Raw genomic sequence first — 41,603 nt, 5'->3', positions numbered from 1 at the left:
GACCGGCGGGGCGCCGCCGCGGCGGCGCGCCCCCGCCCCCCCGCGGCTCCGGGCGGGCGGGCCGGGGCTGCCGCCCCGGCCGCCCCGCCCCGGCCGGGGGAGCGACAACGCCCGGCGCCCGCCCGCACCGCGGGTGTTCGCCGACCGGCGCCGTCGGGACGGGAGCCGGCGGCGATACTGCGGTGAGGCGATCCGAGCGGGGGCGGAGGAACAGGTGACCCAAGGCGAGATCCGGCCCCCGGCGCTGACCGGCGAGCCCTGGCCGGTGATCGCCGTACGGGCGCCCGGTCCCGCCGGATCCTGAAGGACGGCCGTGCCGCGCACCGCGGGCGGAGCGCGCGGGCCACCCCGGCCGGACTGCCCACCCTCGGCCAACGCCCCTGAGCAAGCCCCCCCGGCCTGCCGTGCTGCTCCATGTCGGTGACTTCGACTGTTCCGGGACCGATATCGAGCGCGACTGGATCGCCCGCACCAGGCGCTGGGCGCAGACGCGGCGTGTGCTGCTCACCTACGACCGGGTGCAGGCGTACGGGATTCCGCCGGCGCAGGGCAAGGGGGACGACCCGAGATGGAAGGGCTTCGCCCGCCAGTACGGCTTCGACGCGCGCGAGCCGGTCCAGTGGGAGGCCGAAGCCCCTGCCACCGGAGGAACTCCACCGCCTGGTCCTCGAGGCCGTCGACCCCTACGTCGACCGCCAAGTGCTCGCCCAACAGATCGCCCACGAGGAAGAACAGCGCCGCGCCCTGGCCGCGTTGGTGCGGCGCTGGGGCGCGGCGGATGAGTGAGCCGTAGGGAGCGTGAGGGGCGTGATCAGCTTTGGCAGCCGGCCGGCACCTGTGCGAGCCTGCTGTCACTCCTCCGAAAGGACTGACTCTGATGCTCGGCATGGTTGTCTGGGACGTCCGCTCTCGCGCTTCGACCCGAGAGCGGTAAACGGCCACCTGCCTCAACGCGCACGCCTGCCCGACGGACAGGCGTGGGCTCAGTCTGCTCCTCGTCGAAGTGCTCTTCGTGCCCCCGCACGTTCGACCACGAGGAGTACGTGGTGTCCACGATCCACTGGACCGAAGGCCACACCCACCGGTCCGCCCGCTGGCATTCCGAGAACGCCGCCCCCCTTCCGCAGCGAATCGTCGTCGCCGACGACCGGACGAAGGCCAAGGACGCCTACCGCCAGGCATGCGAGGGTACGGCCCTGCTCTGGCAAGGCGACTTCCACAACGCCCGCCGGCTGCTGCGGGCGATGAGCCGCCGCATCGACCGCAAGCCGCCCAGGTCCACCACTTCCCCGAGCGACGCCTTCCACCTGCACCGACGCAACAGCAGTCACCGCGCCCGTGTCCTCGGAAAGCTCCTGGTGCTGCTGGACGGCGACTACACCCTGGCGTTGCGCCGGGCTCCCGACGTCCGCCAGGCGTGTCGGGAAGCCTACGGCCCCGCAAAGGGACCCATGGCGGTCTCTCTCAGGGAACTTCTGGGAGTGATCGGCGCGCACCAGTGGCGCGTGAAGGGAGTCGAGGTGCCGGCGCTCGGCACCCGCGTCCACCCCCACTACGGCGTGTTCGCGCCCACGAGAGGCGAGTACGTGGACCTGGTCGCCCATGCGCCGCTGCCACCGGCGACCCGTCGTAGTCCCGCCACCAGTACAGCGTTTGATCTCGGCACGGGAACCGGCGTCCTCGCCGCGGTCCTGGCCCGCCGCGGAATCAACCGCGTCGTGGCCACCGACATCAGCCCACGAGCCCTGCCCTGCGCCAGGGACAACGTCCGCCGGCTCGCACTGACCGACCGTATCGAGGTATCAGGCCCCGGCCTGTTCCCCGAAGGCCGAGCCGACCTCATCGTCTGCAACCCGCCCTGGCTCCCCGCCCGCCCGACCAGCCCCATCGAGCAAGGCGTCTACGACCCGGACAGCACCATGCTCCACAGCTTCCTCGCCGGGCTGCCGGCCCACCTCCGGCCAGGCGGCGAGGGCTGGCTCATCCTGTCCGACCTGGCAGAACACCTCGGACTGCGGACACGTCAGCAACTACTCGACACCTTCCAGGCAGCACGCCTCCGCGTTGCCGACAAGATCGACGTCAAGCCCCGGCACCCACGCTCAAAAGACGTCACCGACCCACTCCACACAGCGCGCAGCGCCGAGACCACGTCCCTCTGGCGTCTGATCACAACAGCATGACCGGCACCCGCCTCATGCAACGGCACTCCGCTTCCCGGTTCACCAGGTGAGCACATCCCGTGGGTGACTCCGCCGCACCCACGGGATGACCCGATGCCTTGCCAAAGCCTGAGGACAAAGACACCTACGGAGCGCATCCGACGCTGTGAGCGCACGGACGCATCGGTGCTGCAAGGAAGGCCGTACGGTCCGGATACGGACGACAGCGGCCGCGAGGCGGGCCCGCGCTGCCTGCCTGGTGCGGCAAGTCGCCGGGCAAGGGCTCCTCACGACGGTACTGCGCGCGGCCGCGTCTGTGCCGGGAGTGCGCCTGCCGCGACCGCCGCCGGGCAAGGGCCGCGCTGCCCGAGCGCATGGCGCTCGCGACCGCCGGCTCCAGCTCAACGCCTTCGAGCCGATCATCCTGCACTCCCTGTCGAAGTCGATCACGCACTGCAGAGCGCCTGCCGCACGCCGGCCGAGCGCTGTGTCTCCGGCATCACCGCCAACACCGAGCGGCTGCGCGTGACAGTGGAGAACTCCGTCGGCCGGGTCACCGCGCTCAACCCGCACAACGGCTACACGGCCGCGACCGACATCGCCAAGGAGGTCCCTTGCCACCGGCCGCGGTGTGGCCGAACCGGTACTGGAGAAGGGCCTGCCTGCCGGCCGGCCGAGCTGATGCGCCCGGAGATCGTCGCGGGCAGCGGCGCACCGGCCGCCTGACCTGCCGTAACGCCACCTCGACAAGGCTCGGGAACCGGCCGGGAGGCACAATGGTGATCATGACAACGACGTCGTCCGCCACCTTCCTGCCGGTCCTGGAGCGCATAGCCGAGGAGATCGACCACACGCCCGGGCGCGGCCGTCCCGCCGACTACATCCCGGCCCTCGCCGCCCGCGACCCGCGCAGCTTCGGCATGGCCGTCGCCGAGCCGGACGGCACGGTGTACGGGGTGGGGGACTGGCGGGAGCCGTTCTCCGCCCAGTCGATCACCAAGGTCTTCACCCTCGCCCTGGACCTGGCCCGGGAAGGCGACGAACTCTGGGAACACGTGGGCCGCGAGCCCTCCGGCAACCCGTTCAACTCGCTGGTCCAGCTGGAGTACGAGAACGGCATCCCGCGCAACCCGTTCATCAACGCGGGCGCCCTCGTCGTCACCGACCGGCTGCAGACCCGTACCGGGGACGCGGCCGGTGAACTGCTGGACTTCCTGCGCGCCGAGAGCGGCAACCCCGCCCTGGACTGCGACACGGAGGTGGCCGCCTCCGAGGCCGCGCACGGCGACCGCAACGCCGCCCTCGCGCACTTCATGGCGTCCTACGGCAACATCGACAACGACATACCGGTCCTGCTCGACCAGTACTTCCGGCAGTGCTCCATCGCCGCCTCCTGCGCCGACCTGGCCCTCGCCACCGGTTTCCTCGCCCGGCACGGCATCCGCGCCGACGGCAGCCGGCTGCTCAGCCGCAGCCAGGCCAAGCAGGTCAACGCGATCATGCTCACCTGCGGCACCTACGACGCGGCCGGCGACTTCGCCTACCGGGTGGGCCTGCCCGGCAAGAGCGGGGTCGGCGGCGGCATCATCGCCGTCGTACCCGGCCGGTGCACGCTGTGCGTGTGGAGCCCGGGCCTGGACGAACACGGCAACTCGGTCGCCGGGGTAGCGGCCCTGGACCGCTTCACCACACTCACCGGCCTGTCGGTCTTCTGAACCGGGGAACACATCCGGCACCCCGCGGACCCATACGTCACCGACCGCCCCGCCCCCAGCAGCACCGGCAGCGGGACCGGGTGCAGCAGCACGGGACCAGGCGCATGTACCGCTATGGCGCAGGAACGGGTGCGATTTCCGGCCGTGGAGGACCGGACCCGGCAGATCGTGGAGAGCTACGGGGGCGACGTCACGCTGCGCCAGGTGACCTCGCGACGGCCGACGCCCGCAGCGCCCGTCTCGCCGCCCAGGTCCGCCGACTCCAACAGCGCCTCAGCGAAGTGCTCGGTGATCAGATCTGGGCCGGCACGGCTCTGCTCTGCTGCGTGGCTTTCGACGGCGCCGCGAAGACGGCCGTCCGGGGCGGTGTGCCGGCCACCGTCTCCGCCGTCTGCGCCGGTGCGGCGTCCTTGGTGCTGGCAGCCACCCGCCTGCCTGCTGGTGGTCGCCGACGCAGGCGTCCTCGGACTGGTCATGACGGGTGTCTGCACGCCGGGGAGCGTCGCACTGGCCTGCAGGGCGTGCAAGCGGGCCGGTCGGCGCACGGCATGCTCACCGGGGGCGTGACGTTGCGCCGCGGACGCAAGGCCGGGGCGCGGGAAACGTGCCGCCGCGAGCCGGGCCGGGTGAAAGCTGCGAAAACCCCATGTGCCGTGCCTGGCACGGTCGTTACGGTGACGAGGTGCGGGCCCGAACGTGTCAGGGAGGATCCGGAAGGCCATGAACGGGAACGACGAGAGCACGGTGCCGCCTCCCGAGGTCGGCAGTGTCCGGCTGGCGGACGACGGCACGCTGGAGCAGTTCGACGGCACCGCCTGGACGCCGTACGAGGAACTGGTCGACGACGGGGAGGGCCAGGGCGCCTGGGACTTCCGGCGGCCGACATGACACTGCCCGTACCGACGGACCCGCAGGAGACGGCCCCGCTGCCGGTCACCGTCTCCTCGGCGCAGACCGCGGTCGCGGACATGCGCGCCACGGCCCGCTGGACGGTCGCCGCAACGGCGGCCGTGGGCGGCGTGTTGCTGGGCGGGCTGCCGTTCGCGGCCATCGGCAAGTTGCACGGCGGCGGCGACCTCGCGCTCGCCGTCGGCGGGCTGGCGGTGGCCATGGCCGGCGTGTTCTGGGTGATCTGGGCGACGGGCGAGGTCCTCACCCCCCGCTTCGTCACCCTCACCTCCCTGGACGGGCCGGGTCTGGCAGGTCTGCGCGCCGCCGTGCAGCGGGAACCGGAGGCGTTCTTCGGCCCGTTCGGTGCCAGCGCGGCCGAACTCGACCGGTCCTGCCGCCATCACACCCAGACGGCGGCCCGGATCGCACGCCTGCTCGTGACCGAGACGGACGACGTACGCCGGGCCCGGCTGACGCACTGGCTGGGCGTGGCACGCTCCAACGCCGCCCACGCCAGAGCCCGGCGGCGGGCGCTGCTGGAACTCGTCCACGCCTGGCAGGTGCGGGCCACTCTGCGCCGGGCGCGGATCCACACCCTGCTCGCCTCCCTCCTCGTCGTAGCCGGGGCGGTGCTCTTCCTCCTGGCCACCGACGGCGGCTGACGTCCCGCGCCCGGCTGGAGCAGTCACAGGCACACCGTGCCCGGCGACGCACTGACCGATTGAACGTCCCACGTTCCTCCGACCAACTCGCATCCGGACGGCACCATGCCCCTCGACCTCGCCGCGTCGCTCCTACGACGGCTCGACGCCCACGAGCGCGGAGACCATCAGGCGGTGCTCGACCCGGCCGCCCTGGCAGAGACCGAGGCCGTCCTCGCGTACAGCCTGGTCACACCGCGCGCCGCACCCCCGTGCATCCTCGACCGGGAGGGACTGCGGCTCGTGGCGCTGCTGCACAGCGCCCGCTGGGCCGCGCGGGGCTGGCCCGAGACGGACGCCGACCGGAACACCGCCGTACGGCTGTTCACCCTGCTGGCCCCCTACCGGCCCGACGCCGTCCCGGCACGGCTGCGGGACGCTGTCGCCGCAGCGGACGGGCCGGCCGCCCATGACCTGATGGAGCTGGAGAGCCGGGCCCTGGAGGCCTACCGGCGGTGGGGAACGCAGCTCGATCCCGGGGCACTGGAGGAGGCGGTGAGCCTGTGGAGGCATGTCGCCGGTGTGCTGCCGAAGGGCCATCCAGGCGTTCCGATGGCCCACTCCCACCTGTGCGCCGCGCTACGCGACCGGTTCGTCGCGCACCGGGGCGCGCACCGGCCGGACCTCACCGAGGCCGTCGCCGCCGGCCGGCTGGCCGTCGCCTCGGCCGCACCGGACGATCCCGACCGGTGGATGTATTCCGGCAACCTCAGCGGCGCGCTGACCATGCTGCACCAGGTGGCGCCCGAGGAAGCCGATCCCCGGGAGGCGGTGGCCGCGGCGACGGACGCCGTCCGGCGCGCCCCGCGACCCCACGCCGCGTACTACGGGCACCTCGGGGCGGCGCTGCTGCTCCGCGGCCAGCGGACCCCGGCCCGCGCAGAGGCGGATCTGGACGGGGCGATCGACGCGTTCACCGCGGCCGCGCGATACGCGGCGGCAGACGATCCGCAGCGCGCCGGGTACCTGTCGAACCGGGCCGTCGCCCTGCACACCCGGTACCTGACCGCCGAGGACCCGGACGACACCGACCTGGCCGACGCGCTGGAGGCGGCCGCGCTGGCGGCCCGCATCAGCCACCCCGCGGATCCCGAACGCGTCGCCCACCTCGCCAACCATTGCACCGTGCTGCTGACCCGGGCCGAGCGGACCCGGTCGGCGGCCGACGCCGAGGCGCTGCTCGCCGCGGAGCGCGCGGCGCTGGCCGCGGCGCCGGACGACGACTGGAGGGCCTCACGTCTGTGCTCCCTGAGCCGGGCGCTGCGGCTCCGCTTCACCTGCGGCGGTGAGCGGCGGCACCTGAACGAGGCGGTGCGCGCCGCCCGGCAGGCCGTACGGCTCGTCGGCGGCCGGGCCACCGGACCGCTCGGTGAACTCGCCCTGGCCCTGCTGGAAACGTCGCTCCACGCCCCACCCACAGGGGGCGAGGCGGAGTTCCGGGAGGCGGTCGGCCTCCTGGCCCGTCTGCGCGGCGCCGTGGGCCCGCAGGACGAACCAGGCCCCCTGATCGACCGGTTGACCGAGGTCGGCGGCGTCCTGATCGCCGGTGCGCTGGGCCACGACGAGCGTCCCGCCGTGGTACGCGACAGCGACCTCGACCGTGCCCTGGCGGTCCTTCACCTCGCCGCGGACCTCATGGCCGACCGGCCCGCACCGTCCACGCCCGAGGCGCGGCGGCTCGTCGGCCGCGTGGTCACCGCCCTGGGTGAGGCCACGGCCGCGCACTACGACCGGACCGGGGATCCGGCAGCGCTCGACGAGGCGGTGGCGCACCTGGACCGTGCCGTGTCCCTCACCGTGGCCGGACCTGCGGCGCCGCACGCCAGAGCCCTCACCCTCCTCGGGCTGGCCCTGCGCAAGCGCGGGATACACCGCGACAGCGTGGCTGACCTGCACCGAGCCGTGGAGGTGAGCGCCACAGCAGTGGACCGTCTGCCCCTGGACGATCCGCAGCGGCCCGGATGGCAGTCGCATCTGGCCGTCGTGCTGCTCGCCCGGTACCGGCGACTGCGCACGGAGTCCGATCTGGAGGAGGCCCTGCGGACGAGCCGCGCGTCCCTGGCGGCGGCGTCCGGGGCGCCGCCGTGGCAGCGTGCCGTCCTGCTCACGAACCTCGGCGCCGTGCTGCGCGAGACATACTTCCGGACCAACGCCCTGTCCGACCTCGATGAGGCGATCGACGCATTCCGGGACGCCGTCCGGGCGTCCGAGGCCGCCGGTCGGCCACCGGGCGAAGCGGCGGGCTTGCTCGCCGAGGTGCTCGCGGAGCGCCATCATCGCAGCGGCCTGCCGGCCGACCTCGACGAGGCGATCGACGCGGGCCGGCGAGGCGTGGCAGCGTTTCCCGCAAACCACGTCGGCAGGGCGGACGCCGTGATCCAGCTGGCCATTGCCCTTCAGGAGCGGGCGGCGGCAACGGGCCGGGCCGGAGACGCGCAGGAGGCGGTCGCCCACCTGCGCCAGGCCGTCGACGCGCTGCCCACCGGAATGCCGGTCCGTGAGCGTGCGGTGGCCGTGCTGTGCGTCGCGCTGCTGTCCCGCGCCGAGACCACCGGCTCGATCACCGACCTCGACGAGGTGATCGCCCTGGCCGGGCCGGCCCTCGACCGTACTCCGTCCGGCCATCTGCGCGCGGTCTCCCTGCTGACGGCCCTGGGCATGGCGCACACCGCCAGGTTCATGGCGACCGGCGACGACACCGACCTGCGCGCCGCCCGCGACGTGTTCCGCACCGCCGCCGGGCTGCGGGACCTGCCGCCTCTGGTGCACTTCTCCCACACTGCCCACTGGGCCCTGCGCTCCGCCCTGCTGGAGGACTGGGAGGAGTCCGTACGGGCCTACGAACAGGCCGTGGCGCAGCTGCCGCTGCTGGCCTGGCACGGACTCGCCCTCGCCGACCGGGTCCGGGGCTTCGCCGCCACCGACAGCATCGGCTGCGACGCCGCCGCTGCCGCGCTCAACGCGGGTCGGCCCCAGCAGGCGCTGCACCTGCTGGAGCGCAGCCGGGGCATCCTGCTGGCCCGGGCCACCGACGCCCGTTTCTCCCCGCAGGCGCTGGCGGAGGAGGCACCGGACCTGGCCCGCCGTATCGCCGAACTCAACGCCGAGCTGTACGGCCCGGAAGCCGATCCGCTCGGCAGGCCGGGCGCCGACCCGGACGACGTGCAGCGCGCCGAGGACCACCGGCGCCGGCGGCTGACCCGGGAACTCGACACGCTGCTGCACCGCGCCCTGGCGGTGCTCGGGCTGGAGGACACGGTCGCCGCGCCGACGCCGCAGGAGTTGCAGGACGCGGCGGGCGAGGGACCCGTCATCGTCATCAACGCCAGCTTCCTGCGCTGCGACGCCTTCCTCGTCACCGCGGACGCCCTACGCACGGTGCCGTTGCCGGAGCTGTACCTGGACGGACCCGGCGGCGCCGGCGAACGCGCCGGCGCACTGCTCGCCGCCCTCGCCGACCCCGGTGCGGCACCGCAGGAGGCGGAGGCCGTCCTGCGTGCCACCCTCGACTGGCTCGCCAAGACGGTCGTCGACCCGGTGCTCAGGGAACTCGACGCCCGCGGGGGAGTGCACGAACGCCTGTGGTGGTGTCCCACCGGCCCGCTGGCCCTGCTGCCGCTGCACGCCGCGGGCGTCCTGCCGGACCAGTACGTCTGCTCGTACGCCACGACCCTGCGTTCCCTCGCGGACGCCCGCGCCCGCGACGCGGCCGGTGCCCGCGCCGACACCGCGGACCGGGTTCTCGTCGTCGACGAGGCGGCCCTGCCCGGTCTGCGGCCGCTGTCGCGTGCCCGCCGGGAGGCGATGCAGTTGTACCGGCGGGATCCGCAGCACCGCACCCTGCTGGCGAGCGCACCGCGCCACGTGGTGCGGCGGCAGCTCGCGCATCATGCCGTGCTGCACTTCGCCGGACACGCCGAGCACGTCCCGGCCGACCCCGCCCGCAGCGGCCTGTACTGCGCCGACCACGCCGACGCCGGGCCACTCACCGTGGAGGAGATCGCCCGGCTGCGGCTGGAACGGGCCCGGCTCGCCTTCCTCTCGGCCTGCGAGACCGCCCGGGGCGCCGCTGCCGTACCCGACGAGGGGGTCCATCTGGCCGGCGCCCTCCAACTGGCCGGATATCCGCATGTGGTAGCGGCGCAGTGGCCGGTCGCCGACCACGCGGCACACCTCCTCACCGAGCACTTCTACGCCGAACTGGACACGGACGGACGCCTCGACCCGTCCCGCACGGCCCACGCCCTGCACCGAGCCGTCCGCCACCTGCGGGACACCGACCCGAACCCCCTGCTGTGGGCCGCGTTCGTGCACAGCGGCCCGTGAGGCCACGGCTGTCTCGTCGGTCGTGGTAGTCCGCAGGACGGACGGCGGGTCGGCCCGAGGGGGAGCGGGGTGGCCCGGGCTTGGCGGTACTTCGACGCTTCCGCGCTCGCCGACCGTCTCGCCGACAGCGCGCACGCCTTCGAAGAGAGCAGCGCCGCGGAAGGGGCCGGGCATGCGCCGATGCCGCCGGTCGGCAACCCCGAGCCGGCGCTGACCCTCGCCGGCGGCCCGGACGCCCTGGCACAGACCGGCGGCGACTCGTACGCGGTCATCGTGAACGTGGCGGTCAACGCGTGGATGGCCGGCCACATCCACGGCGAGGACGGCCGCACCGGCTGCGACGGCAGCCGCGGCCCGGCCGGACACGCCTGGGAAGCCCGGATGCGCACGATCACCGAAATGCAGCCGGACATCGCCAAGTGGTTCGGCCGCGAGGTGTGGACCCGCGCCGTCAACGACACCGGCTATACCGTCACCCGCCGCTGATCCGCCATCGGCGCCGCAAGCCGAACTCCTACGCAGACGGCTCACCTTCGGCTCGGCGGGTGTAGGAAGATCCCGGCATGGACAACCGCGACAGTCATCGAACCGTGCAATCGCCGCGGTTACGGCCCGGGGATCGGGTGCGGATCGTCTCTCCAGCCAGTCCACCCAGCCGCGAGGGAGTCGCCCGTGGCGTCGAGCTACTGACGTCATGGGGGCTCCAGGTCGAGTTGGGCGAGCACGTCTTCGACCAATGGGGGTATATGGCCGGCCGAGATGAGGATCGCGTCTTCGACCTGAACTCGGCGTTCGCTGACCCGGGAGTCCGCGCGGTGATTGCCACCCGGGGCGGCAAAGGCGCCTACCGCATCGTCGACGACCTGGACTTCGACGCGGTGCGGCGCGACCCCAAACCCTTGGTCGGCTTCAGCGACATCACCCACCTCCACCTTGCCCTGTGGACGCGATGCGGTCTGGCCTCGCTGCATGGCCCGTTCGCCAACTGGAGCGACGAATGGTCCGGGCCGGCGTCAGCCGAAGCCCTTCGCCGAGCGCTGATGACCACCGACCCTGTCACCATCCACCGGGACACCAGCCAAGCCAGCGCGGCGGTCACCGTCGAGGGCACCGCGACCGGTGTCTTGGTCGGCGGCAACCTTGACGCGATACGCACCGAAGCCGGAGCCGGTCTGCCGAGGCTTAAGGGGGCCATCCTCTTTCTCGAACACCGGAGAGGCACAGGGCTGGGAGAGGTCGACCGCGCACTGACCCAGCTGACCCGCACTGGGGCCCTGGAGGGACTGCGCGGTGTCGCACTTGGCCAATTCCTCGGCTTCGACCGGGATGCCGATGATCCAACCCTGGGGGGATGGGGCATTGCCGACGTACTGCGCGACCGGCTGACGCGCCTGGGTGTTCCTGTTCTCGGCGGACTTCCTGCCGGACACGGCCTCCACCCTCCGACCGTTCCGCTCGGCACTCAGGCCACGATCGATACCGCCGAAGGAACCTTGACGGTTCAGCCAGCCGTCGCCTGACCGTCGACCGCCTCACCCAGCGTGGAAGGCCCACGCGGCGGTGGTTGATCGGGTTTTTTATGCCCCGGAGCCGCTTGTACGGGGTCGAGCGCTGATCATACGGGTGCCCTTCCCGAAACCTGGCGCTCCCGATCCGGGCATGCGGCGCTCGCCGGTTGACCACCTTCGCACGCGACGCCGTGTTCAACGTGCAGAACCGGGCCGGGTCATTTGTTTGTCCACCGCGCCCTCGACGCCGGCATCAACTTCGTCGACACCGCGGACGTCTACTCCGCCGGTGTCTCGGAGGAGATCGTCGGCAAGGCGCTCCAGGGCCGGCGCGAGGACGTGTTCCTGGCCACCAAGTTCTTCATGCCGATGGACCAGGACGACCCCAACCGGCGCGGCGGTTCCCGCCACTGGATCATGCGCGCGGTCGAGAACTCCCTGCGGCGCCTGGGCACCGACCACATCGACCTCTACCAGGTGCACCGGCCCAGCCCCGACACTGACGTCGCGGAGACCCGCGGGGCCCTGACCGACCTGGTCCGCCAGGGCAAGGTCCGCTGCATCGGCTCCTCCTCCTACTCCGGCTCGCAGATCGTCGAGGCCCAGTGGGTCTCCCGGGAGCGGCACCTGGAGCGGTTCGTGACCGAGCAGCCGCCGTACTCGATCCTGGTCCGCGGCATCGAGGAGGACGTGCTGCCCACCGTGCGCCGCCACGGAATGGGCACGCTCACCTACAGCCCGCTCGCCGGCGGCTGGCTCTCCGGCCGCTACCGCAAGAACGCTTTCGAGGCCTGCCTCGGCGGCGCGTCCCCAGGCCCGCTTGGACCGGCCCGCTGCGCTGCCCGCCCGGAGCCCCGCTGGGCACGGGCCTGGGCCTCACCGCGACCCTGTGCCGCGAACAGCTCAAGCCGGGCGACCGCCTGGTCCTCTACACCGACGGCATCACCGAAACCCGCGATCCCGGCGGGGAGGAGTTCGGACTGGAGCGCTTCCTGAACTTCGTCATCCACCACAACGCCGACGGCATGCCCGTGCCGGAAACCCTGCGCCGGCTGGTGCACAGCATCCTCGACTACCACCAGGGCCGACTCCAGGACGACGCAACCGTGCTGCTCCTCGAATGGCGCGGCCCCGAAGCAGGCGTGACCGGCACCGATGTGTCCACCGCCCTTCGCACCCACTCCGCCCAAGTCTCGCAGACGTAGGGCCGGCAGCACCGGCTCGTTCGGACAGCGCAGCTCATGACGAGGACTTCGTCGTCGCCGTGAGGCTGGGAGCCCACCCGCGCGGGGTCGTCCGTCGCCGTCCGACCACGGTCACGAAGCGACAACGCCTCCGCGGACCAGGTCGTAGCCCCCGCCGACAACCTGGCCGACAATCGTCCGCACCCTGTGCCTGCCTGGAGAAGTGGGTGGGTGGGACAGGCCCCGCCCCGGGCGGCGGTGATGGGGCGGGCGCCGGTGGTGCGACGGCGGGGCCGCGCGCGAGGGCGTCGCGCCCGCGGGCCACCGTCACTCGCCTCGGCGTCCATGACCCATAGGCCCAGTGCCCGACACGCGTCCGGCCCCTCTCGACGTGGCGTCGAGAAGGGGCCGGTGCGTAAGTAGCGGGGACAGGATTTGAACCTGCGACCTCTGGGTTATGAGCCCAGCGAGCTACCGAGCTGCTCCACCCCGCGTCGGCAACTCGCTCACCCTACACGCGAGTGCGGCCGGGAAGCGAACACGCGCATCCCCCGAGGAGTGGCGCCGGGCGCCGGTTCCTTGCTGTCCTGGGCGGGCGCGGTCTTGTCTGAGAGTTGGCCGGGTGGTGGTCGGCGAGGGTGGTGCCGGCGGGTAGGGGGCCGAACCGCGGGTGAACAGCAGGCGTGGCGGCCCGCCCGACCGTCGTGTCCCGGTAAAGGCCGTCCCGCCGCCTGACCGACGGGGTCCCGGCCAGGGGCCTCCGGCCGCCCCGACCTGGCACAGCGGTTCGGGCCGCCACGCCTGCTGTTCACCCGCGGTTCGCGTGCGCGCCGCACCGCACCAGTAGGTGTGGCAGCGCACACCGACACCGACGGGTGCGGCAGCGCCCACCGACACCGACAGGTGCGGAACCGCACACCGCCGCCGAAAGGTGTCGCACCGCACACCGGCCGGATCCCGTCCCTGGAGGCGCCGTCATGTCCCACCGTCCCTTCCCCGGCCGCCGCAGCGTCCTGCGCGGCTCGCTGGCCGCCTCGGCGGCCCTCACCGTGCCCGGCGCGCTCGGCGCGGCCCCGGCGCTCGCGCTGTCCGGCCGTCCCCGGGCCGGCTGGGGCGTGCAGGCGGGTGACGTGACGGCCGACTCGGGCCTGGTCTGGACGCGGGCGGACCGCCCGGCCCGGATGATCGTCGAGACCTCCGCCACCGAGTCGTTCCGCAACCCGCGCAGATGGCGGGGGCCGCTGCTCGGCGCGGGCACCGACTTCACGGGCACGGCCCGGCTGCACGGACTGCCGGCCGGTGAGCAGATCCACTACCGGGTGCTGCTCGCCGACCCGGACGACCCGCGCCGCACGAGCGAGCCGGTGTACGGCACCTTCCGCACCGCGCCCGAGCGCCGCCGCGACGGCGTGCGGTTCGTGTGGTCCGGTGACCTGGCCGGGCAGGGCTGGGGCATCAACGAGGAGATCGGCGGCTACCGGATCTTCGACGCCATGGCGCAGCTGGACCCGGACTTCTTCCTGTGCAGCGGCGACAACATCTACGCCGACGGCCCGATCCAGGCCACCGCCACGCTGCCGGACGGCCGCGTCTACCGCAGCCTGACCACCGAAGAGAAGTCGCACGTCGCCGTCTCCCTGGCCGACTTCCGCGGCAACTTCCGCTACAACCTGCTCGATGCGGCGCTGCGCCGGTTCAACGCCCAGGTGCCGAACATCATCCAGTGGGACGACCACGAGGTCCGCAACAACTGGTACCCCGGCGAGGTCATCGGCGCCGGCACCCCCTACCCGGCCGGGACGAAACTGGACGACCTGGCGCTGCGCGCCCGCCGGGCGTTCTCCGAGTACTTCCCCATCTCCACGGTCAGCGGCCGCCCGGACGGCCGGATCTACCGCGTCCACCACCACGGCCCGCTGCTCGACGTGTTCGTGCTCGACATGCGGACCTACCGCGACCCCAACTCGCCCGACGACCAGAAGAGCGACCCGCAGGGCATCCTGGGCCGCACGCAGTTGCAGTGGCTCAAGCGGGAGCTGGCCCGGTCCCGGGCCGTGTGGAAGGTCATCGCCGCCGACATGCCGCTCGGCCTGGTCGTGCCCGACGGGGTCGAGGGCAAGCCGCACTTCGAGGCCGTCGCGCAGGGCGATCCGGGCGCGCCGCTGGGCCGGGAGCTGCAGATCGCCGAGCTGCTGCGGTTCGTCAAGCACCGGCGCATCACCGGCACGGTGTGGCTGACGGCCGACGTCCACCACACCTCCGCCCAGCACTACGAGCCCGCGCGGGCGGCGTTCAAGGACTTCGAGCCGTTCTGGGAGTTCGTCTCCGGGCCGCTGAACGCGGGTGCCTTCCCGGCCAGCGCGCTGGACGGCACGTTCGGGCCGGACCGGGTCTTCGTCAAGGCGCCCACCGCCTCGAACGTCTCCCCCGCCGAGGGCTACCAGTTCTTCGGCGAGGTCGACATCGACGGCGACAGCGGCGAGCTGACGGTGCGGCTGCGCGAACAGGACGGCACGGTGCTCTTCACCCAGGTGCTCCAGCCCGGTCGCGTAGGCCAGTAACTCGCCTGCGTCCCTTACCCTTTGAGGTGTGCCGCGCACCGGCGTCATCCCCCGGCGCGCGGCACGGCCAGGGCGGGCACGCGCCCCTCTTCCGAACGGGACGCACGGTGCATTCAGGGCGTATGCCCAGCATCGGGGCTTTACCCATACGTCACAGGGCGTTCGCGGTCAGGCAACACCGTGCGTCCACAGTGGCAGCATGACGCATGACATGTCTGATGTGACGCGGCGCAAGCACGGCCGCCCGGTCCACCACTGGCGGCGGGACATGGTCGAACTCGCCGCGCTGTTCACGGCCGTCGCGGTCGCCGACGGGGTGGCCAACCTGATCGGGCACGGACCCGACGGCCCGGCCCTGCTGCTGGTCTCGGCCCTGGCCCTGCTCGCCACGGCCGCCTTCCACACCTGGTGGTCACGGCGCCACGGTCACGCGCCGCCCCCGGACGATACCGGTGCCCGGCCGCTCGCCGCCGACCGACGGCAGGCCGGGCCCCGCGCCGTCCCCGCGCCGGTGGAGGAGCAGCGGGAGGACGAACCCGAGGCGAGCGCGCTGTGGCGGATGCGGACAACGGTGAAGGACGAGCCCGGCTCGCTCGCCGCGCTGTGCACGGCGCTGGCCGGGCGGCAGGTCGACATCCTCAGCCTGCAGACGCACCCGCTGGCCGACGGCACGGTGGACGAGTTCCTGCTGCGCGCCCCCGCCCGGACCGAGGCCGCGCAGCTCACCCGGGCGGTCGCCCTGGCCGGCGGCGCCGACACCTGGATCGAGCGGGCCGACGCGCACGACCTGGTGGACGCGCCGACGCGGGTCCTCGGCCTGGCCACCCGCACGGCCCTCGACCCGGCGGAACTCCCCCTCGCGCTGCGTCAGTTGCTCGGCCGGTGCACCATCCGCTCGCTGCCGGCCCGGCCGGCCGGCGGCGCTCCCCGTCCCGGCTCCGGCTCCGGCTCCGGCTCCGGTGTCGAGGAGGTGCCCGCCGAGGGGCTGTTGGAGGGGACGGCCATGCGGCTGAGGGCGCCGGAAGGCGGCGTGATCAGCGTGGAGCGGCCGTATCTGCCCTTCACGCCCACCGAGTTCGCGCGGGCCCGGGCGCTGGTGGACATGGACACCCGGCTCGGCCCGCGCATCCCGCGCAGCCGGGAGGTGCTGACCCTGCCCGAGGGCGCCTCCATCACCGTGCGCCGGGCCGGCACCGGCGACCTCGTCGCGGCCCGGCAGATGCACGAGCGGTGCTCGGCCCGGACCCTCGGCCTGCGCTACCACGGCCCCGTCGGCGACGCCGACCGCTACCTCGACCACCTGCTCAGCCCCCGCTTCGGCCGGACCCTCGCCGCGCAGACGGCCTCGGGGCGGATCGTCGGCCTGGGCCATCTGCTGTGGGACGGCGACGAGACGGAGGTCGCGCTGCTCGTCGAGGACGAGTGGCAGGGCCGCGGCATCGGCTCCGAACTGCTCGGCCGCCTGGTGGCGATGGCCGTCGAGGCGCGCTGCGCGAGCGTGTACGCGGTGACGCAGGCGGCGAACACCGGCATGGTCGCCGCCATGCGCGGGCTCGGGCTGCCGCTGGACTACCAGGTCGAGGAGGGCACCTTGGTCATCACCGCCCGCCTGGACGCGGCTCCGGTGCCGGCGCGGCTGCCGTACGACGGCCGGGCGCAGGAGTACGGCGGCCCGGCCGTGCGCGACTGACGCCGTGCGGCGCCGCGCGTGCACGTCACGCGGAGCACGCCCGGCACGCAGGGCGCCCAGAGCACGCGGAGCACCCACGGCACTCAGGGCACCCAGATCACGCTGGGCGCCCCGATCACGCACGGCGCCCCGGCTCAGCGCATCGCCTCGTGCAGCCCCTTCACCTCCGCGGAACGCGTCACCTGCGCCGAACGCGCCCCGCGCTCCCCGAGGGCCGCGTCCAGGTCGGCCCACAGGTCCTCCACGTCCTCCAGGCCGACCGACAGGCGCAGCAGCCGGTCGCTCACGCCGGCGCCCCGCCGGTCCTCCGCGTCCACGATGCGGTGGCTGATGGAGGCCGGGTGCTGGATGAGCGTGTCGACGCTGCCGAGGCTCACCGCCGGGGTGATCAGCCGGACCCCGCCGATCACGGCGTGCGGGTCGCCGTGCACCTCGAAGGAGACCATCGCGCCGCCGAGGCGCGGGTAGTGCACGCGGGCCACGCGCGGGTCGGCCGTCAGCCGGGCCGCCAGCTCCGCGGCGGTGGCGGAGGCGGCCCGCACCCGCACCGGCAGCGTGGACAGTCCGCGCAGCAGCAGGTAGCCGGCGAGCGGGTGCAGCACGCCGCCGGTGGCGAAGCGCACCTGCCGCAGCCGTCCGGCCGTCTCCTCGTCGCAGGCGACCACCCCGGCCATCACGTCCCCGTGGCCACCCAGATATTTGGTGGCGCTGTGCAGCACCAGCCGGGCTCCGTGTTCGGCCGGGCGCTGCAGCACCGGGGTGGCGAAGGTGTTGTCCACGAGCAGCGGCACGGAGCCGCAGGCGTGGGCGACGGCCCGGAGATCGACCTCGGCCAGTGTCGGGTTGGCCGGGGACTCCACCAGCACCAGCCCGGTGTCCGGGCGCAGCGCGTCGGCGATCCCGGCGGGGTCGGTCCAGGTCACCTCGGTGCCGAGCAGCCCGGCGGTCAGCAGGTGGTCGCTGCAGCCGTACAGCGGGCGCACCGCCACGACGTGCCGCAACCCCACGGCGGACCGGGCGAGGAGGACGGCGCTGAGCGCGGCCATGCCGCTGGCGAACGCCACGGCGGTCTCGGTGCCCTCCAGCCGGGCCAGGGCGGTCTCGAAGCGGGCGACGGTGGGGTTGCCGAGCCGCCCGTAGACCGGCGGGCCGTCGAGTGCGGCACCGTCGGCGGCGAAGGCGTCGATGCGGGCCGCCTCGGCCCGGCTGTCGGCGCAGGGGTAGGTGGTGGACAGGTCGATCGGCGGGGCGTGCAGGCCCTGTCCGACCAGGTCCTCCCGGCCGGCGTGCACGGCCTCGGTGGCCAGTACGCGGGCGGGTGCGGTGGGTGCGTCGGCGTACGCGGACGGGCTCGCTGCGTCGCAGCGCGAGCCGGAGGGCGCGTCGAAGGGCGTGTCCATGACCGTAGGGTGAACAGGGGCCGGGCCGAAGGCGACGACATCCGTGTTACGTTCGGCCCATGGCCGACTCCGTCGTACTGGATCCGGTGGATCTGCATCTGCTGCGGCTGCTGCAGAACGACGCCCGGACGACCTACCGCGATCTGGCCGCGCAGGTCGGTGTCGCCCCGTCGACCTGCCTGGACCGGGTGACCCGGCTGCGCCGCTCGGGCGTCATCCTCGGCCATCAGCTGCGCCTCGATCCGGCCAAGCTGGGCCGGGGCCTGCAGGCGCTGCTGTCGGTGCAGGTCAGGCCGCATCGGCGGGAGTTGGTTCAGCCGTTCGTGGAACGGATCCGGGCGCTGCCGGAGTCGCGGACGGTCTTCCACCTGACCGGGCCCGACGACTACCTGGTGCATGTCGCGGTGGCGGACATGGCGGATCTGCAGCGGCTGGTCCTGGACGAGTTCACGGCGCGCCGCGAGGTGGCCCGGGTGGAGACGCGGCTGATCTTCCAGCAGTGGGACTGCGGACCGCTGCTGCCGCCGGGTGTGCAGACCTGAGGGCCGGCCGGCGCGGCGCGCCGATCGCCGGGTGCGGTGCCGCCGGGCAGCCGCGGACGCGGACGCGGGAGCGCATATCGGACGTCGTGCGGCCCGAGCCCGCTGTTCGGGCTGACGCGGGCCGCGTCCTCGTACGAGGATGGTCCGCATGTCAGAGACCAACAGCCCGCTGCCCCGCCAGGTCGCCGACGCCTACGTCGACGACCTCATCGCTCTCGACCCGATCACCGGCACCTACCTCGGTGTGAAGGAGAGTTCGAGCAAGCTGCCCGACACCTCCCCCGCGGGCCAGGAGGCACTGGCCGAGCTGGCGCGCGCCACCCTGGCCCGGCTGGACGAGGCCGAGCGGCGGCCCGGCGCGGACAGCGACATCGAGCGCCGCTGCGCGCGCCTGCTGCGCGAGCGGCCGACCGCGGAACTCGCCGTGCACGAGGCCGACGAGGGCCTGCGCGCGGTCAGCAACATCCACAGCCCCGTCCACTCGGTGCGCGAGGCCTTCACGATCACCCCCACGGACACCGACGAGGACTGGGCGGCGATCGCCGAGCGGCTGCGCGCCGTGCCGGACGCGCTGCGCGGCTACCGGGAGTCCCTCGCCCTCGGCCTGGAGCGCAAGCTGTACGGCGGTCCGCGGCCGACGGCCACCTTCATCGACCAGCTCACCGAGTGGTCGGACACGAACGGCCAGGGCCGGGGCTGGTTCGAGGACTTCGCCGCCGCCGGTCCCGAGGCGCTGCGCGCGGAGCTGGACGAGGCCGCCCGGACGGCGACCGCGGCCGTGGCCGAACTGCGCGACTGGATGCGGGAGGTGTACGCGCCGACGATCGAGGGTGCGCCGAACACGGTCGGCCGCGAGCGCTACGCCCGCTTCTCCCGTTACTTCAACGGCACCGACCTGGACCTGGACGAGGCGTACGCGTACGGCTGGTCGGAGTTCCACCGCCTGCTCGGCGAGATGAAGAAGGAGGCGGAGAAGGTCCTGCCGGGCGCCGAGACGCCGTGGGCGGCGCTCAAGCACCTGGACGAGCACGGCACGCACATCGAGGGCGTGGACGAGGTGCGCGCCTGGCTGCAGGGCCTGATGGACGAGGCGATCGACGCGCTCGACGGCACCCACTTCGAACTCGCCGAACGGGTACGGCGGGTGGAGTCGTGCATCGCGCCGCCCGGGGGCGCCGCCGCCCCCTACTACACGGCGCCGTCCGCCGACTTCTCCCGTCCGGGCCGCACCTGGCTGCCGACCATGGGGCAGACCCGCTTCCCGGTCTACGACCTGGTCTCCACCTGGTACCACGAGGGCGTCCCCGGCCACCACCTGCAGCTCGCCCAGTGGGCGCACGTGGCGGACGACCTCTCCCGCTACCAGGCCACGGTGGGCATCGTCAGTGCCAACGCCGAGGGCTGGGCGCTGTACGCGGAACGCCTGATGGACGAACTCGGCTTCCTGGCCGACCCCGAGCGGCGCCTCGGCTACCTGGACGCGCAGATGATGCGGGCGGTCCGCGTCATCATCGACATCGGCATGCACCTGGAGCTGGAGATCCCCGCGGACTCGCCGTTCCACCCGGGCGAGCGCTGGACTCCCGAGCTTGCGCAGGAGTTCTTCGGTGCGCACAGCAGCCGCCCGCGGGACTTCGTGGCGAGCGAGCTGATCCGCTACCTGTCGATGCCGGGGCAGGCCATCGGCTACAAGCTGGGCGAGCGGGCCTGGCTGCTGGGCCGGGAGAACGCCCGCAAGCGGCACGGCGACGCCTTCGACGCGAAGGCCTGGCACATGGCGGCCCTGTCCCAGGGGTCGTTGGGCCTGGACGTCCTGGTGGACGAGCTGTCGCAGCTGTGACAGCGGCGTGAGCCGGGGGGACGGCCGGACGGACCCGGTCGTCCCCCCGGGCGAGGAAGCCGTCGTGCGCGGGGGCTCCGCCCGGCTCCCCGCCCCGGTGCGGTACTCAAGCCACTCCGTGCGGGCGCACCGTCGAACCCGAGCGCCCCTTGACGACCTCCAGTTGCGCGTGGACGCGGCGGCGCAGGTCGGCGACGTGGCTGACGATGCCGACGCTGCGGTCGCGTTCGCGCAGGGAGTCGAGGACGTCGAGGACCTCGTCGAGGGTCTGGTCGTCCAGGCTGCCGAAGCCCTCGTCGATGAAGCGGGTGTCCAGCCGCACCCCGCCGGCCTCCTCGGTGACGACGTCGGCGAGGCCGAGGGCGAGAGCGAGGGAGGCGAAGAACGTCTCGCCGCCCGAGAGGGTGGCCGTGTCCCGCTGCCGGCCCGTCCAGGCGTCCACGACGTGCAGGCCGAGGCCGCTGCGGCCGCGTCCGGACCGGTCGTCGGAGTGGACGAGGGTGTAGCGGCCGGAGGACATGCGCTGCAGCCGCACGGTGGCGGCGGCCGCGACCTGTTCCAGGCGGGCGGCCAGGACGTAGGACTCCAGGCGCATCCTGCGCTCGTTCTCGGCGGAGGTGCCGGCGGTCAGGGCGGCGAGGCGGGCCACCCGGTCGTACTCCTGCCGCAGCGGTGCCAGGCGGGCCGCGCCGCGGGCGACGCGGGCCGAGAGCCGGTCCAGTTCGGCGCAGCGGCGGGCTGCGGCGTCCCGCGCGGAGGCGGCCTCGCGCAGCAGGCGGCCGGCGGCGGCCGCGGCGGCCTCGGCGGCGGCGACATCGGCGGGCGGCTGCGCGGCCGCGGCCACGGTGTCTGCCTCGGCGAGCACCGCGCGGACGGCGGCCTCCTCGGTGTGCCAGGCGTCCAGGCGGTGCTGCAGCTCCCGATGGGCGGCGTCGTCGAGGAGGGCCGCGGCGGCGGCCTGCGGGGTGGTGAAACCGGCCCGGAAGGCGGCCTCGGCGAGCCGTCCGTCGGCCTCCTTGAGCCGCTGGGCGCTCTCCTCGGCGGCGCGCGCGGCCTCCGCGGCGTCGGTGAACAGGGCCGCCTGCCGCTCCAGTTGCTCCGCGCGCGCGGCGACGCTCGCGGCGGTGCCCCGGGCCTGGGACAGCTCGGCCTCCAGGGCGGTCTGCTCCCGCTCCAGGCTCTCCCTGCGGGTGAGCCGGGCGGCGGCGCGGACCTCGGCCTGCCGCCGGTCGGCCAGGCGCCGCTCGCGTTCCTGCTCGGCGCGGCGCAGCTGCTCCTGCGCGGCGTGCAGCCCGGAGGCGTCGTGGCGGGCCTGCGTGAGCTGTCGTTCCAGTTCCTCGGCGTCCGCGGCGAGTTGCCCGGTGGCGGTGTCGCCGGCCTCGGCGGTGGCGGCGGCCAGGGCGGCCCGCAGGTCACCGAGGTGGCGCTCGGCGGCGGTGCGCTCCTCGTCGGCGTCCTGGTAGGCGGCCAGGGCGCGGTCCTCGGTCTCGCGGTCGACGTGGCCGGCGACCTTCCGCGCGGGCGCGGGGTGTTCGGTGGCGCCGCAGACCGCGCAGGGCTCGCCGTCGGTGAGGTGGGCGGCCAGCTCGGCGGCGATGCCGTTGAGGCGCTGTTCCTTCAGCTCGAGCCAGTGGTCCTTGGCGCGGACGGCGTGTTCGGCGGCGGCCAGCGCCCGGCGCTGCGCCTCGTCGGTCTCCCCGGTCAGCCGGTCCCGGGTCCGGGCGGCGGCGAGCCGCGCCCGCACGCCCTCGCACCGCACGGCCAGCTGTTCGGCCCGCCCGGCCGCCTCCTGGGCGGTCTCGATACGGCTCTGGAGCGCGGCGCGGGTCGTCTCCCACCCGTCGAGCCAGGCCTCGGCCTCGCGCAGCGCGTCCTCGTCGGCGCGTTCCCGGCGGTCCACGTCGGCGCGTTCGGCGACGAGGTCGGCGAGGCGGCGCTCGGCGCGGCGGGCGGACTCCAGGCCGCCCAGTTCCTCGGCGGCGCGGCGCGCGGCGGCGGCGAGTCCGGCGGCGCCGGCGTCGGCGTCCTCCTGCGGGAGCAGGGCACGGGCGCGTGCCTCGGCCGCGGCGGCCCGCCGGTGTTCGGCGTCGGCGGCCTCGCGCAGCTCCAGTGCCGGGGCCACGGTCTGCGCCTTGCGTCCGCGCTCCATGCGCTCCAGCGCCTCGCGGTGTGCGCCGGCGCGTTCCTCCAGGAGTGCGGCGCGCCGACGGGCCTCGGCGAACCTGCGCTGCAGCCGGTCGCGTTCGCGTGCGTCGGCCAGCGCGCGCTCGGCGGTCTGCTGCGCGGCCTCGGCGGCCGTGAGCCGGCAGTGGGCGATCGCCAGCTGCTCGCGCGCGGTGCTGCGGGCGACCGCGGCGGCGGTCAGGACGGCCTGTGCCAGCCCGGGCTCACCGGGGGCGAGGTCCGGCAGCTCCATGGCGTCCCCGGCCGCCTGCTGCATGCGGTGCGCGTCGGCGAGCAGCGCGGCGTCGCCCTCGCGCACCTGGGCCTCGGTGGCGCGGCGGCGCTCGGCCAGGCGCTTTTCGACCTCGGCGAACCGCTGGGTGTCGAACAGGCGGCCGAGCAGCTTGCCGCGGGCCTCGGCGTCCGCGCGCAGGAAGCGGGCGAAGTCGCCCTGCGGCAACAGCACGACCTGGCAGAACTGCTCCCGGCTCATGCCGAGCAGCTGCGTGATCTCCTCGCCGATCTCCTGGTGGGAACGGCTGAGGTCCTTCCAGGCGCCCGCGCTCGCGTCGTACTCGCGCAGCCAGGTCTGCGCCTTGTCCACGGTGGTGCCGGTGCCGCGGCGCTTGGGACGCTCCCAGGGCGGCTGCCGGGTGATCTCCAGACGGCGGCCTGCGACGGTGAGATCGAGGGTGACCCGGGTACGGGTGCCCGGGTCGGCGTGGTCGCTGCGCAGGGTGATCCCCTGCCCGCTCTGCCGGGCCCCGGGCACCGAGCCGTACAGGGCGTAGCAGACGGCGTCCAGTACGGACGTCTTGCCGGCGCCGGTCGGCCCGTGCAGCAGGAACAGCCCGGCGGCCGACAGCGCGTCGAAGTCGATGCTCTGGGTGCCGCCGAAGGGGCCGAAGGCGGTGATGTCGAGCCGGTGCAGCCTCACGCGGCCTCCCTCTGGTCGTCGCGGAAGGCCCGGGACGAGCCCGCCCCCGGGGAGCGGGAGGTCCGTGGGCGGCGTGCGGATCCGGTGCGGGACAGCCGCGGGCCGGGAGCGGATCCGGTGCCGGACATCCGTGAGCCGGATCCCGTGCGGGACATCCGCGGGCCGGGAGCGGATCCCGTGCGGGACGTCCGCGGGCCGGATCCGGTGCGGGAGGTCCGTGGACCGGGACCGGATCCCCCGGCAGGCTCCCCGGCGCCCGCGTCACCCCGCAGCCGCGCCCCCAGCGGCCGCCCCGTTGCCGCGCGGCCATCGCTCACGGCGCACACCCGCGCCCTCACCGGGCCACCTCCCGTTCCGCGGCGTCCGCGCGGACCGCGTCGAAGGCCGCGCGCAGGATGTCCTGCTCGTGCGGGTCCGGGCCGGCGCCGCGGACGTGCGACACGAAGTCCTCGGCGATCTGCTGGTCGCTGCGGCCGGCGAGCCGGCGGGCGTAGGAGACGTCGGGGTCGTCGGGGGCGCGCTCGGGGGCGAAGAGCAGGCTGAGGATGTGCGGGAAGCGCTCGGCGAGCCGGGCCATGGGCTCGGCGGGGCGGACGGCGTCGGTCAGCGTGGCCTCGACCCAGGCGTCCTCGTGGCGGGCGAGGCCGGGGTCGGCGAGCAGTTCCTGAAGGGTGCCGCGGATTCGGGCCAGCGCGCGCGGGACCGGGCAGTCGATCCGCTCGGCGGTGACGCGGCCGCCGGCGTCCAGGTCGACGAGCCACATGCTCTTGCGGTGCTCGGCCTCCGAGAAGGAGTACGGCAGCGGGGAGCCGGAGTAGCGCACCCGCTCGGTGATGGTCTGGCAGCCGTGCAGGTGTCCCAGCGCGGCGTAGTCGACGCCGTCGAAGACGCCCGCGGGGACGGCGGCCACGCCGCCGACGGTGATGTCCCGTTCGCTGTCGCTGGGCTGCCCGCCGGTGACGAAGGCGTGCGCGAGGACGACGGAGCGGGTGCCGGGCGGGCGGCCGGCGAGGTCGGCGCGGACCCGGTCCATGGCGGCCGCCAGCACCGCCTCGTGACCGGCCCGGTCCACCCCGAACCGGTCCTTGACGAGGGCGGGTTCGAGGTACGGCAACCCGTAGAAGGCGACGTCGCCGAACTCGTCGCGCAGCACCACCGGAGTGTCGCAGCCCGCGGGATCGGTCCGCAGGTGTATGCCGGCGCGGTCGATGAGCCCGGCGCCGACACCGAGCCGGCGGGCCGAGTCGTGGTTGCCGGAGATCATCACGGTGGGCACGCCGAGGTCGGCGAGCCGGTGCAGGGCGTCGTCGAACAGCTCGACGGCGGCCAGCGGGGGCACCGCGCGGTCGTACACGTCTCCCGACACGACCACCGCGTCGACGCCGCGCTCGCGCACGGTCGCCACCAGGTGGGCGATGAACTCGGCCTGCGCGCCGAGCATGCTCACGCGGTGGAACGCCCGGCCCAGATGCCAGTCGGAAGTGTGCAGCAGCCTCATGGTCCTCGAAGACTAACGGCCGGGTCCGACAACGCGGGCCGTCACTCCCGCACCCTGCCGCCACAGGCCCGCACAAACGGGACATTTGACGCCGAAACATCCCACGCCCGGGTGCCGTCGACGCCGAACCGAGCACCCGAGCCGCCCGAGCCGCCCGAGCCGCCCGAGCCGCCCGAAGCGCGATCCCCGTCACACGTCGCCGTACGCCTCGCCGCCCAGTTCGAAGCCCGCGGTGCCGGCGGGGGGGTCCGCCAGCCACGACCGGAAAGCGTCCACGTCGGCGTCCGGCAGGCCGATCTCGATGGTGACCGCCTCGCCGTAGCGCACGTCCCGGACCGCGCGGCCGGTCGCGCGCAGGTCGTTCTGCACCTTGCCGGCCCGCTGGTGGTCCACGGTCACCGTGGCCAGCCGGAAACGCCGGCGCGTGCGGGTGCCGAGCACGTCCAGGGCCTCGCCGACCGCGCCGCCGTAGGCCCGGATGAGACCGCCCGCGCCGAGCTTGACGCCGCCGTAGTAGCGGGTGACGACGGCCACGACGTACCGCATGTCCCGGCGCAGCAGCATCTGCAGCATGGGCACGCCGGCGGTGCCGCCCGGTTCGCCGTCGTCGCTGGCCTTCTGGATGCCGGCGTCGGCGCCGATGACGTAGGCCCAGCAGTTGTGGGTGGCGTCCGCGTGCTCCTTGCGGACCGCGGCGATGAAGTCCTGCGCCTCCTGCTCGGTGGCCGCCGGGGCGAGGGCGCACAGGAAGCGGGAGCGGTTGATCTCGATCTCGTGCACGCCCGCGCGGGCCACTGTGCGGTACTCGTCCTGCATCCGGCCAGCCTATGCCGACCGCACCGGCACCCGGTCACCGCGGACCGGGGCCGCGATCCGGGGCCGCGGTGCGGGGCCGCCGGCCGCACCCACCGGCCCCGGACCGCCGGCCGGCACCGCCTGCCGGGACGAGCCGCGACCACCTGCCGGAACCGGGCCGCGACCACCGGCCAGGACCGGGCCGCGATCCCGCCCGTGCCCATCGGCCGGGAATCGGCCGCCGCCGCCCGCTGTTGGTCCCGACACGCCCCACCGGCGTGGACCGCCACCCGAGGCCGAGCCCCGAGGAGACCAGAGCCGTGACATACGCAGACGACGCGACGATCCGGAAGATCCTGACCGAACTCGGCGACACGTGGGCCGTCGTGGGCCTGTCGAACAACCGCGGCCGCGCCGCCTACGGCGTGGCGCAGGTGCTGCAGCGGTTCGGCAAGCGCGTCGTCCCGGTGCACCCGAAGGCGGAGACCGTCCACGGCGAGCAGGGCTACGCCTCGCTCGCGGACGTCCCCTTCGACGTGGACGTCGTGGACGTCTTCGTCAACAGCGACCTGGCCGGAGCGGTGGCCGACGAGGCGGTCGCCAAGGGCGCGAAGGCGGTGTGGTTCCAGCTCGGGGTCGTCGACGAGGCAGCCTTCGCCCGCACCCGCGCCGCGGGCCTCGACATGGTGATGGACCGCTGCCCGGCGATCGAAATACCCCGACTCAAGTAGGGCGTGTCAACCTCTTCCAAGACCATTCAACTGAATAGTTACATTCGCCCGTCGCCCTTGACCTGCGCAAAAACAAAGCAAAGGAAGACCCTTGGAAAGGGTCAAATATGGGGCGACGGTCTTCTGCCGGGCGGGCCCGCATTCCTACTCTGAGCCGCCATCGAGCGTTGATTCGATGTCCGGAACAGTGAGAGGCCCCTCGACATGGCGAAACTCGACCAGGCAGCATCCGACGTCACACGGGATCCGACAGGTCTGCGGCGGGACGTCGGCCTCATAGGCCTGATGTGGGCCTCGGTCGGTTCGATCATCGGCTCCGGCTGGCTCTACGGGGCGGAGAAGGCCGTCGTCATGGCCGGTCCCGCCGCTATCGTCTCGTGGCTGATCGGCACGGTGGCGATCGTCCTGCTGGCCCTCGTGCACGCGGAACTCGGCGGCATGTTCCCGGTGGCCGGCGGTACGGCCCGCTACCCGCACTACGCCTTCGGCGGCCTGGCCGGCATGTCGTTCGGCTGGTTCTCCTGGCTGCAGGCGGCGACCGTGGCCCCGATCGAGGTCGAGGCCATGATCGGCTACGCCGGTCACTGGCACTTCGCGAAGGGCTTCCAGCACGCCGACGGCACCCTGACGACCAGCGGTTTCCTCGTCGCCGTGGCCCTGATGGCCGTCTTCGTCGTGGTCAACTTCCTCGGGGTGCGGGTGCTGGCCCACACCAACAGCGCGGCCACCTGGTGGAAGATCGCCATTCCGCTGGCCACCATCTTCATCGTCGCCGTCGGCAACTTCCACCCGCACAACTTCACCGCCCACGGCTTCGCCCCCTACGGCGCCAAGGGCGTCCTCGGCGCCATCAGCTCCAGCGGCATCATCTTCGCCCTGCTGGGCTTCGAGCAGGCGATCCAGCTGGCCGGCGAGAGCCGCAACCCGCGGCGCGACCTGCCGCGGGCGACGCTCGGCTCGGTCGCCATCGGCGCGATCATCTACGTCCTGCTGCAGGTGGTCTTCATCGGCGCGCTGCCGCTCGGCTCCTTCGCGCACGGCTGGGCCAAGCTGGACTTCCCCGGCATCAGCGGCCCCTGGGCGGGTGTGGCCACCCTGGTGGGCCTGGGCTGGCTGGGCGTCGTGCTCTACATCGACGCCGTCATCTCCCCCGGCGGCACCGGCCTGATCTACGTCACCGCCACCTCCCGCGTCTCCTACGGCCTGGCGAAGAACGGCTACGCGCCCAAGCTGTTCGAGCGGATCGACCGGCGCGGGGTGCCCTGGTTCGGGCTGGCGATCTCCTTCCTCACCGGCGTGCTCTGCTTCCTGCCCTTCCCCAGCTGGCAGGAGCTGGTCGGCTTCATCACCTCCGCCAGCGTCCTGATGTACGCCGGCGCCCCGCTGGCCTACGGCGTCTTCGCCGACCGGCTGCCGCACCACGACCGCCCCTACCGGCTGCCCGGCGGCAAGGTGATCTCGCCGCTGTCGTTCGTGGTCGCCAACCTCATCATCTACTGGGCCGGCTGGGACACCCTGTGGCGGCTCGGCGTGGCGATCGTCCTCGGCTACCTCATGCTCGGCGGCTACGCCTGGTACGCCACGGGCCGGAACCTGCCCGACGCGCCCCGCATGGACTTCAAGGCCGCGCAGTGGCTGCCCGGTTACCTGATCGGCATGGGCCTGATCTCCTGGCAGGGCGGCTTCGGCGGCCAGGGCCACATCGGCCTGTGGTGGGACATGCTCGTGGTCGCGGCCTTCTCCCTGGCCGTCTACTACTGGGCGAAGGCCACCGCGTCCCGAGCCGAGGAGATCGAACGCAGCATCGAGGAGGTCGTGGTCACCGAGGCCGCGGCGCACTGACCGCCCCGGCCCCGCACCGCGCGCTCGCACGGCCATCCGCACCGCGTCCTCCGGCCGCTCGCCCGGCGTCCTCCGGCCGTTCGCCCGGCGCCTGAGGCCGTCCGTCCCGCCTTCCACCGCGCTCCGTACGGCCGCGCGTCCCGCTCCGTCCGGCCGTCCGTCCTGCTTCCCCCGGCCACCTGTCCCACCTCGTCCGATGTCCCGTCCGACGCCGCCGCACCACCCCGGTCGCGTCTGACGGGACATCGTCATAATGCCCGGGTGACGCACACTTCCCCCCAGCCCGACTCCCCTGCTCCCGAACGCTTTCCGGTCGTCGTCCTCGGCGCCGGCCCCGCGGGACTCACCGTCGCCAACGCCCTGCGCGCCGCCTCGGTCGACTGCCTGGTCCTGGAGACCGAGTCCCGGCAGTTCGTCGAGCAACGGCCCCGCGCCGGCGTCCTGGAGGAGCCGGTCGTACGCGGCCTGGAGCGGCGCGGGCTGGCCGGGAACCTGCTGCGGCGGGCGGGGCGGCACACCGCGTGCGAGTTCCGCTTCGACGGCGCGGCCCACCGCCTGGCCTACGCGGACCTGACCGGCCGTCATCACTTCGTCTATCCGCAGCCGTTGCTGGTGACCGACCTGATACGCGAGTACGCCGACGTCCGGGGCGGCACCCTGCGCTTCGAGGTGCGGGACGTGGCCCTCCACGACACCGACACCGACCACCCGTCGGTGTCCTACGTCTGCCCCGAGACCGGCCGGCGGCGGCTCGTGCACTGCGACTTCGTCGCCGGCTGCGACGGGGCGCGCGGGGTGAGCCGGTCGGTGCTGACGGCACGGCACGCCCGGATCGCGCGGCACGACTACGGCATCGGCTGGCTGGCCCTGCTCGCCGAGACACCGCCGTCCGCCGACTGCGTCCTGTTCGGCGTCCACCCCGGCGGCTTCGCCGGCCAGATGCCGCGCAGCCCGGAGGTGACCCGCTTCTACCTGCAATGCCCGCCCGGCGACGACCCGGAGAACTGGCCGCACGAGCGCGTCTGGTCCGAGCTGCGCCGGCGCCTCGCGGCGGCGGGCACCCCGCCGCTCGCGGAGGGGAAACTGCTGGAGAAGCGGGGGCTCGACATGCACGACTACGTGGTGGAACCGATGGCGGCCGGCCGGCTCTTCCTGGCCGGTGACGCCGCCCACCTCACCGCACCCATCGCGGCCAAGGGCATGAACCTCGCCCTGCACGACGCCTTCCTGCTCGGCGACGCGCTCGTGGCGTACCTGACGGCGGGTGACGACAGCGGCCTGGCGGGCTACTCGGCGGCGTGTCTGCGACGGGTGTGGGACTACCAGGAGTTCTCGCAGTGGCTCTCCGACGTCTACCACGGCGCCTCGTCCGGCGATCCGTACCGCGCGGGGACCACGCTGGCCAGGCTGCGCCGCCTGTTCGCCTCGCCGGCCGCCGCCTCCGCCTTCGTGGAGCAGTACCTCGGCACGGCGGACCACTACGGAGACCCGGCGGGCGTCCGTCCCGCCGGCTCCGGTGGCCGGGCGCGGCTCAGTCGTGCACGGGCCGGCCGCTGAGCCGGTGGTCGGCCACGTTCAGCGCCTCGTCGACCAGGCGGCGCAGATGGCCGTCGCGCAGGGCGTAGACCACGCGGCGGCCCTCCTTGCGGGTGGTCACCAGGCCCGCCAGCCGCAGCCGCGCCAGGTGCTGGCTGACGGCGGGGCGGGCCGCTCCGCACGCCTGCGTGAGCGTGGTGACGTCGGCCTCCCCGCAGGTCAGCGCGTGCAGGAGGGCGAGCCGGGTGCGGTCGCCGAGCAGGGCGAGGAGTTCGGCGGCGAGCGCGAACTGCTCTTCGTGCGGGGTGCCAGGGGTGTGCCCCTGCGCATCCTGCGCAGATGACAGGTGCATGCGTGCGCTCATACGCACATAATGGCGCCGTGGACGCCCGCCGTCCACCACCCGCCGACCGGAAGGGGACCCCCATGAGCGACCCCCGCCAGCAGGAGCACCGCCACGGGCACGAGCACGAGCACGCGGACAAGCACAGCCACGGGCACCGGCACGGCCACGAGCCCGCGGACGGCCACACCCACCACCGCGCGAGGGTCCCGGCCGGGCGGGCGGCGGCGGCCGTCGGCCTGCCCCGGCCGGGACCCTCGCGCGGCGGGCGGTCAGCGGCTGCCGTCGAGGATCACGCGGGCCACCAGCGCCGGGTCGTCGTTCATCGGGACGTGCCCGCAGCCGGCCAGCCGCACCAGTCGCGCGCGGGGCAGCACCCGCTTGGCCCGCACCCCCTGACGCGGGATCAGCAGGCGGTCCTTGCTGCCCCAGGCCACGGTGACCGGGATACCGGTGATGTCGTCCGTGAACCGCACGTCCACACCCGCACGCAGCGTCTCCTCGAACCCCGTGGCCCGCGCCAGGGCCAGGGTCTCGGCGACCACGGCCTCGGGGGCGCGACGGCCGGGGCGCGCGTAGATGGTGCTGGTCAGCACCGTACGGCCGGCTGCGGAGCGCGACAGCTGTTCGACCACCGGCAGCGGCGTCCGCCGGGCGACGGCCCGCCTCGCCTGCAACACCTCGAAGGCGTAGCGGCGCTCGGCCTGCGTCCAGAAACCGGCGGGGGACAGGGCCGTGACGGACCGCACGAGCCGGGCGCGGCCCAGCTCCAGGGCCAGCAGGCCGCCCAGGGAGTTGCCCGCCACGTGGGGCCGTCCGATCTCCAGGGCCTCGCACAGGGCGCCCAGGGCGGCGGTCGTCGTCGGCAGGTCGTGCCGCAGCCCGTCCGGCAGCGCGGGGGAGTCGCCGAAGCCGGGCAGGTCCACGCTGATCACCTCGCGCTCGGCCGCGAGGATGTGCACCACCGGATCCCAGGCCTGCCGGTGGTGACCGATGCCGTGGAGCAGGAGCAGCGGCTCGCCGCTGCCCTCGCGGGCGTAGGAGAGGGTCACGGTCCGCGGGCCGTGCGCGGACGCGGAGGGGACCGGGAAGGAGACGGTGGCCGACATGGGTGCTCCTCGGTTCGGTGAGTCGCTGATCGGTGCGGTCGAACGACGCTGATCGCTGCGGATCGCCGAGCGGTTCGGGTCGCCGAGCGGTTCGAGCGCCGAGCGGTTCGATGGATCGCCGGCGGGCGCCGGGTAGACAGCTTGTCAGCAATTACTACCGACGGGTAGCCCCTCGTGCCCCTCCGGTCGGCACGCCCGCTGTGCGAACAGCGTGTGAACCCCGTGCGGCACCGCGACCGCGACCCCGCGCGGCCCGCGACGATTGGTCTTGACCAAGGCTGGGGGCGGCCCTATGGTCGCAGACAAGTGCAACAACCTTTAATAAACAAGGGCGCCAAAACGCCGCCGGACCACGGCGAACTCCGGAGGACAGGGTGGGGACCACGCAGCTGGAAACGGTGCCGGAGCCGAAGTACTGGCAGCTCAAGACCGTGCTCAGTGAGGCACTGGACTCCGAGTTCGCGGTCGGCGAGATCCTGCCCAACGAACGGGAGCTGGCCGCCCGCTTCGGCGTCGCGCGCGCCACGCTCCGCCAGGCGCTGGAGCAGTTGGAGCTGGAGGGCAGGCTGCAGCGCCGCCGCGGGGTCGGCACGACGGTGGCACCGCCGCGCGTGGGCGTGGCCGTGGGCACCGAGGAGCACGCCTGGCCGGGCGCCCCCTCGGACGCCTGGCAGCCCGTGGACTGCGCCCTGCGGATCCCCCCGGCGGCCGTCGCCGACGCCCTGGGGACCGACCGCGCCGAGCGCGTGCACACCCTCCGCCGCTCCCGGACGAGCCACGGCCAGCCGGTCGCGGCCGAGCTGCTGTACGTCCCGGCGTCCTCGGTGCCCGACCTCACCGCCATCGACGCGCCGTCCGGACCGGCACGCGCGCGTGCCGTGCTGCGCGAGCTGCAGCGCCTGGAACTGCAGGGCCAGGAGCGCGCCGTCGAGCTGGGCTCGGCCCGCGCGGACGACGCCAAGGAACTGGACCGGCTGCCCGGCGCACCCGTCCTCGTCGTCACGACCCGCTTCCTGTCCGCCGGGCGCACCGCGGCGCTGTCCGTGGCCACCTACCGCGCGGACACCTGCCGGCTGACCTTCTCGGACTCCGGCGCCGTGGAGATCCACCACGGTCCGGAACGCCAGGCGTCGTGACGGCAGGGGCCTGAGGGCAGGGGCCCGACGGCGGACCGGCGCCGCCGCACGATGTCACCGGGCCGACGGCGGATGCCGCCCACGGCGGCCCCGGTACGGTGCGCCCGAAGGGGCCGCGCACCCGAGGAATCCGCGAGCCCGCGGACCTCACGCGCCCGCCCTCAGCGGCGGGCCGTCACCGTGCCCTCGACCGCGAACAGCTGCTCCTCCACGTGGTCCAGCGCCAGCCGCAGCGCACCGGTCGCCACGACCGCCTCGCCGAGCAGTGACAGGGTCACCTGGGGCGGGCGCAGGCAGTAGCGGGCCAGTTCGCGCCGCAGCGGTTCCAGAACGCCGTCCAGGCCGGCCGCCCAGCCGCCGATGACCACGAGTTCCGGATCCAGGGCGAGGACCAGCGCGGCCACGTCGTGGACGAGCCGCTGGATGAAGCGGTCCATCGCGGCCAGGGCCCGCTGGTCGCCCTCGCGGGCCAGCGCGAACCCCTCGGCCACGGCCTGCTCGTCCAGCGGGTGCAGCGGCTGGTCCGTGGTCGACAGCAGCGTCTCGGGGGTCTCGCCCCGGCCCAGCAGATGCAGGGCGCCGATCCCCCCGGCGGCCCCGCCGAACCCGCGGTGCAGCCGGCCGCCGATCAGCGAACCGGCGCCCGGGCTCAGCCCGGCCAGGACGAACACCACGTCGTCGGACTCGGTCGCGGCGCCCTTCCAGTGCTCGGCGACCGCGGCGGTGTTGGCGTCGTTCTCGACGAGGACCGGGCACCGGAAGGAACGGCTCAGCCGCTCGCCCAGCCGCAGGCCCGTCCACCCGGGCAGTGCGGTGCCCAGCCGCACGGTGCCGTCCGCCTCGACGATCCCGGGCGTGCCGACGCCGACGGCGCGCAGGGAGCTGCGCGGTACCCCGGCCCGCCGCAGCAGCTCGGCGACCGCGCTGCGCAGCCGTTCCAGCCGCTCGTCCGCCGGGGCGGTGTCGGCGACCTCCTTGGCCTGCGCGCCGAGCACCCGGCCGTCCAGGTCGGACAGCAGCGCGGCGCCCCGGTGGGCGCCGATCTCCAGGCCGGGCAGATGCCCGGCCTCCGCGCGGAAGCGGAACCCCCGCGCGGGCCGCCCCTGCCGGCGGGCCGCGCCTTCCTCGGCCGCCGCCTCGACGACGAGCCCGGCTCCGATCAGGTCCTCGACGACGCCCTCGACCGTGGGCCGGGACAGGCCGGTCACCCGGGTGATCTCCGTGAGCGTCGCGCAGTCCGTGGCACGCAGCGCGTGCAGCACCACCGCGGAATTGATCCTTCGCAGCAGCGAGGGATCCCCGCCGGTCAGCCGCCCCACCGTCCGTCCTCCCAGCTCGTGCGCGTGTGGGGCGGATCGTACTCGGCGGGCGCCGGGGCGGCGAGCGCCGGTCCGCCGGTCGTGGCCCCCCGCCTGACGCCCCGCCAATTGTCAGTGGCGGCCGGTTTACTGGAGCGCATGGACATCGCGCAGGCTCTCGCCGTGATCGACCGGCTGTGCTCCGGGCCGCTGCCCGCCGAGCACGCCCGGACGGACGCCGGCACGGCCGGACCCGGTTACGTGATAGCCGAGTTGCAGACGAGCGAGGACTTCCGGGAGGACGGCGCGCGGTGGGAGGAGGTGTACGAGCAGTACGAGTGCGACCGGGAGGCGCTCGCACAGCGGCTGACCGAGCGCTGGGGCCCGCCGCAGGTGTTCAGCCTGTACAGCGTCCTGGAGCGGTCCCTGGAGGGGGAGGACCTGCCCGAGCCGTGGGCCTCGCTCAGCGGGCACGTCACGGACGTCACGCTGTGGAGACCCGAGGACATGGGCCGGTGGATATCGCTGGGCGTCTCCCAGTGGGACAGGGAGCTGCCGTTCCAACTCCTCGCCGTGGTCACCGACCTGGCCCCGCCGTGACGGGCCGCCGCGAGGGGGCGCACGACGGCGTCAGGAGGTCTCCGCCACCGCCCGCAGCCGGGCGAACTCCTGCGCCATCGTCTCCGCCGTCCAGTGCGCGTTCAGCCCGCTGGGGTTGGGCAGCACCCATACGCGCGTGTCGCCGATGGTCCGCCGCTGTTCCCCCACCTGGGCCTTGGGCTCCCCGAAGGCCGCCCGGTAGGCGGTGACGCCGACCACGGCCAGCCACCGGGGCCGCAGCCGCGCCACCTTCAGCGCCAGCAGCCGTCCGCCCTCGCGGTACTCCTCGGGCGTCAGCTCGTCCGCCCGTGCCGTGGGGCGGGCCACGACGTTGGTGATGCCGAGCCCGTACGACGGCAACTCCCCCTGCTCGGAGGGTTTCAGCAGCCTCGGAGTGAACCCCGACCGGTGCAGCACCGGCCAGAACCGGTTGCCGGGCCGGGCGAAGTGGTGGCCCGTCGCCGCCGTCATCAGACCGGGGTTGATGCCGCAGAACAGCACCCGCAGGCCGTCCGCGACGACGTCCGGTACGACACGGTCACGGGCGGCCTGCAGTTCCTCGGGGGTGAAGCGGGTCAGAGGATCGCCCCCGGGACGTAGCCGGCGGCCTCGGGGTGCTGCTTGACGATCTCCTCGATGCGGCCGACCACCGCGCCGACCTGGCCGGCCGCCGCGCCGGTGAAGGACAGCTTGTCGGCCATGAGCGCCTGGAGCTGCGCCCGGTCCAGGGGCAGGCGCTCGTCGGCGGCGAGCTTGTCGAGCAGGTCGTTGCGCTCGGCGCCCTGCTCGCGCATGGCCAGCGCGGTGGCGACGGCGTTCTCCTTGATCGCCTCGTGGGCGACCTCGCGGCCGACGCCGGCCCGCACCGCGCCCATGAGGACCTTGGTGGTCGCCAGGAAGGGGAGGTAGCGGTCCAGCTCCCGGGCGATGACCGCCGGGAAGGCGCCGAACTCGTCGAGGACCGTCAGGAACGTCTCCAGCAGGCCGTCCAGCGCGAAGAACGCGTCCGGCAGCGCGACGCGGCGCACCACCGAGCAGGACACGTCGCCCTCGTTCCACTGGTCGCCCGCCAGCTCGCCGGTCATCGACGCGTAGCCGCGCAGGATCACCATCAGGCCGTTGACGCGCTCGCAGGAGCGGGTGTTCATCTTGTGCGGCATCGCCGAGGAGCCGACCTGGCCGGGCTTGAAGCCCTCGGTGACCAGCTCGTGCCCGGCCATCAGCCGGATCGTCTTCGCCAGCGAGGAGGGCGCCGCGGCCAGCTGCACCAGCGCGGTGACGACCTCGTAGTCCAGGGAGCGCGGGTAGACCTGGCCGACGGAGGTGAAGGCCCGGGAGAAGCCGAGGTGCTCGGCGATCCGGCCCTCCAGCTCGGCCAGCTTCGCCGCGTCCCCGCCGAGCAGGTCCAGCATGTCCTGGGCGGTGCCGACCGGGCCCTTGATGCCCCGCAGCGGGTAGCGGCCGAGCAGCTCCTCGACGCGGCCGTAGGCGACCAGCAGCTCGTCGGCGGCCGTGGAGAAACGCTTGCCCAGCGTCGTGGCCTGCGCGGCGACGTTGTGCGAGCGGCCGGCCATGACCAGCTCCGCGTACTCGCCGGCGAGCTTGCCCAGGCGGGCCAGCACGGCCACCGTGCGGTCGCGCATCAGCTCCAGCGAGAGCCGGATCTGCAGCTGCTCGACGTTCTCCGTCAGGTCGCGGGAGGTCATGCCCTTGTGGACGTGCTCGTGCCCGGCGAGGGCGTTGAACTCCTCGATCCGCGCCTTCACATCGTGGCGCGTGACCTTCTCGCGCTCGGCGATGGAGGCCAGGTCGACCTGGTCCAGTACACGCTCGTAGTCGGCGATCGCCTCGTCGGGCACCTCGATCCCGAGGTCCTTCTGGGCGCGCAGCACGGCGAGCCAGAGCTGCCGCTCCAGCCTCACCTTCTGCTCGGGCGACCAGAGCGTGGCGAGCTGGACGGAGGCGTAGCGTCCGGCGAGGACGTTCGGAATGCGGGGCTTGGCGGGCGCAGAAGTCACGTGTACGGATTCTACTGGCGATTCGTGCAGGCCAGCGCCACGGGGGTGTTCGTCGGAAGCTACGAGTGCGGGGCCCTTACGGCAGCTCCGCGTCGGCCGTGGCCGCCGGGCGGGCCGAGTGCGCCGGCCGGTCCGGGGCCGGTGGTCGAGCCGGGTCCGCGTAGGGCAGCAACTCGGGCCGCTTGGGCGGGCGGCCGTCGCCGGAGGAGCGGCCGGTCAGCCGCCGGCCTATCCAGGGCAGCAGGTGCTCGCGGGCGAAGCGGACGTCCGCGATCCGGCGGGTGAGCCAGCCCGGCGGCACCGTCGGCGGCATCGGCGTGCGCCACTCGGGGTCCTCCGCCTCGTAGCCGAGCGTCTGCCACACCGCCTCGGCGACCCGGCGGTGGCCCTCGGCGGTCAGGTGCAGCCGGTCCACGTCCCACAGGCGCGGGTCGGCCAGCGCGGGGGCGCCGTACAGGTCGACGACCAGGGCCCCGTGCGTTTCGGCGAGGTCGTCGACGCAGGCGTACAGCTCTTCCATGCGCGGCCGGAACCGCTCCAGGACGGGCCCCTGGCGGCCGGGGCTGCGCATCAGCACCAGCTGTCCGCAGGCCGGCGCCAGCCGCTCCACCGCCTCCGTCAGCAGGCCCCGCACCCGGCCCATGTCGCACTTGGGCCGCAGTACGTCGTTGAGCCCGCCCACCAGCGTCACCACGTCGGCCCCCATGGCCGCCGCCACGCCGACCTGCTCGTCGACGATCTGCGCGATGAGCTTGCCGCGCACGGCGAGGTTGGCGTACCGGAAGCCGGGGGTGCGGGCGGCCATCCGGGCCGCCAGGAGGTCGGCCCAGCCCCGGTAGGAGCCGTCCGGCAGCAGGTCCGACATGCCTTCGGTGAAGGAGTCGCCCACGGCCACCAGGCTGGTGTGCGCGGGAGGTGCGGGGTGTGCGGGAAGCGTCTGCATGGCGGGAGCGATGGTATCCCGGCGCCCTGAGCGCATACCAAGCGGTCGGTCCGGCCGGCCCGGACGGGGCGTCCGGGCCGGTCACGTCACGCGGGCTGTCCGAACAGCTGCCGCAGCACGTCCTCCATCGTCACCAGGCCGGCCAGGCGCCCGTCCGTGCCCAGCACGGCCGCGAGGTGGGTGCGGCTGCCCCGCATGGCGGTGAGCACGTCGTCCAAAGGAGTGCTCTCCCGGACCCGGGCGATGGGGCGCATGTCCCGCAGCCGGAACGGCTCGGTGTGCGGGGAGGCGTCGAGCGCGTCCTTGACGTGCAGGTAGCCGATGATCCGCCGCCCCTCGTCGACCACGGGGAAGCGGGAGAACCCGGACTCGGCGGACAGCTTCTCCAGCTGCTCCGGGGTGACGCCCAGGCGGGCGTAGACGACCCGCTCCAGCGGCAGCACCACGTCCCGCACGGGCCGGCTGCCCAGCTCCAGCGCGTCGTGCAGCCGCTCCTGCGCCCGGTCGTCGATGAGGCCGGCCTGACTGGCGTCCTTGACGATCTCCGCCAGCTCGGTGTCCGTGAAGGTCGCCGATACCTCGTCCTTCGCCTCCACCCGCAACAGCTTCAGCAGCCCGTTCGCGAACGCGTTCACCGTGAAGATCACCGGGCGCAGCGCCCGGGACAGCGCGACCAGCGGCGGGCCCAGCAGCAGGGCGCTGCGCACGGGCTCGGCGAGCGCGACGTTCTTCGGCACCATCTCCCCGAGCAGCATGTGCAGGTACGTCGCCAGGGTCAGCGCGATCACGAAGGACACCGCGTGGCCCGCGCCCGAGGGCACGCCGAGGGCGTGGAAGGCCGGCTCCAGCAGGTGCGCGATCGCCGGTTCGGCGACCACGCCGAGGACCAGGGTGCACAGGGTGATGCCCAGCTGTGCGGCCGCCAGCAGCGCCGAGACGTGCTGCAGACCCCACAGCACGATCTTCGCGCGCCGGTCGCCCGCTTCGGCGTACGGCTCGACCTGGCTGCGGCGCACCGAGATCAGCGCGAACTCGGCGCCGACGAAGAAGGCGTTGACGACCAGGCTCGCCAGACCGATCAGGATCTGTACGGCGGTCACCGGCCGGCCCCCTTCCTGCCGCCGACCTGCTCCTCATGCGGTGCGGCGGCCTCGCTGTCGTCGTCGAGCGGCGCGTGCAGCAGTACGCGGGCGGCTCGGTGTCCGGCCGCGTCCACCACGTCCAGCCGCCAGCCGGCGACCTGCAGCACGTCACCGGCCACGGGTATCCGGCCCAGCCGGGTGGCGACGAGACCGGCGAGCGTCTCGTACGGGCCCTCCGGCACCCGCAGGCCCACGCGGGCCAGCTGGTCGATGCGCGCGGAGCCGTCGGCCGAGTACAGCGCGTGGCCCTGGGCGTCGGCCCCGGCCGGGGCGAGGTCGGGCGTCTCGTGCGGGTCGTGCTCGTCGCGGACCTCGCCGACGACCTCCTCGACGATGTCCTCCAGGGTCGCCACCCCGGCCGTGCCGCCGTACTCGTCGATGACGACCGCCATGGTGCGTCTGCCGCCCAGCCGGTCCAGCAGCCGGTCGACGGTCAGCGACTCGGGCACGAACAGCGGCTCGCGCATGATCTCCGAGACGCGCAGGCGGGTGCGGCGCCCGGCCGGTATCGCCAGCACGTCCTTGATGTGGGCGGTGCCCACCACGGAGTCCAGGCTGCCGCGGTAGACGGGGAAGCGGGACAGGCCGGTCGCCCGGGTCGCGTTCGCCACGTCCTCGCAGGTCGCCTGCGCGTCCAGGGCGACGACCTGGACACGCGGGGTCATCACGTTCTCCGCGGTCAGGTCGGCGAGGTTCAGGGTCCGCACGAACAGCTCGGCGGTGTCCGGCTCCAGGGCGCCCTCCCGGGCGGAGTGCCGGGCCAGCGCGGCCAGCTCCTGCGGGCCGCGCGCGGAGGCCAACTCCTCGGCGGGCTCGATCCCCAGGCGGCGCACCACGCGGTTGGCGGTGTTGTTCAGGTGGGTGATGAACGGCCGGAAGGCGGCGCTGAACCAGCGCTGCGCCGAGCCCACCCGGCGGGCCATCACCAGCGGCGAGGAGATCGCCCAGTTCTTGGGCACCAGCTCGCCGACGACCATCAGGAACACCGTGGACAGCGCCGTGCCCAGCACCAGCGCCACCGACGTCGCCGTGGAGCGGGAGATGCCGAGCCCCTGCAGCGGTCCGGCGATCAGCTTGGCGATCGACGGCTCGGCGAGCATGCCGACCACCAGGTTGGTGACGGTGATCCCGAGCTGGGCGCCGGACAGCTGGAAGGTGAGGTTCCGTACGGCCTTCAGGGCGCCGGCCGCGCCGCGCTCACCGCGCTCGGCCGCCCGCTCCAGGGCGCCGCGCTCGACGGTGGTCAACGAGAACTCGGCCGCGACGAACGCGCCGCAGGCCAGGGACAGCGCCACCGCCGCGAGCAGCAGGAGCACTTCGGTCATCGGGTCACCCCCGTCCCATCGTCGGACAGGCCCGGGGGAAGTGCACGGTGGCGCGTACTGGGAGGCTCGCCCATGGGCGGACGCTCACAACCTTTCATGCAGGATCGAGTGCTCCACCCATGGTAAAGGATGGGCAAAGAAGCTCGGGAACCCCGTGGTCACACGAGCGGCTTCACCCACCGGCGCCACTGCTCCTCGGGCGCGTAGCCCGCCGCGCGCCAGGCGTGGTGCGCGCGCTCGTTGTCGGTGAGCACCATGGCGTCCGCGCGGCGTCCGCCGAGGCGCGCGAACCGCTCCTCGGCGGCGGCCAGCAGCGCCGAGCCGATGCCCTGCCGCCGCCGGTCCGGGCGCACCGCCAGCCGGTACAGATGACACCGCCAGCCGTCGAAGCCCGCGATCACCGTGCCGACCAGGTCGCCGGCGTCCTCGGCCAGCAGCAGTGCCTGCGGGTCACGGGCCACCAGCCGCTCCACGCCGTCGCGGTCGTCACTGATGCTCGTGCCCTCGGCGGCCGCCTTCCAGAAGGCCAGCACGGCATCGAGGTCGTCGGCGGTCGCCGCGCGTATCCGAAGATCCTTCATATGAGGATCCAACATCACGCACACCGGACGCCGGAAGCGGGAATTCCACGATCCGGACACCCGAGGCGTCCGACGCCTACGCGCCGCGCAGCCCGGCCATGACCTCGGCGAACGCCTCCATGGACGGCTCCAGGACGGTCAGGTACGAGAACCCGAACCGCTCGCGCAGCGCCCGCACCCGCGCGACGAGCTGTTCCCGCGTGCCCACCAGCACCGCCGGCAGCGCCGACGCCTGCTCCAGGGTCAGGCCCGGCACGTGCTCCAGAAGGGGCTCCAGCACGGCCGCGGGATCGTCGGTGACCGCCACGATCTGCAGCAGCAGGTTCAGCTCCGCCGGCTCGGCGCGGTCCGCGGCGAGCTCGCGGTACAGCGCCACCCGCTCGTCCAGCTCCTCGGCGCCGAGCGGCACCAGGCCGGTGGCGCTGCCCGGCACGGACCGCGCGGCCGTGAACGCCGCGATGTCCGCGTGGCGCGCGGTCAGCCGCAGCATCCGGTCGCCGTTGGCCCCGATCAGCAACGGGACCCGAGGGCGCTGTACGGCCTGCGGCCGGTGCTCCGGCGAGCCGAGCAGCCGGTCCAGTTCCTCCACGGTGCGCCGCAGGTGATCGACGCGCTCGCCCGGGGAACCCCAGGGCAGCCCGGCCTGCTCGTGTTCCTGCTGGACGTACCCGGTGCCGAGTCCCAGTTCCAGCCGGCCGCCGGTCAGCGCGTCGGCCGTCGCCACCTCCCGGGCGAGCAGCGCGGGATTCCAGAAGCCCGCGTTGAGCACGAACGTGCCCACCCGGGGCCTGCTCGTCGCCTCCGCGGCGGCCACCAGCGCCGGGAACGGCGCGACGGAGCCGAGGTGGTCGGGGGCGAGGAGCACGTCGTAGCCGAGTTCCTCGGCCCTGCGGCACTTGGCGCGCCACTCGGCGGCCGGCGCCGGCTCGACCAGGTTGACCCCGAAGCGGAACGGACGCGGCATGAACTCTCCCCCTGTGCAGCCGAGTTGGGCGTCTGCCGCGATTGCATCACTCATGCGCGATCGCCGCCAGCACATTCATCCGGGAGGCGCGCAACGCCGGCAGCACGGCCGCCACCACCCCC

The 41,603-nt window shown here is 73.9% G+C and carries 31 protein-coding genes, 1 tRNA gene and 3 pseudogenes; 19 read left to right on the top strand and 16 right to left on the bottom strand.

Annotated features, from left to right (window positions below):
- The first annotated feature begins 1,046 nt into the window (after positions 1-1,046).
- From GV126_RS04515 to GV126_RS04505, 3 genes and pseudogenes are all read left to right on the top strand, one after another.
- Positions 1,047-2,183 carry a methyltransferase gene (locus GV126_RS04515; protein ID WP_159662898.1) on the top strand — a complete coding sequence of 379 codons (1,137 nt, stop codon included), beginning with the start codon at positions 1,047-1,049 and terminating at the stop codon, positions 2,181-2,183.
- A gap of 370 nt (positions 2,184-2,553) precedes the next feature.
- Positions 2,554-2,888, top strand: a pseudogene (aspA, locus tag GV126_RS04510) (aspartate ammonia-lyase); the annotation flags it as partial.
- Positions 2,889-2,938: 50 nt separating this feature from the next.
- Positions 2,939-3,877: a glutaminase gene (locus GV126_RS04505; protein ID WP_159662896.1), complete on the top strand. Its 939-nt coding sequence runs from the start codon at positions 2,939-2,941 to the stop codon at positions 3,875-3,877.
- 292 nt (positions 3,878-4,169) lie between these two features.
- Here the strand turns inward: GV126_RS04505 and GV126_RS37110 are convergent, their stop codons facing one another.
- Complete coding sequence (locus tag GV126_RS37110; RefSeq protein ID WP_268977395.1) at positions 4,170-4,304, bottom strand: hypothetical protein; 135 nt, start codon at positions 4,302-4,304, stop codon at positions 4,170-4,172.
- Between the two features lie 293 nt (positions 4,305-4,597).
- Here GV126_RS37110 and GV126_RS04500 point away from each other — a divergent pair, with 293 nt between their 5' ends.
- The 7 genes and pseudogenes from GV126_RS04500 to GV126_RS35650 form a co-directional block, all read left to right on the top strand.
- Entirely contained in the window at positions 4,598-4,765 is a 168-nt protein-coding gene (locus GV126_RS04500; RefSeq protein ID WP_159662894.1) for a hypothetical protein, read from the top strand.
- Positions 4,762-5,430, top strand: a complete 669-nt coding sequence (locus GV126_RS04495; RefSeq protein WP_159662892.1) for a hypothetical protein — start codon at positions 4,762-4,764, stop codon at positions 5,428-5,430. The genes GV126_RS04500 and GV126_RS04495 overlap by 4 nt, the downstream gene beginning before the upstream one ends.
- Before the next feature lie 105 nt (positions 5,431-5,535).
- Complete coding sequence (locus GV126_RS04490) at positions 5,536-9,795, top strand: CHAT domain-containing protein (RefSeq protein ID WP_159662890.1); 4,260 nt, start codon at positions 5,536-5,538, stop codon at positions 9,793-9,795.
- A 69-nt stretch (positions 9,796-9,864) separates the two neighbouring features.
- Complete coding sequence (locus GV126_RS04485) at positions 9,865-10,281, top strand: hypothetical protein (RefSeq protein ID WP_236569875.1); 417 nt, start codon at positions 9,865-9,867, stop codon at positions 10,279-10,281.
- 77 nt (positions 10,282-10,358) lie between these two features.
- A complete protein-coding gene (locus GV126_RS04480) occupies positions 10,359-11,315 on the top strand; it encodes a S66 peptidase family protein (protein ID WP_159662888.1) in 957 nt (318 codons plus the stop codon).
- Positions 11,316-11,531: 216 nt separating this feature from the next.
- Positions 11,532-12,080 (top strand): annotated as a pseudogene (locus GV126_RS35655) (aldo/keto reductase); the annotation flags it as partial.
- A 44-nt stretch (positions 12,081-12,124) separates the two neighbouring features.
- Positions 12,125-12,508, top strand: a pseudogene (locus tag GV126_RS35650) (PP2C family protein-serine/threonine phosphatase); the annotation flags it as partial.
- Positions 12,509-12,907: 399 nt separating this feature from the next.
- On the opposite strand, the gene GV126_RS04470 reads toward GV126_RS35650, so the two are convergent.
- A tRNA-Met gene (locus GV126_RS04470) sits at positions 12,908-12,981 on the bottom strand.
- A gap of 483 nt (positions 12,982-13,464) precedes the next feature.
- Between GV126_RS04470 and GV126_RS04465 the strand changes: the two genes are divergently transcribed.
- Both GV126_RS04465 and GV126_RS04460 read left to right on the top strand, forming a co-directional pair.
- Positions 13,465-15,048 (top strand): alkaline phosphatase D family protein, encoded by a 1,584-nt coding sequence (locus GV126_RS04465; RefSeq protein ID WP_159662886.1) that lies wholly within the window; start codon positions 13,465-13,467, stop codon positions 15,046-15,048.
- Between the two features lie 199 nt (positions 15,049-15,247).
- Positions 15,248-16,738, top strand: coding sequence for a GNAT family N-acetyltransferase (locus GV126_RS04460; protein ID WP_236569874.1), 1,491 nt, complete (start codon positions 15,248-15,250; stop codon positions 16,736-16,738).
- A gap of 134 nt (positions 16,739-16,872) precedes the next feature.
- Here the strand turns inward: GV126_RS04460 and GV126_RS04455 are convergent, their stop codons facing one another.
- On the bottom strand, positions 16,873-18,138 hold the full coding sequence (locus GV126_RS04455) for a trans-sulfuration enzyme family protein (protein ID WP_159662884.1): 1,266 nt from the start codon (positions 18,136-18,138) through the stop codon (positions 16,873-16,875).
- A gap of 59 nt (positions 18,139-18,197) precedes the next feature.
- Between GV126_RS04455 and GV126_RS04450 the strand changes: the two genes are divergently transcribed.
- A complete protein-coding gene (locus tag GV126_RS04450; RefSeq protein ID WP_159662882.1) occupies positions 18,198-18,680 on the top strand; it encodes an Lrp/AsnC family transcriptional regulator in 483 nt (160 codons plus the stop codon).
- A gap of 148 nt (positions 18,681-18,828) precedes the next feature.
- On the top strand, positions 18,829-20,520 hold the full coding sequence (locus tag GV126_RS04445; RefSeq protein ID WP_159662880.1) for a DUF885 domain-containing protein: 1,692 nt from the start codon (positions 18,829-18,831) through the stop codon (positions 20,518-20,520).
- Positions 20,521-20,626: 106 nt separating this feature from the next.
- Here GV126_RS04445 and GV126_RS04440 read toward each other — a convergent pair whose 3' ends face one another.
- The 3 genes from GV126_RS04440 to GV126_RS04430 form a co-directional block, all read right to left on the bottom strand.
- Positions 20,627-23,620, bottom strand: a complete 2,994-nt coding sequence (locus tag GV126_RS04440) for an AAA family ATPase (RefSeq protein ID WP_159662878.1) — start codon at positions 23,618-23,620, stop codon at positions 20,627-20,629.
- 334 nt (positions 23,621-23,954) lie between these two features.
- Positions 23,955-25,118: an exonuclease SbcCD subunit D gene (locus GV126_RS04435; protein ID WP_159662876.1), complete on the bottom strand. Its 1,164-nt coding sequence runs from the start codon at positions 25,116-25,118 to the stop codon at positions 23,955-23,957.
- Positions 25,119-25,307: 189 nt separating this feature from the next.
- Positions 25,308-25,934 carry a YigZ family protein gene (locus GV126_RS04430; RefSeq protein WP_159662874.1) on the bottom strand — a complete coding sequence of 209 codons (627 nt, stop codon included), beginning with the start codon at positions 25,932-25,934 and terminating at the stop codon, positions 25,308-25,310.
- A gap of 299 nt (positions 25,935-26,233) precedes the next feature.
- On the opposite strand from GV126_RS04430, the gene GV126_RS04425 reads away from it, so the two are divergent.
- From GV126_RS04425 to GV126_RS04415, 3 genes are all read left to right on the top strand, one after another.
- Complete coding sequence (locus GV126_RS04425; RefSeq protein WP_159662872.1) at positions 26,234-26,644, top strand: CoA-binding protein; 411 nt, start codon at positions 26,234-26,236, stop codon at positions 26,642-26,644.
- A 204-nt stretch (positions 26,645-26,848) separates the two neighbouring features.
- On the top strand, positions 26,849-28,486 hold the full coding sequence (locus tag GV126_RS04420; RefSeq protein ID WP_159662870.1) for an APC family permease: 1,638 nt from the start codon (positions 26,849-26,851) through the stop codon (positions 28,484-28,486).
- A gap of 261 nt (positions 28,487-28,747) precedes the next feature.
- Complete coding sequence (locus GV126_RS04415) at positions 28,748-30,043, top strand: 4-hydroxybenzoate 3-monooxygenase (protein ID WP_159662868.1); 1,296 nt, start codon at positions 28,748-28,750, stop codon at positions 30,041-30,043.
- Here GV126_RS04415 and GV126_RS04410 read toward each other — a convergent pair.
- Positions 30,018-30,386 (bottom strand): ArsR/SmtB family transcription factor, encoded by a 369-nt coding sequence (locus GV126_RS04410; RefSeq protein WP_185946821.1) that lies wholly within the window; start codon positions 30,384-30,386, stop codon positions 30,018-30,020. The genes GV126_RS04415 and GV126_RS04410 overlap by 26 nt on opposite strands.
- A gap of 251 nt (positions 30,387-30,637) precedes the next feature.
- Complete coding sequence (locus tag GV126_RS04405) at positions 30,638-31,474, bottom strand: alpha/beta fold hydrolase (RefSeq protein WP_159662866.1); 837 nt, start codon at positions 31,472-31,474, stop codon at positions 30,638-30,640.
- Between the two features lie 374 nt (positions 31,475-31,848).
- Here GV126_RS04405 and GV126_RS04400 point away from each other — a divergent pair, with 374 nt between their 5' ends.
- Positions 31,849-32,610: a GntR family transcriptional regulator gene (locus GV126_RS04400; protein ID WP_159662864.1), complete on the top strand. Its 762-nt coding sequence runs from the start codon at positions 31,849-31,851 to the stop codon at positions 32,608-32,610.
- A 161-nt stretch (positions 32,611-32,771) separates the two neighbouring features.
- Here GV126_RS04400 and GV126_RS04395 read toward each other — a convergent pair whose 3' ends face one another.
- Positions 32,772-33,929, bottom strand: coding sequence for an ROK family protein (locus tag GV126_RS04395; protein WP_159662862.1), 1,158 nt, complete (start codon positions 33,927-33,929; stop codon positions 32,772-32,774).
- A 138-nt stretch (positions 33,930-34,067) separates the two neighbouring features.
- Here GV126_RS04395 and GV126_RS04390 point away from each other — a divergent pair, with 138 nt between their 5' ends.
- A complete protein-coding gene (locus GV126_RS04390) occupies positions 34,068-34,508 on the top strand; it encodes a hypothetical protein (RefSeq protein WP_159662860.1) in 441 nt (146 codons plus the stop codon).
- A gap of 30 nt (positions 34,509-34,538) precedes the next feature.
- Here GV126_RS04390 and mug read toward each other — a convergent pair whose 3' ends face one another.
- The 7 genes from mug to GV126_RS04355 form a co-directional block, all read right to left on the bottom strand.
- Positions 34,539-35,087: a G/U mismatch-specific DNA glycosylase gene (mug, locus tag GV126_RS04385; protein WP_159673305.1), complete on the bottom strand. Its 549-nt coding sequence runs from the start codon at positions 35,085-35,087 to the stop codon at positions 34,539-34,541.
- Entirely contained in the window at positions 35,084-36,526 is a 1,443-nt protein-coding gene (gene purB, locus GV126_RS04380; RefSeq protein ID WP_159662858.1) for an adenylosuccinate lyase, read from the bottom strand. Before purB ends, mug begins: the two co-directional genes overlap by 4 nt.
- A gap of 76 nt (positions 36,527-36,602) precedes the next feature.
- Positions 36,603-37,469, bottom strand: a complete 867-nt coding sequence (locus tag GV126_RS04375) for an SGNH/GDSL hydrolase family protein (protein ID WP_159662856.1) — start codon at positions 37,467-37,469, stop codon at positions 36,603-36,605.
- A gap of 86 nt (positions 37,470-37,555) precedes the next feature.
- Positions 37,556-38,569, bottom strand: coding sequence for a hemolysin family protein (locus GV126_RS04370; protein WP_159662854.1), 1,014 nt, complete (start codon positions 38,567-38,569; stop codon positions 37,556-37,558).
- Positions 38,566-39,936 carry a hemolysin family protein gene (locus GV126_RS04365; protein ID WP_159662852.1) on the bottom strand — a complete coding sequence of 457 codons (1,371 nt, stop codon included), beginning with the start codon at positions 39,934-39,936 and terminating at the stop codon, positions 38,566-38,568. The genes GV126_RS04370 and GV126_RS04365 overlap by 4 nt, the downstream gene beginning before the upstream one ends.
- 158 nt (positions 39,937-40,094) lie before the next feature.
- A complete protein-coding gene (locus tag GV126_RS04360) occupies positions 40,095-40,517 on the bottom strand; it encodes a GNAT family N-acetyltransferase (RefSeq protein ID WP_159662850.1) in 423 nt (140 codons plus the stop codon).
- 76 nt (positions 40,518-40,593) lie between these two features.
- Positions 40,594-41,481 (bottom strand): LLM class F420-dependent oxidoreductase, encoded by an 888-nt coding sequence (locus tag GV126_RS04355; RefSeq protein ID WP_159662848.1) that lies wholly within the window; start codon positions 41,479-41,481, stop codon positions 40,594-40,596.
- Positions 41,482-41,603: the final 122 nt, after the last annotated feature.

This window comes from Streptomyces mexicanus, assembly GCF_902506575.1.
In the GTDB taxonomy this organism is placed as follows: domain Bacteria; phylum Actinomycetota; class Actinomycetes; order Streptomycetales; family Streptomycetaceae; genus Streptomyces; species Streptomyces mexicanus.
This window is presented reverse-complemented; position numbering and strand designations above follow the sequence as displayed.

What these genes read in the sequence shown, in the direction of transcription:
- GV126_RS04505 (WP_159662896.1), top strand. Translation starts at nt 2,939, where the DNA reads ATGGTGATCATGACAACGACGTCGTCCGCCACCTTCCTGCCGGTCCTG.
- GV126_RS04500 (WP_159662894.1), top strand. Translation starts at nt 4,598, where the DNA reads ATGAACGGGAACGACGAGAGCACGGTGCCGCCTCCCGAGGTCGGCAGT.
- GV126_RS04495 (WP_159662892.1), top strand. Translation starts at nt 4,762, where the DNA reads ATGACACTGCCCGTACCGACGGACCCGCAGGAGACGGCCCCGCTGCCG.
- GV126_RS04490 (WP_159662890.1), top strand. Translation starts at nt 5,536, where the DNA reads ATGCCCCTCGACCTCGCCGCGTCGCTCCTACGACGGCTCGACGCCCAC.
- GV126_RS04480 (WP_159662888.1), top strand. Translation starts at nt 10,359, where the DNA reads ATGGACAACCGCGACAGTCATCGAACCGTGCAATCGCCGCGGTTACGG.
- GV126_RS04465 (WP_159662886.1), top strand. Translation starts at nt 13,465, where the DNA reads ATGTCCCACCGTCCCTTCCCCGGCCGCCGCAGCGTCCTGCGCGGCTCG.
- GV126_RS04460 (WP_236569874.1), top strand. Translation starts at nt 15,248, where the DNA reads ATGACGCATGACATGTCTGATGTGACGCGGCGCAAGCACGGCCGCCCG.
- GV126_RS04455 (WP_159662884.1), bottom strand. Translation starts at nt 18,138, where the DNA reads ATGGACACGCCCTTCGACGCGCCCTCCGGCTCGCGCTGCGACGCAGCG.
- GV126_RS04450 (WP_159662882.1), top strand. Translation starts at nt 18,198, where the DNA reads ATGGCCGACTCCGTCGTACTGGATCCGGTGGATCTGCATCTGCTGCGG.
- GV126_RS04445 (WP_159662880.1), top strand. Translation starts at nt 18,829, where the DNA reads ATGTCAGAGACCAACAGCCCGCTGCCCCGCCAGGTCGCCGACGCCTAC.
- GV126_RS04435 (WP_159662876.1), bottom strand. Translation starts at nt 25,118, where the DNA reads ATGAGGCTGCTGCACACTTCCGACTGGCATCTGGGCCGGGCGTTCCAC.
- GV126_RS04430 (WP_159662874.1), bottom strand. Translation starts at nt 25,934, where the DNA reads ATGCAGGACGAGTACCGCACAGTGGCCCGCGCGGGCGTGCACGAGATC.
- GV126_RS04420 (WP_159662870.1), top strand. Translation starts at nt 26,849, where the DNA reads ATGGCGAAACTCGACCAGGCAGCATCCGACGTCACACGGGATCCGACA.
- GV126_RS04410 (WP_185946821.1), bottom strand. Translation starts at nt 30,386, where the DNA reads ATGAGCGCACGCATGCACCTGTCATCTGCGCAGGATGCGCAGGGGCAC.
- GV126_RS04405 (WP_159662866.1), bottom strand. Translation starts at nt 31,474, where the DNA reads ATGTCGGCCACCGTCTCCTTCCCGGTCCCCTCCGCGTCCGCGCACGGC.
- GV126_RS04390 (WP_159662860.1), top strand. Translation starts at nt 34,068, where the DNA reads ATGGACATCGCGCAGGCTCTCGCCGTGATCGACCGGCTGTGCTCCGGG.
- GV126_RS04375 (WP_159662856.1), bottom strand. Translation starts at nt 37,469, where the DNA reads ATGCAGACGCTTCCCGCACACCCCGCACCTCCCGCGCACACCAGCCTG.
- GV126_RS04365 (WP_159662852.1), bottom strand. Translation starts at nt 39,936, where the DNA reads ATGACCGAAGTGCTCCTGCTGCTCGCGGCGGTGGCGCTGTCCCTGGCC.
- GV126_RS04360 (WP_159662850.1), bottom strand. Translation starts at nt 40,517, where the DNA reads ATGAAGGATCTTCGGATACGCGCGGCGACCGCCGACGACCTCGATGCC.
- GV126_RS04355 (WP_159662848.1), bottom strand. Translation starts at nt 41,481, where the DNA reads ATGCCGCGTCCGTTCCGCTTCGGGGTCAACCTGGTCGAGCCGGCGCCG.